Genomic DNA, 57,671 nt, shown 5'->3' on the forward strand with positions numbered 1-57,671 from the left:
AACCCTTCGTCATTGGCCAGCATTTCTTGAAGCGGGGATATGAGATTGCCTTCCTCCGCCAAAATATCTAATTGAATTCCGGTTAACACCGCGTTTTGGACTTCGCGTTTGCTGAGTACGGCATCTACGTTCTCCATGCACTCTTCCATGGTCAAGTTCGGGTAGTATTTATTTTGAAGGATCATCACCAGTTCTGCGATTTCCTCCAGCTTGATTCCACGCTGATGCAGCAGGTTCCGTGTCGCTTCCGCTACCTTTTTGCTGTTCAGACTGTATGGAATGTTTAAATCGTTTTCTGCCATGATGGAACTCACCTCATTTTCGTGGTTGATGAAGATGCTTACGACGATTGTACTTTTTTCACCCCCCCTTTGTCCAGAAAGGGCAAAACTGAGAGTTATTTTTTTGGAAAGGGCTCGTATACATAGGAGTACAACCTGTACAAAAAAATGTTAGGGAGGAACAATACATGAAACGTAGTAAACGTAATCTTCGCAGGCTTTCCGCCGCCGGGCTGCTTGCTGTTCCGATCGTGTTGTCCGGCTGCGGCGTGTTTTCCGGGAAGCAATCGGAGGCGATTGACCCGCCGCCTGCGCAAGTGGAGAAGCAGATGCTGAACACAGCCGGATCCACAGCGGCACAAGGAGACATTGGCACGCAGACAACGGTTTATCTTTCGGATGCGCGGGGAATGCTGGCACCTGTAACCTTAGGTATTCCGAAGGTAGAAGGCGCAAGCGCCGTGAAAGAATCTCTTGAAGTGCTGGTGAACGGAGGACGCTATGCGGGCTATGTTCCACAGGGATTCCAGGCGGTATTGCCTGCCGGTACGCAGATCCATAATGTGACGGTCGATCCGGAGAGCAAATTGGCCGTCGTTGAATTCAATAAATCCTTTACGGAGTATCAAGCGGCAGATGAACGAAGAATCTTGGAGGCGTTGACGTGGACGCTGACGGGACACGAAGGCATTGAGTCGATGCAGGTATGGGTGGACGGAGTCAAACTGACCGAAATGCCGGTCAATCACACGCCGTTGGACCGTCCGCTTTCACGTGCGATGGGGATCAACCTTCAAAAGGCGGATGACGCATTGTACACTTCCTCTTCGCCGGTCACCGTCTATTTCTCTGCAGTGACGCCTGAGGGCATTCAGTATTATGTACCTGTTACGAGACTTGTTCCAACCGGACAGGATGCGGTTAAGGCTGCCTTGAACGAGCTGATCCGGGGACCGCAGTACGGGGATGGGCTTGTCGAGGTCATCCCGGATGATACCACCGTTGCATCGGTCGAAAAAGGAGAGGACGGCGCTGTCACCGTATCGCTTCAGGACAGCATGTTTGAGCAGGGAGAGCAGGTTCCAACCGAACTGCTGCAGGCCGTCGTGTTAACCGTAGCCGAGAATTCGGACGATGCGAAGGTCAAAATTCGGATGAACGATCTCTCTGAGGTGGTTGGAACGGATAGCCGCAATTATAGCGAGGCTGTTAGCCGTCCGGAGTTCATTAACGAAATTTCGATTTGATGCTTCACGACTATCTTTGAAATATGCGCCGGAAAAGGTGCTTTTGTGCCTGCACTTTGGTAGAATAGGGAATGCTAATCAGGATTGCGATAAGAAGTAGGAGGCAGAAAACATGAGATCTAACGGACGTAAGAGCGATGAGCTTCGACCGATGAATTTATCGACCCATGTGAATAAATATGCGGAAGGCTCCGTGTACATCGAGATGGGAGACACCAAGGTGCTGATTACGGCGACCGTGGATGAGAAGGTTCCCCCGTTTCTGAAAGGACAAGGAAAGGGCTGGGTGACGGCTGAGTACTCCATGCTGCCGCGCGCAACACAATCCCGCAACCAACGGGAAGCCAATCGCGGTAAACTCAGTGGCCGGACGATGGAAATTCAGCGGCTGATCGGCAGAGCGCTTAGGTCTGTTGTGAATCTGCATGCTCTTGGCGAGCGGACAATTACGCTGGACTGCGATGTAATCCAGGCGGATGGCGGAACGCGGACCACCTCCATTACAGGAGCATTTGTAGCTTTAGCCATAGCGGTAAATAAAATTGCAGAACAACATAAACTGGCGGTATTTCCGATTACGGACTACCTGGCCTCCATTAGCGTGGGCATTGCAGGCGGACAGGCGCTGCTGGATCTGAACTATGAAGAGGATTCCAAAGCGAAGGTGGACATGAATCTGGTCATGACCGGAAGCGGCAACTTCGTTGAGGTCCAGGGAACTGGCGAAGAGAGCCCGTTTTCTCGCGAAGAGCTGGATCAGATCCTGGAGCTTGGTGAACAGGGAATCCGCGAGCTCATCGAGCGTCAGCAGGAAGCACTTGGCCCAATCGCAGCTAAAATCGGTTCCGTGAATGCGGGTACTGGAGTATAGTCCCATGACATTGACACTTGGAGACACGCTAATTGTAGCTACCCGCAATCAAGGGAAAGTCAAGGAATTTGCGCATGCCTTTGCTGCTTTCGGTACGGAGGTCAAGAGCATGTACGATTACCCTGATCTGCCGGATGTCGTTGAGGATGGAGCAACGTTTGCAGCCAATGCATTTAAAAAAGCCAAGGCGGTTGGCGACGCACTGGGATTGCCTGTCCTGGCTGATGATTCCGGATTATGCGTGGATGCGCTGAATGGCGCGCCCGGCGTTTATTCCGCACGATATGCCGGCGAGCACGGAGCGGACGAGGACAATAACGAGAAGCTGCTCGGTGAACTGGAACAATTAAGGCTCGGTGAGGATACGGAGCAGCCTTTGTTAAGTCCGGCCCGATTTGTCTGTGTGCTGGTGCTGTATGATCCGGTCTCCGGAGAAAAGCTTGAGGCCGAGGGGAGCGTTGAAGGCTGGATTACGTCGGATCCGTCCGGAAAGGGCGGTTTTGGCTATGACCCGCTGTTCTACCTGCCAAGCCATGAGAAGACGATGGCCGAGCTTTCCATGGAGGAGAAGCAGGAGATCAGCCATCGGGGAAATGCCCTGCGCAAGCTTGTAGCGGACTTGCAGGCGCGATAACCGAATAGGGATGCTATAAAAAGAAACCATACCGGCCTACTGCTGGTATGGTTTCTTTGATTTTTCGTAAACCATAAGGACTTAACGTATGGATACGTTATACTCTTTGAGCCAGAAATGAACCTGGGCCAGGTAGGCAAACAGCTGCGGACCGGACATCAATTGACCGAACCAAGGGAGATTGGAGGAAGCATCCGGCGAAGAAGCCAGCTCCCGGATCCGTGCCGTATCGATGAGCGGAAGCAGCGGCGAAGAAGGATCGTCCAGAATGGACAGCACCTGCGCTTTGACGGCTGCCAGATAGTTCGGATTGTGAGTTTTTGGATACGGGCTTTTTTTGCGGTACAGGACATCTTCCGGAAGCACACCTTCAAGAGCTTTGCGGAGAATGCCTTTTTCACGGTCGCCTGTCGTTTTGATGCTCCAAGGAATATTCCACACATAGTCGATCAGGCGATGATCGGTATAAGGTACGCGGACCTCCAGTCCAACGCCCATGCTCATCCGGTCCTTGCGGTCGAGGAGCGTTGGCATGAAGCGGGTGATATTGAGATAGGACATGACCCGCATTTTGGCCTGCTGCCCGGTCTCCCCGTCCAGCTTCGGCACTTCGGCTACTGCATCGGCATAGCGGTCTCCGAGGTATTCCAGCGGCTTGATCCAGTCCCGAATCTCGGCAGACAGCAGTCCGGCTCTCATATCCGGGGCGACAGACCATGGGAAAGTACCGGAATTCAGCATTTCTTCCCGGTGGAACCAAGGGTACCCGCCGAATATTTCATCAGCGGCTTCACCGGATATGGCGACGGTCGCGCCTTTTTTAATTTCACGGCAGAAGAGGAGCAAGGAAGCATCAACGTCAGCCATTCCCGGGAGGTCCCGCTTCTGCGTAGAGACATCCAGCGCTTCGACCAGTTCGGGCGTGTCGAATTCGATCCAATGGTGGTTCGTGCCCAGCTCCTCGTGCATCCGTTTGATCCATGGCGCATCCGCACCCGGCTGGAAGGAATGGGATTTAAAATGTTTGTTGTTGTCCACATAATCGACGGAGTAGGTGTGCACTTGTCCTTGGCCCGTCCGCTTGTAGTAATCGACGGCAAGCGAGGAAAGCGCGCTGGAATCAAGCCCGCCGGATAACAGGGAGCAGACGGGTACATCGGATACCAGCTGACGTTCAACGGTGTCGCGCAGAAGATCGCCCAAGAAGCTTGCCGTCTGATCCGCATCATCCTCATGGGGCTTGCTTTCCAGCTTCCAGTAGGTATACTTGCGCAATCCTTCCCGGTTAAAGATCATGGCCATACCTGGACGAAGCTCTGCGATATCCTTGTAGACACCGTGTCCCGGAGTTCGCGCAGGGCCGATAATAAACACTTCCGCAAGTCCCTCGGCCCCAACCACAGGCTCCACTTTCGGATGCTGAAGCAATGCTTTCGGTTCCGATCCGAATACAAGCGTTCCGTCAATGTAGCTGTAGAACAGGGGTTTTACCCCCACCCGGTCCCGAGCCAAAAATACCTGTTCCCGCACGCTGTCCCAAATCGCGAATGCAAATATTCCATTGAGGCGTTCCAGACAATCGGGGCCCCATTCGATATAGGAGACTAACAAAACTTCCGTGTCGCATTTGGTATTGAAACGATGACCGCGTCGTACCAATTCGTCTTTAAGCTCCGCAGCATTATATAATTCCCCGTTATATACAATGGCATAGACTTCCTCTTCCTGATGAATGATCATCGGCTGAGCGCCATTTTCGGGGTCGATCACGCTGAGTCTTCGGTGACCGAATGCGCACGGGTTGGAAATCCAGGTGCCGGATCCGTCAGGTCCGCGGTGAGCCAAACTTTCTGTCATTTTTACCAGCAGCTGCGAATCCTGCGTCAAATCGCCGCTCCATTGTATAAAACCGGTTATTCCGCACATGACGGTTCATCCTCTCTTTGTCTTTGTCATACGCTGTCCCATCTTTTTAATCCTACGTCGCCAAAGTGATACAGATATATGCCGAAGGAAGGCATAAAATGTCTGTCCTTTTACGAAAACTAAGAAAGAGGACGAATATCAAAGCGAAGGAGAGATGCGTCCATGAATAAGTCGACCTACTATGTTTCCGTGCAGAGCCGCTCTGTGTTGACCGAACAGGGAGCGAGCGCTTATGAATGGGAGATCGAAGCAACGCCCGAAGAGGCGGATCAAGTTCGGATTGAGCTGGACATGATGCAGGAGAAGGACGAAGAAATGACAGGGTACTTGTTTCCTTGGCCGGATACACCGCAACAAAACTCCAATGCCCTGTTTCAATCCTCCCTGGACAAGGTGTACCGGACCATCTACGAATTAGGAACACCAGCCACTCGCCAGCAAATGGAAGAGCTCCGATTGCTCTCCGATTTGACATGAAAACAATAAGGATCGTGCAGTCCCTGCACATCTTGATGAAGGAGAATGTATGATGTATGCAATCAGAGATGCAAAAATCCGCCGGATTACGGAAGTAAATGGCGCCCCTTGCGCTGAGGTTGAGGTCTATCCAGCAGCGGAAGGAGAAAGTGCATTGCTGGCTTATCTGACGCCATCTTCCCCGCTGGGAGGCTATGAGCTGGTGAAAATCGTGCGCAGCAACGCCAGCATGGAGGTGGATTGGTTCGACAACAGCATGCATGATGCCTTTGTTGATGCCACGGACGAAGCGTTCGAGAACACTGTTCAATCCACCGCGGAGGAAGAACGGGATGCATTCAAGCAGCAGCTGCTTTCTACAGGCCAGCTATATGAGCAGCTGAACCAGCGGCTCAGCGAAGGCCCCCAATATTTTTAGAGATATACAAAGAGCGAAGAGATCTGTCCGATTCCCGTCGGCAGATCTCTATTTTGTAAGCTCTGGTTAATGCCGCCATACCATCCTTTCATATATAAAAGAACTTCAGTTATGTCTGTGCTTTCGAATGATATCCTCGTCTAGTTCCATAAAAGGCCATGCAGGATATTCCACCGGCAAACGGCTTACTTCATCCAGTCGAGAAAGCTCGGCTTCATCCAGCATTAACCCGCTCGCTCCCAAACTATCTTGCAGCTGGTCTGTACGCTTAGCTCCTACGATAACGGTGGTGACCGCTTGTTGATGAAGGAGCCACGCAAGTGAAATTTGGGCGACAGTGGCCTCATGGGCTCGCGCAATATCTTGAAGCACATCGAGAATCGGGTATACCTGCTCCGTATCAATCGGTGGAAAAGCCAATTTAGTGTGGCGGTCCTCGGAGCTTCCTTGATGCTCACGCGTATATTTACCGGTCAAAAACCCGCCCGCTAACGGGCTCCAGACGATTAGCCCCATTTGCTGATCCCTTAAGGCAGGGATAATCTCCCTTTCGATCTCCCTTGCGGCGAGTGAATAATACGATTGGCTGCTTTTGAAATGATGCAAACCGTTAAGTTAGAGATGCCGCGGGTTTTCATGATTTCCCAACCGGTCATGTTGGAATTGCCGATGTACCGGATTTTTCCGCTGCGGACCAGGTCATCCAGCGCACGGAGTGTTTCCTCCCAATCGGTTAATTGATCCGGATTATGAATTTGATATAAGTCAATATAATCGGTATTTAGGCGCTTAAGGCTTTCTTCTACCTGACGAATGATATGCAGCCGTGAAAGTCCGATATCATTGGGGCCCGGACCTGTTCGCGCACGAACTTTCGTTGCAATCAATGCTTGATGCCGTTTGGATTTTAGTGTTTTGCCGAGAATCTCTTCAGCGCGGCCTTCAGCGTAAGCATTGGCGGTATCAAAAAAATTGACACCTGCATCCAGCGCCAGATCTACGAGATATCCTGCTTCCTTCTCGTCCAGTGTGCCGAACATTCCCCATTTGGCCCCTCCGCCAAACGTCATCGTGCCGAGTCCAATCTCTGATACCAGCACACCTGTATTACCAAGTAAATTGTATTTCATCTCTTTCCAGCCTCCTATCATTTGTTTTACACTAAGGGAGACGTCGGTCTGTTGGAATGGACGCAAAAATCACGCGAATTATTTTTTTGAATATGCCGGAGGTGAGCTTTCTGATGGATGCAGCAGCCATTTGGACGGAGTACCATGAGCCTGTCAAACGGTTTGTCATGACTAGGATTCGGGAGCGGGCTGATGTGGATGATATTGTGCAGAATGTGTTTATGAAGGTCCACACCCATGTCTCTGATTTAAAGGATGAGGAGAAACGGGGTCCCTGGATATTTCAGATTGCCCGCAACAGCATCGTGGATCATTACAGGAAAATTCGGCCTGGAGAAGAACTGCCGGAACAGTTATCTGTTGTCGATGAATATACAGAGATGGATTATGATCAAGAAGTGATTGCCTGCTTTCAGTCCGTGCTGCCGTGCCTGCCGGATAAATATCGAGAAGCTCTTGAATTGACCGAATATAAAGGCATGTCGCAAAAGGAATTGAGTGAACATTTGGGGATATCCTACTCCGGTGCCAAATCAAGAGTGCAGCGTGGGAGAGAGATGATGAAAGAGCTGCTTACAGGCTGCTGCCATATTGAATCGGACGCATACGGGAATATCGTGGATTTTCGGATCGTGTATGACGAACCGCAGCCGATAAAAAAAGGTATGAAAAAGTAAAGCTTGGTGTTTTCACCAAGCTTTTTCTTTTGGATCTAAATGCTAATCTGCCAGCAGCGGACCTATTATTGTGATCTAATAAATGATAATAATCCTATATAAACAATAGTGTGTTTACGTAGTTCTGCAAAATATGTCGAAAAAAGATAGGAGTCTTGTCGATTCCGATTTAGCTTCGGTAGGGAGTATGGACCACCCGGAACTCTTGATTATGAAAGAGATACAAATAGGGCTTTCCCTCTATATGATTACTGGAGAATCATCCCTATAATGTTGGATTAGCGTCAACTTCTAACATACTAGACAAGGGGAGATTGAAATTGGGTAGATTGAATAAACATATGGTCAAGCTGTGGGGAGCGGGTGTCCTGGCGTTGTCGCTTACATTGGGCTCCGTCCAAATGCCGGTAAGCGCGGAACCCGTACAGAGCGTCACGGTTCTGGAGTCCACGCATGAGCTGGTGAACGGCAAGATGCGCGTAACTGCGGATATTCGCAACGGAGGAACCGGTGCGGAAGCAGGATTCTATGTCGTGGGTTATGATGAAAGCGGCAAAGCGCTTGAGGTTGTCGGTGATTCCGAATATATGATGAGTGACGAAATCGGTACATATGAAGTGGATCTGGACAGCGGCAGCCGTGTTAAGCAGGTGGAAGTCGTTCCTGCAGGACCCGCAGGCGATCAAGCACAGCTGCTGGCTTCAGGTTACTATACGAATACCAACGTGATCAACGTATCGGGCGTCGTGCAGAATTCAACGGTCGGGCACAATGTAGGCATGCTCGCGATAGGTTATGATGCTTCCGGTAAGGCGGTTGAAGTGACATCAGCGGACAGCTATTTTGGCGGCAGTGATGTCGGCACCTTCGTCGTACAGCTGAAAGCAGCGAAACTGATCAAAAGCGTAAAGGTATCCGTTATCGATCCGGTTGAAGATGCCGTGAAGCTGCTTCAAACAGGCAGCCGCCTGGAGAACGGAAAGCTTGTCGTTACCGGCTCGATTCAGAACCGGAATAAAGGCGGACAAGCCGGCGTGATTGTTGTCGGCAGCAACGGCAGCGGCAAGGTTTTGGAAGTCAATACGACCTCGGGATACCTTTCATCTAACGAAATCGCGAATTTTCAGGCTGAGCTGGAAGTAGGCAAAGCCATCAGCGATCTCAAGGTGTTCCTGACAGGAAACAGCCAGACTCCGAAAATCATAGCCGAGGGCAGAACGACCATCAACAATAAACTTGTCGTTACGATCGGTGTGGAGAACGGGGATGTGTCCCAACGAATGACCGTGAAATCAACGGCGTATGATGCGAAGGGGCGCTCCTTGGGGACGGATACGGATTCCATGTTCATGACAGCCAATGAAACGACGACTCTGCGCATTGATTATGATACGCGTGTCAAAAGTGTGAAGCTTAAATATTATGACCAGTCCGGCAAAGAAATCGGAGAGGCGCCGATCCGCATCAAAATCAACGGCCAACTCCAATCCTATGCACAGTCACCGGTCATGGTAGGGGGAAGCGTTCTTGTCCCTATGCGCCCGATCTTCGAATCCCTCGATGCCTCGGTCAAATGGGATCAAAAGACGCAAAGCGTTTCTTCCAGCAAAGGATCTACCCAGATCAAGCTGAAGATGGGCTCCAAGCAAGCGGTTGTTAACGGGAAAAATGTCGCACTGGATTCGGCGCCACGGATGGTGAAAGGCACCACGATGGTACCGCTTCGTTTTGTGGCATCCGCGCTCGGCTGTGAAGTGAAGTGGGACGGCAATGAAAAAATGGTACTGATTACAACGAAATAACACAACAAGGACCATGCGGTTAAGCGCATGGTCCTTTTAAAATGAAAAATGCTCAATAAGCATACTCCCTCAGCACTTGAATACCCATGATCACGTTATAAACAAATGCCCCGAAGTAGATAATGCCGAACAGGATAAGGTATCCGATGACGGAACCGAAGGACCCTGAGGTTACGGCCATGTAAATCAGAGGTATCGCTGCTATGACGGGGAATATGTGGGAGAACAGGGCGCGACGGGCGTGCTTGGCAACATAGGCGTCCGGGGAAAAAATCCATACGATGACAGGAAGGATGAAGGGTGCAAAGAAGATGCTGAAATACGATAATGAGGATAAAAGCTGTCTCATGATATCACGCTCCTGAAGTCATTTTCATGATATACATATTACCCAGTAAGCCCGCTCCTGATTCTGTTTTGAACCATTCCGAAAAAAAGTTCTTTGAAAAATACAAAAGATGCGATATAATATACTTCGTTACTGTTTAAAAGATTTTCATACATATATGTCCCAGTAGCTCAGCTGGATAGAGCAACGGCCTTCTAAGCCGTCGGTCAGGGGTTCGAATCCCTTCTGGGACGTAAAAGAAAGAAGCTGCCAATCCTGGCAGCTTCTTTGCGTATTCCAGAAGGGTAATGAACCCCAACTTTGGGGTTCGTCGGAGCATAGGCTTCGGGAGGAATACTTCGCAGTCGGCCTGGAAGGCCGTCCCCCGACTGGGACAAAACGTCCCGTGAGGATGAGAATCCCAATTAGGGTACGCCTGCGCTAAACTTCGTAAGGATTACATCGCAGTCGGCCTAAAAGGCCGTACCCCGACAGGGACGGGAGCGTCCTGATATAGCTTATGTTGGAGAAGTTTCTGACATCCTAGCGTTTTCGTCTTATAATAGAAGGAAAAAGTATTTTACGAACTATATTGAGGAGGCATCGAGCTTGCAGCTTACTAAAATATCACAGAATACCGCCATTTTATTGGAGCATGCCAGAAAATCGGGGCTGACTTCCTCCGAACTGCTGGAGGCTGTGCGCTCGGGTGAGGTAGACAGATTCCAAGTTGCGAACAATGGTCATTTTCACTACGAGGAACTGTTTTCTTATGCAAACGAGCATGGGGAAGATTTGGAGAAGGCCGTCAGCGCGGGATACAAAATTACGTTTAATACCCGCAACGGGTTGAAGATCTGGCTGGAGGAAGCCTTCCGCATCAGCTCGGAATCCGATTTTAGTGTAGGTGAAGGCATTATTGAGGGGCTGAAGCTCCAAGAGGAGCAGGTCGCTCGCTTGAAAGAAGCGTTGGCTGTCAATTGGACCCTGCAGGAAGAGCCGGCAGCAGATGGCGTCCAGGTCAGACTGGCCGTCAGAGGGTTGCAATAATATAAGATAGCCACCGTACGTATTCGCAGGAATAGTATGGTGGCTTTTTTTATAAAATATGATCCGCTAATTCTTCAGAGGGAATTTACATCCGGCTCGGTGTAGGCAGTCCCAGGACCTCCAACGCTTCGCCAAGCGTGTTCTTGAATAAGGAAGTGAGCCATACACGGAACTGGAGCACTTCATCCGCCGATTTCAGAATCGGGCATGCCGAATAAAAATTGTTAAACAAGGAGCACAGCTCATAAGTAAAGTTACAGATGGCGCTTGGAGATAGTTCCCGTCCGGCGGCGTATAGGGTATCATGCCAGGTGCTGATATGGCGAAGCAGCGCATGCTCCGCTTTTTCCATCGCAGGGAACCGGGCAGGCACCGACGGCGTAACACCGGCTTCTTGAGCTTTATTGAGCACGCTGAGTGCACGCGCATAGGAGTAGAGCAGGTATACCCCCGTATTTCCTGATATTTCAGTCGCCTGTTTCAGATCGAACACCACCTCGGTTTGCAGTGCAAAGCGAAGCAGATAGTAACGGATGGAGGCGGCTGCGATCGTATGACTGGACAAACCGTTTTTATCGGAACGGGTGTCTTCGATGAACTTGGCTACTTGGTGGATAAGCTCGGTGATTTTAATTCCGATTCCCTGACGCCCGGACATCGCATAGGACGCTTTCCCATCGGAAGTATCGATTCCGAGATCCGCAGCCGCAGAAGGGCTTAACGAAACGACGCCGTAGCTGACATGACGGAGCTTGTCGGCCTCTTTTTGGAATCCTAGGCTTTCCAGCGCCTGCTTTACCATTGCCTGCGGGTACTGCTGTCTGTAGTCAATGACGTTGATGACTATGTCTGCTTTGCCAAAAGTGAGCTGCTCGCCATGGGTGCTCGTCGTCCAAACCTCGTCTGTGAATTTTTTATATACAAAATCGTTGGAGAGCACACCGTATTTCCACAAATGATAGGCGATGTCTTTGGCAGTGTAGGTCAGTATGCCATTCGAGCGTACCAGCACTTTATCCATGCTGTGGTCTGACTCGGGATCGTCCCCGGCTTCCGCTCCTGTTTGCTTGAGCACCCAACAGCCAGCAAGTTTACCCTCGGTTTCCTGATGGAAGAGGGGCGTGTTCTTCAACAGCTCGAACGCCGACGCCCAGAATCCCTCTCTGACAATGCTGCTCTCCCACACAAGCAGATCATAGTCAATGCCGAACTGCTTCATTTCTTCAAGATGCTCTTTAACGATTCGCTCAGCCACGAGCAGTCCGATCCAGGATAGATTCTGGTTGCCCTCTTCCAGTGCGTGCAGAACCTCGGTCCGATGCTGAACCAGCCCAGGTTCTCTTTCATAGGCCTTATTGGTGCTTGAATAGACGTCCCAGCAGTAATCGCCGAACCGGGCATGTTCCTTGGACAGCGGCGTGTGGAGCATCCCGACCACCGTATCTGCCAGTTGATTGCCAAGGTCGTCGATATAATTATGAACCTCCACCTCGTAACCAAGCTTCCTCATCAGCCTGACCAACGTATCCCCGATACAGGAGTTTCTTAGATGGCCGATATGGGCGGATTTGTTCGGATTGATGGAAGTATGCTCAATGACAATCTTCTCGTTTGTTGCCGGAGGCAATTCAAAGCGATGCCCAGCCCAATATTCCCAATCGATACGCAGATTCATAAAACCTGGGGCAACAATCTCCGTAGCATAGACAAGCTGATTGTAGGACGTATCCTGCTCAAGCTCGGCTTGAATCAGCTCGGCAATGTGCAGCGGAGGCTTACGAAGCAGCTTTGCTAGCTGCATCGCAATGTTGGTGGCGTAATCCCCATGCTCCATGCTGGCAGGCTGCTCAACCCGGACTGGAGTGGAATCCGGCAGTTTGGCGCCCGAAGCTTCACACACCTGGTTTACTGCTTGTTGAAGGCTCGAAGTAATCAAATGACTTAACACGTTAAATCCCCCTTTCAAAATAAAAAAACACGTCGGAAAAATCAAAAAAAGCCCTCATCTCCTAAAGAGACGAGGACTTGTGCTCGCGGTACCACTCTTGTTGTTAAACCGATAGGGTTTAACCACCTTTATACGATAACGGTGTAAGCCGGGGCTCCCTACAGCATTTCACTTCGGAAGGCCATCTCCTGGGTCCGCTTCACGGCCGACTTTGTACCGGTTTCCACCCTCCCGGCTCGCTTGGACTAAAGTCAAGTGCAGTTACTCTCCCAATCAACGAAAATAATATCTTCAAGTTTTTTTCATATTATAACCATTCTATTTAGAAAAGCAACCCCCAAATGACTAAACCTTCTCTGCAAAGATTCGCAGGCGCCTGTAATCTGCGTAAAATGCATCCTCATGCCAGAGCGTCGTTTGGGCAGCTTGGCTGATGCGGGCAATTGCTTTGTCCTTCTCGCCGGCCGAGAATCCAGCGAAGAAGTGATCGCCAAAATGTTGCAGCCAATGCTTCATACCGTCCTTGCCCTCAGGCAGCTTTGTGGGACGGTCGAAGTGATGGGCGACATGCACCCGGAACCCTTGGGATTCAAGCAGGCTGGCATACTGGCCAAGACTAGGAAAATACCACGGATTCCTGGTGTCGGCATCGATTCCATAATGATCGGCGAACACCGTTTTCAAGGCTTGATAGATTCCGTCGATATTCCCCTTGCCTCCAAATTCCGCGACGAATCGGCCGCCGGGTTTGAGGGCTCCATGGACGGAGCGTACCACGCCTGCAGCATCCTTCATCCAGTGCAGGGCAGCATTGGAGAAGACGGCATCATACGGCGTTTCGGTTTCGAAGTTCTCTCCGTCTCCGGTCAGAAACGAAAGCCCGGGGTATTTGCTTTTTGCGCGTTCAATCATTTCTGCCGAATAATCCATGCCGGTTACGTATGCACCCGAAACGGATATTTCATAAGCCAAATCACCGGTCCCGCAGCCCAGGTCGAGAATCCGTTCTCCGGGTTGAGGCGCAAGAAGCTCTACGACTCCTTTTCCATAAGCCGAGACAAACGATAACTGCCGATCATAATCGTAAGCTTTCCATACTTGCTCTGACATAACAACACCCCTTCACCTATGAATTATCCTCATTGTGACATGTTTATCTTATAATTAGAAATATATAAATGTGATAATGTTGATAGGTTTTATCAATAAATGAACGGACAAAAAGCCGCTGAGCAGCGGTTTTATGTAGAACCTTATTTGACGGCAACCAGAAGAGCGCCAACGGCAATGAGTGCAACGCCAGCTGCGTTAATCCAGGATATCTTTTCTCCAAGAAACACAAAGGCAAGAATGACCGCGATGACAACGCTCAACTTATCGATCGGACCTACCTGCGATACTTTGCCGTATTTTAGCGCGAGAAAATAAAACAGCCAGGACAATGCCCCCGCGATGCCGCTGAGCACAATGAAGCTTAATGCTTTCTTCTGAACCAGAATGTCACCGAGTTCCGAGAACTTCCCCTGAACCCCCACGACCCCAGCAGAAACAATGCCATGATGACAGAGCGAATGGCCGTTGCCGAGTTGGCATCGATGTTTTGCAGGCCGATTTTTCCGAAAATGGCGACAAGTGCCGCCGTGACCGCAGACAGCAATGCGTATACAAGCCATAATGGCAATGCGGATCTCTCCTTCCTGATAAAGATAAAGTCTCTGATTAATGCACCGGATTCCTTTATAATAGTATAGAGCAATTTTTACGATATCATGAATTCTCAAGGGATAAACGATTTGGAAGGGACTGGATGAAAAATGACGCATTATATAGCGCCTTACGCAGAAGAGTTTCATGATCGACTGGTGGAATTATGGCTTCATGCCGTATCCCAAACGCACGATTTCCTGACGGAGGAAGATATCGGGTTTTACTATGATATGATGCAAAACGGAGCGCTGAGATCCATGGAGATCTGGGTCTGCTTGAATACGGAACAGGAACCGATTGGATTTATGGGGCTGGATGGCTCCAAAATTGAAATGCTGTTTGTGGATCCCCGCCATCACGGTCAAGGTACGGGAACGACACTGATAAGGCACGCCGAACAGCTGAAGGGGCGGAGGCTGCAAGTCGATGTGAATGAACAGAACCCCAAGGCCCATGCCTTTTATAAAAAATACGGATTTGTGCAAATCGGCCGCTCCGAGCTGGACGGCTCCGGGAAGCCGTTTCCGCTTATTCACATGCAGCTGCCTTATCCAATCCGATGAAAAAGGGAGGTGCAGCTAAACTGGAGGAATCAAAGTTTTTTCCGAGTAACTTGTCGTTTCGATATCCTTGGCGCTCCTATCAGAAGAGGATATTGGACGGGCTTGAGCATCATCTGAAGAATCGCCATCTGCATCTGGTGGCGCCCCCGGGTTCGGGAAAAACCGTTCTGGGACTGGAAGTCATGCTGCGAATAAATCGGCCCACCATTATATTAGCTCCCACGCTCACCATTAAGCAGCAATGGGCAAGCCGCCTCGTGGAACTGTTCCTTGATGAGCAGGACCAGCCCGAATGGATCTCTACTTCGCTCAAACGACCGGCCTTGGTAACGATTACGACCTATCAAGCCCTTCACAGTCTGCTAAGTGCGGCAGGCCAGCAGACGTCTGCGAGGAAGAAAAACTCGGCGGAGATGGAGCATGTGGTTCAAGCCGGAGATGAGAACCGCGAGTTTTCAGATACGGGCATGGAAGGCTCTGAGGCGGAGCGGGTAGGGAGTGACAGTGACCGCGAGGATGATATCACGGACGGCACCGAGGCACAAGCAGCTCTGGAACTGTTGAAGGAACGGGGATATCATACCGTCATTTTTGACGAGGCGCATCATCTTCGGATGTCTTGGTGGCAAAGTGCCATGCAGCTATGCGAAATGTTGGATCAGCCAACGAAAATCGCGCTTACGGCGACGCCGCCATACGACGTCAATCCGAGGGAATGGCAGCGATATATCGACCTTTGCGGTCCCATCGACGAAGAAATCAGCGTCCCCGAGCTAGTCCGCCATGGGGAGCTTTGCCCGCATCAGGATTACATAAGCTTGACGATGCCTACTCAAGAGGAGGCAGCTAAACTAAGGGAGTTTCGGCTGCAGGCAGCGCAGGTCAGAGACGAGCTGGTGCGGGATCAGTTTCTGGCAGACCAAATCGCCAATCATCCCTGGATTGCACAATCCGAAACGTACATGGAGGAAATTTTGTCCTCGCCGGGATATTACTCCAGCATGGTGTTTTATCTGCGTGCTGCCAATCAGCCGATCTGGAAGGACGCAGTGAAGCTGCTCGGCTTGAAAGAGAAGGAAACGCCCGACTTTTCTGAGGAGTGGCTGGAGGAGCTCCTTGGCGGCATCCTGTATAAAGATACACATATAAATGGCGAGCTGCCGGAGTTAAAGACTTTGCAGAAGAGGCTCAGTCGGTTGGGCATGATTGAACGTCGTAGGGTATATATGCGTTCTACACCTGCCTTTGACAAAATGCTGGTCCAAAGTGTCTCTAAATTGCATGGGATCAGCCGTATTCTTGAATTCGAGCGTTCCATTCTGGAAGATAGCTTGCGGATGGTCATCTTGACCGATTATATCCGCAAGGAGGACCTGCCGAAGGATGTAGATGACGAGAAGCCGCTGAATCGGCTCGGCGTTGTCCCTATTTTTGAGTTGATCCGAAGGCAGCTAGCTCAGAAAAGCGGTTCACAGCGCGAGCACGAGCTGCCCATAGGCATTCTGACAGGCTCCTTTGTTGTGCTGCCGGTAGCGGCTATGCCTTTGGCCACGGCTTGCGCCGAACGGCGAGGGCATCGTTTATCGGAGCGACCCCTTGAACACGACAGCCGCTATGTAACGATTGATGTTCGTGATACGAATCGCTCGGCCATTGTCGCAATCATAACGGAAGTGTTTTCCGAGGGAGAAATCCAAGTGCTGATCGGTACAGCGGCTCTTCTGGGTGAGGGTTGGGATGCTCCCGGAATCAATTCCTTGATCATGGCATCGTATGTAGGCTCGTTCATGCTATCTAATCAGATGAGGGGACGGGCGATTCGCGCCCAGCGCGGGAACCCGGATAAGACCGGAGCGATTTGGCATCTGGCATGCGTAGATACAGCCAAGATCGATGGCGGCGAAGATTTGAGCTCGCTTGGGCGAAGATTTCGTTCTCTTGTCGGTTTATCGATCTCGCACCAGACCATAGAGTCGGGCATGGAGCGCATGGGGCTTGACCTTCGGAAAGGGCAAACCGCAGGAAGCATTAACGACTATAACCGCGACACATGGGAGCGAGCGAGGCAGCGGAATCTTCTGAAGAAGCGTTGGGATTCGGCGATTGCCCTTCACAGCTCCATGACGGAAGAACTGACGGCGGATCGAGAGAGTATCCCTAGGCCTGTAGTGTTTGCTCATACGGTGAAAGCCGTCCTCATTTTTGCCGTTGGTTTGGGGCTTGGTACCTTCACCGAGGCGATGACGTCACCGCGTTTGCTTCAATCGGACGCGCCGGTCTGGTTCAACGTGCTAATCCCAGTTGCCGTTGCTTTGCTCGTATCAAGCCCTTGGATATATAAAGCCATCAAAATGCTGGTACGGCATCAGTCGCTGGAGCGGAGTATCCGGGAGGTTGCTCTTGTCGTTTATACGACTCTGTTCGATATGAAGCTGGTCGAATCCGAGCCCAGCATTCACCGGTTGAAAGCGGAGGAAGAGGGGGGAACCGTTGTGTGTTGGCTGAAAGACGGAACCACGCAGGAGAAAACACTCTTTCTGAATTCGCTGCAGCAGGTGCTGGACCCGATCGAGAACCCGCGTTACCTTCTATACCGTGAATCGCGCCGCTGGTTTGTGATCAAACGGGATTACCATGCCGTGCCGGAGGAAATCGGTCGTCGAAAAGAGCATGCCGAGCAGTTTGCCCAATTGTGGCGTAAGCATATCGGTCCGGCCGAACTGGTATACACCCGTACCCCCGAAGGAAGGAAAATACTTCTGACCGCGCGAGCGAAGGCGTTGTCCTCTATTTTCGTGAAGAAATCGGATCGAGTTAGTGCTTGGCGGTAGTACACCGACTGTTTGCAGAAGATGTAGAGCAAGTGGTGAGGGCTGCGTTGCCTTAACGGACTCAGGAGCCGTTAATTGAGGAAAAAACGCTCTTACAGATATGGTAGCGGACCTGAAGGCCGTTATTTACGAAAAAAAAGGGTGATTTGCCTGTAAATTAGCTAAATAACGGCTTTGGTGTCCGTTAAATTCTAAATTGGACCGTTTTTTCTGAAATAACGATCCTATGGTCCGGTAGAGTTTGTGGTGGGATGTTGGGGCACTGCTATGGAGTCATATGCCCGACTGTACCCCAGAAGGGATACGGCCTTACAGGCCGACTGCGAAGTAATGCTACCGAAGCATAGGCTCCGACGAACCCCTACCAGGGATTCTCATCCCCGTGGACGCAAAGGCACCGCCCTTAAAAGGCGGTGCCTTTTTTACGTCCCAGTCGGATTACGGCCTTCCAGGCCGACTGCGAAGTAGTCCTAACGAAGCGTAGGCTCCGACGCCCCCCTACCAGGGATTCTCATCCCCGTGGACGCAAAAACACCGCCCCTAAGAGGCGGTGCGTTTTTTACGTCCCAGAAGGGATTCGAACCCCTGACCGACGGCTTAGAAGGCCGTTGCTCTATCCAGCTGAGCTACTGGGACATAGAATTTTTTCGAGCAAAGAATATATTATCACATACGTCGGAGAAATTCAATCATTATTTTAAGATGCAAAGATTTTTGGATTAACGAGATTATTCGAGTATCATATCGGGTTATATTGATAAAATATACGACAAAAAATGAATGGGAATCGTCGTCTTTATGTTGCCAGGTGCATGAAAGACGCAGGCCGTGCGCCCTTTTTTAAACTTGGCAGTACATATGCTATAATCAACGAATACGAAAAACAGGACTAGAAAGGAGGTGTCCTTATCAAGGACTCTTACTCCCAAGAACAAGAGGACAAGAACATCATCCTGTTTCCGAAGACGCTGGATTATTACCAGATTCAGCTTACGGTTATGCTCGAGAATGAACGTTACGGTGAAGCGATGGAGGTTCTGCGTTTTCTGCTGAAATGCGGCGGACAGAATGAACGGCATTATGAGGAGTGGAATTCGCTCCTCGACTGGCTTGAAGCTGCATTTCCGGAACAGGCTGTACCCCGTTCGGTTGATTCCGAAGCAGAGCCCGAGGAGGATGACCCGGACGAAGCGGAAATGGCGAGGCAGATGGTTAGGGACAAAGTTGCCCAGGATGCCGGATATGCCGACAAGCTGCTGGCTTCGGTCATGAACGGACCGCTGACGGAGCAGACCATTTTGGCGCTGGAACAGCTTGCTTATTTGGACCGTCCGGAGATCGACGCTATTTTGGTCGAGTGGCTGCATGATACGCCGCTTCATCCGCTCCTGCAATTTCGGGTGCTGCAAACGCTCCGGAGAAGAGGGATGGAAGGGCAAGTGAGCCTTCATCGCGGGCAGGAAGCCGTCGAGATTGAGATCGATACGGTTCCTCTGGACCCGGGAGGTTTTCCGGACGCCATTACGAAAATTTTGGAGCGTGTTGCCGATCAGACTGAGGTTCATGAGCCGACACTTTTTTATTTTGCACAGGAATTATGGTCCCAGTTCATCATGGCGATTTACGGCACCGAAGATTACCATTCCATGCTGGATGAAGAAGAATCCACGCTTGACATATGGGCAGCTGCGCTGCATGACATTGTGTCGGAGAGTTTGAAAGGGTTTCGCAATGAGGAGGAAATCCGCCCGCTCTACGGCATAACGGACACCATGCGGTTCCGTTATGAGGGAGCCTATCGATCTCTCAAGCAATTTGTTGCTGCTGGCGTGGAAGATTAGCCAGAGTTGGAAAACGTTTACGGTATCGCAGCATAAGGGTTCGCCCTTGAAAAAGAATTTAATGTTGTTTATACTATAGTGGTTATTCGGTACGTGATACATTATTGCGTCGACCACGTGAATTATTTTGGAGGGGAAAGCATAAATGAAAGCAACTTGGGAAAAAATAGAGAAGAACCTTGGCGTTCTTGACGTTGAGGTTGATGCGGAGCGCGTTGCATCCGCCCTCGACAAAGCTTTTAATAAAGTAGCTAAAAAAGCAAATGTACCTGGATTCCGTAAAGGTAAAGTACCTCGCTCAATCTTCGAAGCTCGCTTTGGTGTTGAGAGTTTGTACCAGGATGCAATCGACATCCTTCTTCCGGAAGTATACAGTGAAGCTGTAGAACAAGCGGATATCTTCCCTGTGGATCGTCCGGAAGTGGACATCGAGCAATTCGCTAAAGGCGAAACTTTCAAGTTCAAAGCAAGAGTAACTGTGAAACCAGAAGTTAAACTTGGCGAATACAAAGGTGTCGAAGTTGCAGCAGTAGCTGCTGAAGTTTCCGACGAGGAACTGAGCGAAGAGCTCGTGCGTCTGCAACAACGTCATGCTGAGCTTACTGTTATCGACGAAGGTGCTTCCCAGTCTGGCGATATCGTTGTGATTGATTTTGACGGTTCCGTTGACGGCGTTCCTTTCGAAGGTGGACAAGCTGAGCGTTATTCCCTTGAGCTTGGAAGCAATACATTCATTCCAGGCTTTGAAGACCAAGTGATCGGAATGGCTACTGGAGACTTCAAAGACGTGGAAGTGACATTCCCTGAAACTTACCATGCTGAAGAATTGGCTAACAAACAAGCGATCTTCAAAGTGAAAGTTCACGAAATCAAACGCAAACAGCTTCCTGAGCTGGATGATGAATTCGCTAAAGACGTAAGTGAATTCGACACGCTTGACGAGTACAAGGAAGATCTGAAGAAACAATTGCTGACTCGCAAAGAGCAAGAAGCACAAGGCGTTCGTGAGAACGAAGCCGTTGAAAAAGCAGCAGCTAACGCTGAAGTTGAAATTCCTGACGCTATGATTCAATCCGAAGTTCAAAACATGATGCGCGATTTCGACAACCGTCTTCGCCAGCAAGGCATGAACCTGGAAATGTTCCTTAGCTTCTCCGGGCAAACGAATGCCGATCTGGAAGGTCAAATGAAAGACGATGCTGCAAAACGCGTTCGCAACAACCTCGTGCTTGAGCAAATCGCAAAAGAAGAAAAACTCGAAGTATCTGAAGAGGAAATCAACAAAGAGCTGGAAAACATGGCTGACACGTACAAACGTCCTGCTGATGAAATCCGCAGCATCCTGGGTGCTAACGGTTCCCTTGACAGCCTTCGTGAAGAACTGCTTCTTCGCAAAACAATCGACTTCTTGCTGGAAAACAGCGTAGAAGGCGCTCCTGTTGAGAAGAAAGAAGCAACTGAAGAATAATAAATAGGCAGCTGCGAAAAGCTGCCCTCACATTAGATAAGGCACGTACATTTCATGCGTGCCTTATTTTTAACTAAGAATAGCCAATTTACTACTAATTGTGACATGAATTGGTTATTAATTTCGACATACATAATGAGACAAGTTGGCAGGATATAATTCTTGGCAAGTTCATAGAATGTAAGCAGGGTTAAAAAATGACATCGTGCTGTGAACATGTTAGAATAACTTTTGTAACGCTGTAGTATATTTTTCAAGGAAAAGAGGTTGGTCGCATGAGTCTTGTACCTATGGTTGTGGAACAAACCAGTCGAGGCGAAAGATCTTACGATATCTACTCAAGATTACTGAAGGATCGCATAATATTCCTCAGCAGTGCGATCGATGACGATGTTGCCAATCTTGTCATTGCCCAGCTTCTGTTTCTAGCTGCGGAAGATCCGGAAAAAGACATCTCTTTGTACATCAATTCCCCTGGCGGTTCGGTTACAGCCGGGATGGGTATATATGATACGATGCAGTTGATCAAGCCTGATGTGTCCACGATTTGCGTTGGTATGGCTGCCAGCATGGGATCACTGTTGCTTACTGCAGGAGCGCCTGGCAAACGCTATGCTCTCGAGAACAGTGAAGTGATGATTCATCAGCCGCTCGGAGGTATTCAAGGCCAGGCATCCGATATCCAAATCCATGCAGATTGGATCATCAAGACCAGACATAAGCTGAATCAAATCTATGTGGAGCGCACGGGTCAGCCCCTTGAAAAAATCGAACGCGATACGGACCGCGACTTTTTCATGAGCGCGGAGGAAGCGAAGGCGTACGGTATAATTGATGATGTTCTGTCTTCACCGACCAAATCTTAAGGGGTGGTAAAAGCATGTTTAAATTTAACGATGACAAAGGGCAGCTGAAGTGCTCCTTCTGCGGAAAATCGCAGGAGCAGGTCCGCAAGCTGGTTGCGGGGCCCGGTGTTTATATATGTGACGAGTGTATTGACTTGTGTTCAGAGATCGTTGAGGAAGAACTCGGCCATGAGGAAGAAGTGGATCTGAAGGATATTCCGAAACCACGTGATATTCGTGACATTCTGGATCAATATGTAATCGGTCAGGATCAAGCGAAGAAATCCCTTTCCGTTGCCGTTTATAACCACTATAAACGTATCAACACCCAGAGCAAAATTGAGGATGTTGAATTGCAAAAGAGTAATATTTTGCTGCTCGGACCTACAGGTTCCGGTAAAACATTGCTCGCGCAAACCATGGCCAAAATTCTCAACGTGCCGTTTGCTATCGCCGATGCAACTTCACTGACCGAAGCTGGTTACGTAGGTGAGGATGTTGAGAACATTCTGCTGAAGCTGATTCAAGCAGCGGATTATGATGTGGAAAAAGCGGAACGCGGCATTATCTATATTGATGAGATCGATAAAGTGGCTCGTAAATCGGAGAATCCGTCCATTACTCGTGACGTTTCCGGTGAAGGGGTTCAGCAGGCCCTGCTGAAAATTCTTGAAGGCACCGTTGCTTCCGTGCCTCCGCAAGGTGGACGCAAGCATCCGCATCAGGAATTCATCCAAATCGATACTACAAACATTCTGTTTATTTGCGGCGGAGCATTTGACGGACTGGAGCAGTACATTAAACGCCGGATCGGTAAAAAGGTCATCGGCTTTAATGCATCCGGAGAAAACCAGAAGGATCTTAAGCCAGGTGAATACCTGACGATGGTTCTGCCGGAAGATCTGCTGAAATTCGGCTTGATTCCGGAGTTCGTCGGTCGTCTGCCTGTTGTGTCTACGCTCGAACCGCTGGATGAGGCAACATTGGTACGAATTCTGTCCGAGCCGAAAAACGCACTCACGAAGCAGTACCAAAAGCTGCTTGAATTTGACAACGTAAACCTCAAATTTGAGCCAGGCGCGTTAGAAGAGATTGCCCGCGAAGCTATTAAGCGCAATACCGGTGCGCGCGGACTGCGTTCCATCATTGAAAGCATCATGCTGGACGTGATGTACGAAGTGCCGTCCAGAGATGACATTAAGGATTGCGTCATTACGGAGCAGGTTGTTCGTGATAAAGTGATTCCTGAACTGCAAGCCAAAAGTAACGAAGACGACAAGAAACAAGAAGAAAGCGCCTAATGTGCTCTAGCGCATTAGACGTGGAATAAATCTACGTTGATTCTCCACTTCCAATTATACCCAGTCGGGTTGATTGGAGTGGAGCTTTGGCGTTATATGGGAGAGATCGTACCATGTTTTTGAGACAAGACACACGGCCCGTCAAGGTGGGGAATCTTACCATTGGGGGAAAGAACGAAGTCATTATTCAAAGCATGTGCACCACCAAAACAGCAGATGTAGAGGCGACCGTTGCCGAGATACTCCGTCTGGAAGAAGCGGGATGTCAGATCGTTCGGGTAACGGTGAACAATGAGGAAGCAGCTGCGGCCATTAAGGAAATCAAGAAACGCATTCATATTCCGCTAGTGGCGGACATTCATTTCAACTACAAGCTTGCCCTGATGGCGATCGAGAACGGTATCGATAAAGTCCGGATCAATCCGGGTAACATCGGTAAGCGTGAAAAGGTCGAAGCTGTCGTGAAAGCATGCAAAGAGAAGGGGATTCCGATTCGGATCGGGGTTAACGCCGGTTCCCTGGAGAATCATCTCCTTGAAAAATACGGATACCCGACTCCGGAAGCCATGGTCGAAAGCGCTTTGTATCATATCGGAATTCTGGAAGAACTGGATTTCCATGATATCATCGTTTCGCTTAAAGCTTCTGATGTACCGATGGCGATTGCAGCTTACACTAAGGCTGCAGAAGTGATTCCGTACCCGCTTCACCTGGGCATTACCGAAGCAGGTACCCTGTTCTCGGGTACCGTCAAGAGTGCCGCCGGACTTGGCGCGCTGTTGTCTCTCGGAATCGGCAGCACGATGCGTATTTCCTTGAGTGCCGATCCTGTGGAAGAGATCAAGGTCGGCCGGGAACTGCTAAAATCCTTCGGTCTGATCTCGGATGCGGCAACCTTGGTATCTTGCCCGACGTGCGGACGGCTGGATATCGATTTGTTCTCCATTGCCAATGAGGTAGAGGAGTACATCTCGAAGATTAAAGTCCCGATCAAGGTTTCCGTTCTGGGCTGTGCCGTAAACGGTCCCGGAGAGGCCAGAGAAGCCGACATCGGTATTGCCGGCGCTCGGGGTGAAGGTTTGCTCTTCCGATACGGAGAGATGATCCGTAAGGTGCCGGAAGAGATCATGGTTGAAGAGCTCAAGAAAGAAATCGATCATATCGTGAAGGTGTACGAGGAAACCGGCGAAATCCCGGGCCGCAAGCACAAATCCACGGTCTGAGCTGGATAACTAAGTTGTAAGAATATCTCGGCTTATATAAAAACGGCAGTCTCTATGAACCCTGAGACTGCCGTTTTTCGGTTTTATAAGGATGTAGGGGTAGCGTATCAGTAGAAGCTTCTTTTTTATGAAGCTTAGCCCTTCCCACACTCCCACCCCCATCCACACGTCGCACCAGCGGAGCGGACGAATCGATTCCGGAGAAGCGGATGCGTCGCATCCTGAATCAAATCATCCCCTCTTTTACAATTTGTTCCCCCTCCAGCGTTTTACCATCCGAGGAATCGGCAATACTACCATGTATTAACGTTTGGATGAAGACATAATGGAGTACAGGAGGAATGACTTGTGAATTTAAGTATCGTGATTATGCTGGTGCAGCTGTTTTTTGCGGTCATCATCGGCATTTATTTTTGGAATTTATTGCGCGGGCAGAAGACAAGCAAAACAGCGGTGGATCGGGAATCGCGCAAGGAGCTCGATAAACTCCGCAAACTCCGGTCGATATCGCTAACGAAACCGCTCGCTGAGAAAACAAGGCCGCAAACGATGGATGACATCGTGGGGCAAAAGGACGGCTTACGCGCCTTAAAGGCAGCGTTATGCAGCGCAAATCCCCAGCACGTGATTGTATATGGCCCGCCGGGAGTCGGTAAGACGGCTGCTGCCCGCGTGGTGATGGAGGAAGCCAAGAAGAACCCGCAATCACCTTTTAAATATGACGCAAAATTCACGGAGATTGACGCCACGACGGCCCGCTTCGACGAGCGCGGGATTGCCGATCCGCTCATCGGGTCTGTTCATGATCCGATTTATCAAGGTGCCGGTGCCATGGGGGTGGCAGGCATTCCTCAGCCGAAGCCGGGAGCGGTGACCAAGGCCCATGGGGGGATCCTGTTTATTGATGAAATTGGGGAATTGCATCCGATTCAGATGAATAAGCTTTTAAAAGTGCTGGAGGACCGCAAGGTGCTGCTCGAAAGTGCATATTATAATTCGGAGGATGCCAATACACCTGCCTATATACACGATATTTTTCAAAATGGCCTTCCAGCAGACTTTCGTCTGGTGGGTGCTACGACACGTTCGCCAGAAGAGATTGCTCCTGCGCTTCGTTCACGCTGCATGGAGATTTTTTTCCGTCCGCTTTTGCCTGAAGAAATTGGAAGGATTGCAGAGGACGCCATTCAGAAAATTGGTTTGAATGCAGCGCCTGAAGCGGTTGAAGTTGTGAAGCAGTACTGCTCTAACGGACGGGAAGCGGTCAATATGATTCAATTGGCAGCTGGTCTTGCATTGACGGAGAAGCGAGATTCGCTGCGAGCGGCGGATGTGGAATGGGTAGCCAGCAGCAGCCAGCTTCAGCCAAGGCCCGATCGGAAAATACCGGAGAAGCCTCAGATTGGCGTAGTCAACGGATTAGCCGTATATGGCCCGAATATGGGGGCACTGCTTGAAATTGAAGTATCTGCGGTTCCTGTCGAGAAGGGCCGGGGTACCTACAATATCACCGGGGTTGTCGATGAAGAGGAATTTGGCGGAGGCTCGCGCAAGCTGCGCCGCAAGAGCATGGCTAAAGGCTCGATCGAGAATGTCCTAACCGTGCTGGCGTCGATGGGCTTTACGCCTAAAAACTATGAACTGCATATCAATTTCCCCGGAGGAACACCGATTGACGGTCCTTCCGCCGGTATTGCAATGGCCACGGCGATCGTGTCCGCCATGAAAGGGATTGAAGTCGATAACAAGGTCGCCATGACCGGCGAGATGAGCATTCATGGAAAAGTAAAACCGATAGGCGGGGTCATCGCTAAAGTGGAGGCGGCATTTCAAGCAGGTGCTACCCGCGTGATCATCCCTAAAGACAACTGGCAGACGCTGTTCCAGGATTTGAGCGGCGGTTTGAGAGTAATTCCGGTAGAATCAGTGGATGAAGTATTCGGCCATATTTTTGGTGGATCATTCGCTCCGGAGGTTGTACAGCTCCCTGCAAACGAGGTATTTCCATCCTCTTCCGCTTCATTGCTGCAGGCGACGCCACCGCGAAATGGTAAAATAACGGACGCCGGAGGATGTTAAGCTTCGTTTGGTTGGTTTTTTATACGCAGATTTGATAAAATAGGAATAGTGTCAACATTGAGAGCCATTGGAGGTGCGAAAGCGATGGGACCCAGTAAATCTAAAGGTCGTCGTTTTCCTTTACTGCCTTTGAGAGGTCTTTTGGTTTATCCAAGCATGGTGCTTCACTTGGATGTAGGCCGGGAGAAATCGGTAAAGGCTTTAGAAAAGGCGATGGTTGAAGACAATTTGATTCTCCTATGTTCTCAATCGGAAGTGAACATTGAAGAACCGACGCAGGATGATATTTTTCGGATTGGCACAGTAGCGAATGTACGCCAGATGCTTAAGCTTCCAAACGGTACCATACGTGTGCTAGTGGAGGGTATGGAACGGGCGGAGGTTATTGAATATACGGATCAAGAGGAATACTATGAGGTCATCGCTCGGGAACTTCCCGAAGAAGAGAATCATGACCCTGAAGTTTCCGCATTAATGCGAACCGTACTGTCTCAGTTTGAGAATTATATCAATCTGTCGAAGAAGGTGACACCAGAGACACTAGCGGCCGTTTCCGATATTGATGAGCCGGGCCGACTGGCAGACGTCATCACGAGTCACTTGTCACTGAAGATCAAGGATAAGCAAGAAATTCTCGAAACAATTGATGTTCGCAAACGGCTCGAGAAACTTCTAGATATACTGAATAACGAGCGTGAAGTGCTGGAGCTGGAGCGCAAGATCAACCAGCGGGTCAAGAAGCAAATGGAGAAGACCCAGAAGGAATATTATTTGCGCGAACAGATGAAGGCCATCCAGAAAGAGCTTGGCGACAAGGAAGGCCGTGCCGGGGAAGTAGAGGAACTCCGAAGTCAGCTTCAGGAGCTTGAACTGCCGGAGCGCGTACATGAGAAGGTAGAGAAGGAAATCGACCGACTGGAGAAAATGCCGGCGAGCTCTGCGGAGGGCGGCGTGATTCGAAACTATGTCGATTGGCTGTTGGCGCTGCCGTGGACTAACAAGACCGAGGATGATCTGGACATCGTCAAAGCGGAGCAAGTGCTGGACGAGGATCATTACGGTCTTGAGAAGCCGAAGGAACGCGTGCTGGAATATCTGGCGGTCCAAAAGCTGGTGAAGAAGATGAAGGGGCCTATTCTATGTTTGGTTGGTCCTCCAGGGGTCGGTAAAACATCACTGGCCCGGTCCATTGCCCGATCTTTGGAACGCAAGTTCGTTCGTGTTTCATTAGGCGGGGTAAGAGACGAGGCGGAAATCCGCGGTCACCGACGCACTTATGTTGGGGCTATGCCGGGACGGATCATTCAAGGCATGAAAACGGCGGGTTCGATGAATCCTGTGTTCCTGCTGGATGAAATCGATAAGATGGCATCCGACTTCCGCGGCGACCCGTCTTCGGCACTGCTTGAGGTACTTGACCCTGAGCAAAACAATACGTTCAGCGATCATTTCGTGGAAATTCCTTTTGATCTGTCCAACGTCATGTTTGTAACGACGGCGAACGTGCTTCACAACATTCCAAGACCGCTCCTGGACCGGATGGAAGTGCTGTACATTCCAGGCTATACGGAGCTGGAGAAACTGCAGATCGCCAATCGTTATTTGCTGCCCAAGCAGAAGAGTGAGCATGGGCTTACGCCGGAGCAGTTGATTCTGGACGAGGAAGCGCTCATGAAGGTGATCCGGGAGTATACCCGTGAATCCGGGGTGCGGAATCTGGAGCAGCAAGTGGCTGCGCTGTGCCGCAAAGCCGCCAAACAGATCGTCACCAATCAATCGGAATCCATTGAGATTAAGGCTGACGATATTAAGGAATATCTCGGGATTCCGAAGTTTCGCTATGGCATGGCCGAGCTTGAAGATCAAGTGGGCACGGTAACAGGACTTGCATGGACGGAAGTGGGCGGCGAGACGCTGACCATTGAGGTTACCGTGGTGCCTGGTACGGGCAAGCTGACCTTGACAGGTAAACTGGGTGATGTGATGAAGGAATCGGCTCAAGCCGCCTTCAGTTTTACCCGCTCGAAAGCGGTAGAACTGGGTATTGATCCGGATTTCCACGAGAAGCTTGATGTCCATATCCATATCCCGGAGGGAGCCATTCCGAAGGACGGCCCTTCAGCCGGCATTACGATTGCGACGGCTCTTATTTCATCTTTAACCAAACGGCATGTAGCCCGTGATGTGGCCATGACGGGGGAAATTACACTTCGGGGACGCGTTCTTCCGATTGGTGGCTTGAAAGAGAAATCCCTGGCAGCCCACCGTGCCGGCTACAAAAAAATATTACTCCCTAAGGATAACGAACGTGACCTGCGTGATATTCCTGACAGCGTGAAGAACGACGTTGAGTTCGTTCCGGTATCCCATATGGATCAGGTTCTGGAGCATGCGCTCGTTGAACAAGCGGGAGTGCACTAGAGAGGAAAGTCTAAATTATGAAAGTTACGAAAGCCGAGTTTGTCATCAGTGCTGTCGTACCTGCTCAATATCCTGAAGACGCCTTGCCGGAAATTGCTCTGGCAGGGCGTTCCAATGTGGGCAAGTCATCACTGATTAACCGTATAATATCCCGTAAGAACCTGGCCCGTACCAGTGCAACACCGGGAAAAACCCAGCAGCTCAACTATTATCGGGTGAACGACGATCTGTATCTGGTCGATTTTCCCGGCTATGGTTATGCAAAGGTATCCAAGACCCAGCGTGCGGCATTTGGCGAAATGATTGAGAGATATTTGCTCAGCCGGGAAGAACTGAAGCTTGTATTACTAATTGTGGACATGCGTCACCCGCCTTCAAAAGACGATATCAGCATGTATGAATGGCTGCAGCATTATAACCGGCCGGTATGCGTGGTCGCGACCAAGGCGGACAAAATTCCGAAAACACGCCGCCAGAAGCATGTAAAGATCGTGAAGGAAACACTCGGCTTCAAACCCTATCATTCTTTTGTCATGTTTTCATCCGAGCTCGGTCTGGGTAAAGATGAGTTATGGGCAATCATGGAGTCCCACATGGGGACTAAGGATGATGAGGGAGAGACATATCTGGATTCGGAAACGGACGGCTATGATCAAGCTTGATCCGGTTGATTTGGTGATATTTTTTTCAAGGGTAATATAGGGAATCGGTGTATTCTTTATAGGAAAGTGAGCATCTTGCGGGAAATATCGCTCTGATTCCGGCTAATTCCGTTTTTTTATGAAATATGATGGATATTCTCATTCGAACGGCAGGAAAGACCGCTTGGATCTGCTGTATAATGGTAGTAAGTTAAAAGAATTGAGGGAGATTTGTATGGCTCAGCGGTTAGCCACAGAATATGTTAATGCCACAATGCAAATGACGGATATTCAAATGGATCAATTTCTGCAATATACCCAAGCTTTCCGGGTTACTAACCGGGTAAAAGTCATGGATAGCGGAGAGCAGGAGTTCGTGCTCGAAGATGAGAGCGGGGAAGAAGTTCATTTGCCCTTTGAACGCAAGAATGGCTTGTACGTCTGTGAGCTGTCGTGCCGATTGGTTACTCCCCATCTGACAAATGCCGTACGTAAACTGTTTGCGGCTTTTAAGGGATCAGGTAAAGTGAATCGGATATATCGCGGCTTTACGATGAGCTACGACTACCATGCGGGAACGGTGCACAGAATTACGCAAGTCGCCGGGAACGACAGCATTGTCATTTATGAGTACAAGAATACGGCAGGAGAGCTGCAGCGACTCTTCAACAGCAATGAGGCAGAGAAAGAGATCGAATCCATCCAGCATCATATTAACGTGCTTCTGGACCAGCGGATTGCAGCAGGGAATGATAAACTTATTACGAAGACCATAGATGAGCGGCTGCGACGGTTTAATCAACGCCTATTCGTGCTAGAAGCCTAAGGAGGCTGCCCTGTAAAAGGGCGGCTTTTTTTATGTGTTATTTAACTATAAATTCGGTTTTTTGTATGTTTATGAACTTAGGGTACGATGATATCGATTTCTTTGATCAATGACACCAAGCAGTTCAGACGAACATATATTGAGCTGTAAAATATTTATGGGTTATTTTCGAAAAAGGTGTTGCATTTAAGCGTCATAGATGTTATTTTTAATCTCGTTGAAAAGAATATAGGAACCAGGATTCACTCAGGACATGTAATGTTGCGAGAGATTATTCCCTCGGGAAGTGAATGACGTAGGTCCTAGCGGATGAAATTTTCAAACATTTTATTCCTAGGAAGGGGGAAACCGGAAGATGGAATACTCAACTTTCGGAAGACACGTTGCTGTTGATACTTGGGGAGTCGATTTTGAACTATTGAACAGTGCAGAATTTTTACAAGCTCAGATGGTGGAAGCCGCTGAAGCATGTGGAGCAACGGTATTGTCCGTCCAATCCAAGCAGTTTGAACCACAAGGTGCGACTGTGCTGGTGTTGCTGTCGGAAAGCCATCTCTCGATTCACACTTACCCTGAGAGAGGTTTTGCTGCGATTGACTGTTATACCTGCGGGGAGACAGTAGATCCGCAGTTGGCTATTGACTATCTGGTATCCGCTTTGAAACCTGAAAAATGCTATGCCAAGAAACTCGTGCGCGGACTCGGTGAAATGACCGTGGAGACGCCTGAGATGAAACAGGCTGAACTCGTTTAATCCAGCCTTCTAAAAAAATGCTTATACTGATAACCATGGATTTTTCCATGGTTATTTATTTTGAGGACATGAGAAGATCGGCGAAATTCCAGGCATTCGTTCTCTGAAATGAGATTTCGTAGTAAATTGCACGTATATCTACAGTGTTCTATAACCACAATAGTAAGGTGCGATCTACAGGTAGAAATCTTCATGAATGGAATGAAGAAGTATGGGGATTTCATAAACATTTCATAAAATAGACAAGGCTGTTCAGCATACTGTGATATAATGAACAAGGTCAAGGAAGTCCGTTGTGAACGGCAAAACTACTCGGAGAAATAGGCAGGTGAACATGCAATGCACATCGTCGTTGTTGGGTTGAACTATCGCACGGCGCCTGTGGAAGTCAGAGAACGCTTTACCTTCTCGGAAGAAGACATGCCCAAGGCGTTAGAGCAGCTTCATTCGACCAAGAGCGTATTGGAGGGCGTCATTGTCGCTACCTGCAACCGAACTGAGATTTATGTTGTGGTAGACCGCCTTCATATGTGCGGCTACTTTATCCGCAGTTTTATGGAACAGTGGTTCGGCATTAATCGTGAAGAATTTACACAGCACCTCTATATATATGAAGATGAACAAGCCATTTCCCATCTATTTAAGGTTACCTGCGGTTTGGATTCCATGGTCATTGGAGAGACGCAGATCCTTGGACAGGTGCGCAATGCTTTTTTGACGTCGCAGCAGCAGAATGCGACCGGTACTTGGTTTAATATGTTGTTTAAGCAAGCCGTTACGCTCGGCAAGCGGGCTCATTCCGAGACATCGATCGGGGAGAGTGCCGTTTCTGTCAGCTATGCTGCGGTGGAACTGGGTAAACGGATTTTCGGTACGTTTAACGACAAAAAAGTAATGATTCTCGGTGCAGGCAAGATGAGTGAACTTACCGTGAAGCACCTTTATGCCAACGGTGCTGCGGAAGTGATAGTGGCTAACCGTACGCTTGGCCGTGCGGAGGAACTTGCGCGCAAGTTCAAAGGAACGCCGTGCACCATTGCCGAAGCCAAGAACTTGCTGAATGAAGTCGATATCATTATTAGCTCCACGGGCTCGAATGAATATGTTCTGAATGCGGAGCGGGTTAAAGAGAACATGAAGAAGCGTCAGTCCCGCCCGTTGTTCATGATTGATATTGCTGTGCCACGGGACATTGATCCGGCGGTTGGGGAACTCTCCAACGTGTTCCTGTACGATATTGATGATCTGGAAGGCATTGTAGAGACCAATATGGAAATGCGCCGGGTGGAAGCAGCGAAGATTGAAGTGATGATTCAAGAAGAGATGGATGCATTCCACACATGGCTGAAGACGCTTGGTGTCAGACCGGCGATTCGTGCCTTGCAGGAGAAGTCGAATGCCATTCATGAAGAAACGATGGAAAGCTTGTTCAACAAGCTTCCGGAACTGGATGAACGCCAGCGAAAAGTCATTCGTCGTTTGACCAAGAGCATCGTTAACCAGATGATGCACGATCCCATTAACCGGATTAAGGAAATGACGGGAGGCAAGCAGGGCAATGAAGCACTGGATTATTTTTCACAAATCTTTGCGCTGGAAAGCTTGATCCATGAGAATGAGCAGGAAGCCCGCAGCCGCAACAAGAAAGCAACTGCACCCGTTAAAGCTGAACGGACGAAGAATGCTGTAGATCAGCAGGCAGAAGAGAAGCCGCTTAAGGTGTCTCTGGCCCCAGCCACCCTTTGAGGAGGGTGAGTACAACCCATGCTGTTAAACTTAATTTATATCACCGGCATTTGTATCTATGCCCTGAGCCTTCTGTTTTATATCTCGGATTGCATTTCACGCAATTCGGTGGCGAAGCGGATAGGCACAGGGCTTCTTGTTATTACTGCGCTGTTACAATTTACCGGAATCGGCATCAGAGCGATGGAGGGCGGACATTTCCACTTTCCGGTATTTACGCTGTTTGATTTCCTGTTCCTGCTGGCGTTCTGCATATCGATCACTTCGATTGCCCTGGCGTATATGAAGCGGTCGGAATTTGCCGTCTTGTTAATGAACCTCGTCGGGTTTAGCGTCATGCTGGTCAATCGGTTATGGTTCACAGCCGGAGACAATGCATTGTACAGCTGGGAGACGGAACATCGTCTCTTGCTCATCCATATTGCCCTGGCGAGTGTCAGTTTCGCCGCTTTGACCGTCGGGGCTGTATTTGCGGCGATTTATATGTTCCTGCACAGGAAACTGAAGCACAAGCAATGGAATGATACGATCCGCAGGCTGCCAAGTCTGGAGAAGCTTGATGTTTATTCTTATAAAGCGCTGATGGCCGGAACGATTATTCTGGTCATGTCACTCATCTTGGCCGTGATGTCGGTGGCTATGGCTGGACGGTGGACCCTGTTTTTGGACATCAAAGTATTGTCCACCCTGACGGCGCTTGCGATGTATATGGTTTATTTTATCAAACGCCGCTTGTGGAGAAGATCAGGCAGGGAAGCAGCCATATGGGCCTTAATCGGGTATGGATTCATCATTTTGAATTTCTTTCTCAATACGTGGTCCGCTTTCCATAGTTGGTCAGGAGTGTGATGGCTGATGGCGTATGATGATCATTATGTGCCTGTCCTGCTGAATTGCAGGGGACGTATATGCTTGATTGTCGGCGGTGGCAAGGTGGCGGAACGTAAAGCCGTCACTCTGCTGAATGCCGGGGCAAGCGTACATATTGTTAGTCCCATATTACGAAGCGAAATGCTTCAACGTTTGGCGAATGAGAATGCTCTTCGCTGGACGAAGCGGAAGTATCAATCAGACGATCTGACAGGCGCGTTTATGGTCCACGCGGCAACGGATGACAGCAAGCTGAATCTGAAGATAGCGGAGGATGCCGATCGTCTTGGCGTATTGGTTAACGTGGCCAGTAACGGCGAGGCCGGGACGTTTATCAACCCGACGGTTCTCCGGCGAGGGAGGCTTACGCTGGCTGTATCCACATCAGGAGCAGGGCCGATGGCCGCACGCGATATACGCGACGAGCTCGAAGAACAGTTCGGGCCTGAGTATGAGGACTACTTGGATTTTTTATATAGAATGCGTTCGATGATCAGGGAAGAGGTGGAGTCCGCTGACGCACGCAGGCGGCTTTTGCACAAGGCATACCGCATGGATATGCTCGGAGAGATTCGCCGCGGAGGCTATGTGCCCTGGAGTGAGGACAAAATCAAGCAGTGGATTGCGAATAATCAGGAGGAATGAAAGATGCGCACAATCGTAGTTGGCAGTAGACAAAGTGCTCTTGCACTGACACAGACAGGACAGGTTATCGATGATTTAAAGCGTTTAGCCAAGGAGCACGGTCTGGACTATGACTTCACCGTCAAAAAAATCGTCACCAAGGGCGACCGTATATTGGATGTGACGCTCTCCAAAGTAGGCGGCAAAGGATTGTTTGTCAAAGAAATCGAGCAGGCAATGATGGACGGGGAGATTGATATGGCGGTTCATAGCATGAAGGACATGCCTTCTGTTCTGCCCGAAGGTTTGGTGTCCGGCGCGGTGCCGGCAAGAAAGGATCCTCGGGATTGCCTGATCTCCAAAGAAGGGACAACGCTCGATGACCTTCCTGCAGGTGCCAAGGTGGGGACAAGCAGTCTGCGCCGTTCCAGTCAGCTCAAGGCCTACCGGCCGGATCTGCAGATCGAGTGGATTAGGGGGAACATCGATTCACGCATTCGCAAAATGGAGGACGGTGAATTTCAGGCCATCATTCTGGCGACCGCCGGTCTTCAGCGCATGGGCTGGGAGGACCGGATCACGTCGTACTTGCCGATTGAAATTAGCCTTCCTGCCGTTGGTCAAGGTGCACTCGGTATTGAATGCCGCGAAAACGATGCAGAGCTGCTGCATTTGCTCTCTCTTTATAATGATGAGGTTACTGCACGAACCGTTGCGGCTGAACGCAAGTTCTTGAGCGAGCTGAACGGAGGATGCCAGGTGCCGATCGGGGCTTACGCTGTCCTGAAGAATGTGGATGCCGGAGATTCCCGCGGAGAACAAAACGTTATACAATTAACAGGAATGGTAGGCTCTCCTGATGGCGAAATCGTATTGAAGGAAAGCGCCGAAGGAACCGACCCTGAATCGCTCGGAGTGGAAGTGGCTGCAAAGCTGAAAGCTAAAGGAGCGGAGAAGATACTGGCACAAGTTAGGGGTTGAGGGGATGGCAGGCAAGGTTTATTTGGTGGGAGCAGGACCGGGCGATGCACGCCTGATTACGATGAAAGGCAAGGAATGCATTGAAAAAGCGGATGTCGTGGTGTATGACCGATTAGCCAGCCCTCGGCTGCTGCGGTGGATGAAGCCCGGAGCCGAGAAGGTCTATGTAGGCAAGCTCCCGGATCGGCATACGATGAAACAGGAGCAGATCAATCAGCTGCTGGTTGATTATGCTTTGGAAGGCAAGACGGTCGTCCGTTTAAAGGGCGGCGATCCAACCATCTTCGGTAGAGTGGGCGAAGAAGCGGAGCTGTTATATCGTCATGGCATCATGTACGAGATTGTGCCGGGGATCACCTCGGCGATCAGTGTTCCCGCTTATGCCGGGATTCCGGTGACGCATCGTGACCATGCTTCGTCTTTATCTATCATTACCGGCCATGAAAGTCCTGAAAAGCTGGATCGGATGATTCAATGGGATAAGGTGACCAATGCAACGGGAACTTTGATTTTTATGATGGGTGTGGCCAAGATCGGCTATATCAGTCGTCAGCTGATCAAGCATGGCAGACCGCCGGAAACCCCTGTGGCTCTTATTCGATGGGGAACGCGGGCGGAGCAGGATACGCTGACGGGAACGCTGGCGGATATCGAGGACAGAGTCAAGGCAGCTGATTTTCAGCCGCCTGCAGTTATCGTAATCGGACAGGTGGTGCTTCAGCGGGAGCACCTGAAGTGGGCAGAACGGCTGCCTCTGTTCGGTAAACGGATTCTGGTCACGAGGGCCCGAAGCCAGGCCAGTGCATTGGTATCCCAAATCGAGGATCTGGGCGGAGAGCCATATGAGTTTCCTGTCATCGAAACCGTCATGCCTTCGAAGGAGGAGATGCTTGCCGGAATTCAACAAGCGCTGGACAAGCTGAATACGTATGACTGGGTGTTCTTCACCAGCGTGAACGGAGTCGAATTCTTTTTCCGCCATCTGAAAGAGAATGGACGCGACATTCGCTCGTTGGCCTCGGCCCGCATCGTCGCGGTCGGCCCTGCAACAGCCGATGCTCTTGGTAATTACGGTATATCCGCCGAGGTTATCAAGGAGCGTTACCAGGCGGAAGGCCTTATCGATGCTTACGGTTCAGTGCTCCAGCCGGGCCAGCGCGTGCTGCTGCCTCGCGGCGATCTGGCACGCAAGTGGCTGCCGGAGAAGCTAACGGAAATGGGACTGCACGTGACGGAAGCCGTGATCTATGAAAACGTGCTGTGCGGCGAGGAGGATGATGAGCTGCTGAAGCTGCTTCAAGATGGCGGCATTCACGCGGTTACGTTTACCAGTTCCTCTACCGTTACGAATCTGCTGAAGGTGCTGAAGGGGATGGGCGTGGCAGATCCTGCCGAACTGTTGAAGGGATCGACGATTGCTTGCATCGGACCTTTGACCGCGCAGACGGCTGAGGAAGCCGGTCTGCACGTATCCCTCCTCGCCGAGGAAGCGACGGTCGACAGTCTGGTGAAGGCCTTGTGCATTTGGAATGAGAACGATCCACGCCGTGTTGAGCCATAATATCCTTATCTTTTAAATACATGATCAAAAATGACATCATCTGGAGGTACACGTCATGAGTTTTCCAATCGTACGCCATCGTCGGCTGCGTCAAAATGCCGGCATTCGCAGCATGGTCCGCGAGACCGTGCTTCATACGGAGGATCTGGTTCAGCCGATCTTCGTTACCTATGGCAGTGGTGTGAAATCCGAAATTTCCTCCATGCCGGGCGTCTATCATTTTTCGCTCGACACCTTGAAAGAGGAAGTAGACGAAATCGTAAGTCTAGGCATTCCTGCTGTGCTCCTGTTCGGAATTCCCGAGACGAAAGACAGCGTGGGCACATCCGGTTTTGCGGATGACGGGATTGTCCAGGAGGCTACCCGTCTCATCAAGTCGTGGCATCCCGACCTTCTGGTGATTGCTGATACGTGCCTGTGCGAATTTACCGACCACGGCCACTGCGGCATGGTGCATACCTTCGAGCGCGACGGTCACACCTGCGGCGACGTCTTGAACGACGAGTCGCTGGAGCTGCTCGTTCGCACAGCGGTATCCCAGGCGAAAGCGGGAGCCGATATCATCGCACCTTCCAATATGATGGACGGTTTTGTCCAAGCTATTCGTTCCGGACTTGATAAAGCCGGGTTTTATAACGTGCCGATTATGTCTTACTCGGTCAAGTACGCTTCGGCCTTTTACGGACCCTTCCGTGAAGCCGCCGATTCTGCTCCGCAGTTCGGCGACCGTAAAACCTATCAGATGGATCCAGCCAATGTGAGAGAGGCGCTTCGCGAGGCGGAGACGGACGTGCTGGAAGGCGCCGATATGCTGATGGTGAAGCCGGCGATGGCCTACCTGGACGTTGTCAGATTGCTGAGAGACCAGTTTGATCTGCCGATTGTCGCTTACAACGTGAGTGGTGAGTATTCCATGATTAAGGCGGCTGCTCAGCAGGGATGGATCAGTGAGCAGGCGATTGTGATGGAACTGCTGACCGGGATGAAGCGTGCCGGTGCGGACATTATCATTACGTATTTCTCGAAGGATGCAGCAGGGTGGATGCGCAGCAAGTAACCATTAACGACGAAAGAGTTAGGAGTGCATAGTATGAGCCAAGAGTTGCGGAAAGAAGAATTATCGCGTTCTGCTTTCGAAGAAGCGAAGTTATATATTCCCGGCGGTGTCAACAGTCCGGTACGTGCGTTTAAGTCTGTGGGATTAACGCCGATTTATATCGATCGCGGAGAAGGCAGCCGCGTATATGATATCGATGGCAACAGCTTTATCGATTACGTAGGTTCCTGGGGACCGCTGATTATGGGCCACGCACACCCTGAGGTCGTTGAAGCGCTTCAGGAGACGGCTGCCAAGGGAACCAGCTTCGGTGCGCCAACCCTATTGGAAACGAAGATGGCGAAACTCGTCTGCGAGCGCGTGCCGTCGATCGAGGTCGTGCGGATGGTGAATTCCGGTACGGAAGCTACCATGAGCGCTATCCGCCTCGCGCGCGGTTATACCGGACGCAGCAAAATCATCAAATTCGAGGGCTCCTATCACGGTCACGCCGACAGCCTTCTGATCAAGGCGGGATCGGGGATCGCAACGCTTGGGCTTCCCGATAGTCCGGGTGTCCCTGAAAGCGTGGCTTCCAACACCATTGCGGTTCCTTATAACGACCTGGAGTCGGTACAGCTTGCCTTTGAGCGGTTCGGCGAAGAAATTGCAGCGGTGATTGTAGAGCCCGTGGCCGGCAATATGGGGGTGGTCCCTCCGCAGCCAGGATTCCTGGAAGGTCTCCGCAAGGTCACTTCCGATTATGGCAGCGTGCTTATTTTCGACGAGGTGATGACCGGATTCCGCGTTGATCTGAACTGCGCGCAAGGACGTTATGGCGTAACGCCGGATTTGACATGCCTTGGCAAGGTAATCGGCGGCGGTCTGCCGGTCGGTGCTTATGGAGGCAAGCGTGAGCTGATGGATCAGATTGCTCCGGCAGGGCCGATCTATCAAGCAGGAACGTTAAGCGGAAATCCGCTCGCCATGGCGGCCGGCTACACCACCCTGAAGCTGTTGACGCCTGCTGTTTATGAACAGCTGGAGGAACGGGGAGTCCGCCTTCAGGCAGGATTTGAGCGTAACGCTCAAGAATTCGGTATCCCGCTTACGATCAATCGGATCGGGTCCATGGTATGTCCTTTCTTCACGAATACGCCGGTCGTCAATTTCGATACGGCCAAGACTAGTGATCTGGATCGTTTCCGTCGATATTTTGCAGCGATGGTGCAAGAGGGAGTCAGCGTACCTCCTTCCCAGTTCGAGGGCATGTTCATCTCGGGAGCTCATACGGTGGAAGATATCGATGCTACCATCGAAGCTAACTACAACGCCTTCAAGAGCCTATGAGCTATGGGGGCAATTGGAGCAAACGCGGCGAATGGCTGGAGATGACGCCGGGCAAGGCGCTGCTTAGTCAGCCGGATCGGAACGAGGCCGCTGCCAAGTGGCTTATGGAAACGGTCGGTATGCCCGAGAAGCTGTATCGCAAGCTTCATCATGAACAGGGGATACAATGGAGAGGGGACCGGCTTCGGCTGGTCCTTTTTCCTTATCGGGATTACGGCATTGAACCGAGATGGCAGGAGCTTGATGTATTGTACGAGGACGATTTCTGCCTGGTCGTGAACAAACCGGCCGGCATGGCGGTCCATCCGGACAACGAGAGCCGGGAGACGACACTGAATCATGTGGTAGCCGCATATTACGAAGCCGAAGGAATTCATACGGCAGTCCGGCATATTCATCGGCTGGATAAGGATACAACCGGTCCCGTGCTGTACGCCAAGAATGAATATGCGCAGCTCAAGCTTGACGAGAACATGCGGGAGAAGAAGATCGTCCGGATGTACGCGGCTATCGTTCAGGGAAGGGTCTCGCAGGATCTGAGGAGAATTGATCTGCCGATAGGCAAAGACCGCTATCATGCAAGCCGCCGGAGGGTGTCATTAACCGGGCAGGCTGCGATCACGCATATTCTCTCATCTGAGGTGTATCCCAAAGCCAGCCTGCTGCAAATTCGCCTGGAAACCGGCCGTACGCATCAGATCCGGGTGCATCTAAGTCATATGGGACATCCTCTTCTGGGAGATTCCTTGTACGGAGGACCAGGGGTGTTTCCGCGCCAAGCGCTGCATGGCGAGCGTCTGTTGTTTACTCATCCTCTCTCGGGTGAGAGGATTGAGGTGAATGCGCCTTGGCCTCAGGATATGATGGAGTTAAGAGAGCGGATCATAGAGGCATCTGACCGATAAGAAATACTTGCAAAATCCTGAATGAACCTGTAACTTTCACGCACAAATCGCAAAAAAGTCATGCTCTCCTATTTTCGGCATATAGATAAATTGAGTGGCAAAACTTAGGCTCATGCCGTGATAACAGATCACGGATAGTATATGCCAAAAAGGAGGACATTCCCGTGTTTGACCAGTCCTACGGATTGCGGTTCGATATTTACGAGCGTATTAATTTAACGGAAGATTTGCCGGGAATCGAAGAATTGGAAGAGGCGGAGTTGATCCCGCATATTCAGGTGATCAGCCAGCAGGACCAGGCCACGCTTCGGGGTCATCTGCTTCTTGCAGGCCTGTATAAAGGTGACACCGAAGCAGGAGAGACGGAGCCGCTCGAACACTGGATTCCGGTCGAAATCACGGTCCCGCTGAACCGGGTATCATCATTGGATGACATCGCCGTCGAGATCGAGAATTTTGACGTGGATTTGTTATCCAAGCGCAGCTTGAACATTACGGGGGTTCTGTCGCTCAAAGGAATTCAGGCGGCAGCTCCGGGAGCCCGTGACCAAGTATGGGCCAATGAGGAATTCACAGTGGTACATGCTCCTGAAGCGAATGATTTTTATTCGAACGGAGAGCAGCAGTTCGCAGCCAACCCGTATGACCAGCTTCATGGCGGTGGTGCTCATGCAGATGCTAACTCGGGTTCACCTTCTTTCTTCAACGAAACTCAGCCCAAAGCCCAAGAGTTAGAGACGGATGCGCGCACACAGCAGTATCTGGCATCCTGGGCACAGTATGAGAACCAAACACGGGATTCACAGGACTCTGACAGCAGCGTAAGCATCTCCAGTGCTCCTGAAGCCCGGGATACGGTCGAATATGCCTTACATAACGAGACGGAAGCTCAGGCAGCTGAGCCGTCGATTCCAAGTGTATGGCAATTCGAACGGGCTGCCGCCGAGCCGGATCCGGAACCGGAAGATCCAGCAGCCGGTTTCCCGGGTGTCGTTGAGCGTAAGGGCGAAGAAGTTGAAGCCGTACCGGTACTGGAATCATCGGTAACGGAGGAGATCCAGCCTGTTTTTGCTGAGGAAGCAGTGCCTTCGGAGAATATGGATGATATAACGGAGGAGGTTTCCGTTAAAGCCGAAGAGGTTCCGACCAAGCCGGAGTTAAAGGTGGCCTTCAACACGAAGAACAGCAGCACAAACAGCACATCGGGCGTAGGCTTCTCTTCTTTGCTTCAATCGAGCAGAACGGTCCAGGATCAGGAGCAAGCTGCTCGAGACGAGGAAGAGGCAATCGAAGAATCGGTGGATTCAGCATCGGCCGAGGATGTGGAATGGAAGAGTCTGTTCCTGGGCAACCGCCGCGAGGAAACGCCGTTCCGCAAGGTTCGGATGTGCATTGTTCAGCGTGAGGAGACACTCGACGTGATAGCCGAGCGTTATCAACTGACGCCGCGAGAGCTTTTGTTATACAACCGCATGTCCGAGCAGAATGTGGAAGAAGGCCAGGTATTATACATTCCCCAGTAATCGGCCGGGAGCCATCGCGTAAGAACCAGCAGGTCAAGGTAGGAAATCCTTGGCCTGCTTTTTGTTTGGCGGGGATTTGGTTAGGAGAAGAGAGGGATGGGACGAGCTGGGGCGTCTTTTTACAACGTATAAGATTTATTAGGATCGACAGGTATGATGTCTAGATCGTTCGGAAACACTCGAAATATTGACTATATGCAACAACCACGGTATATTTGAATAGAATATGTACAGGTATTTCATAAGCTAGAACAACGTTGAACGGGAAGAGTAGGAAGGTATGGCCTTCAGAGAGCGGAATTGCTATCAAGCGCTGTGAGATTCCGCAGGAACCAGCTTGCCGAAGTCGCCCCGGAGTTGCGGACTTGAGATAGAGTAGGGATTGATTGCTACCCTGGTTAGAGTTCGCCGGCCGCAGCCGTTATCTGTGTAAAGTGTCGTGCTTGATCGTAAGCCTTTCATGTTCTTCATGGGAGGACACGATGGATGAATCATGTAAGCACGAAACAAAGGTGGTACCGCGAGAGAACAGTCTTTCGTCCTTTGAGGACGAAGGGCTTTTTTTGTTTCACGCCAACTATGATATCCATGCCACGCCCGGAGGCTAAAACATTTCGGGTTGGCAAAACTGATTAACAGTATCGGAGGTACGAAAATATGGATCAAAAACAAAACCAATCCCAGTTAGAAATGCCGACGACGTATGATCCGAAGGCAGCCGAACAAAAATGGTATCCGTATTGGAAGGAAGGCGGCTTTTTTGAAGCCGGCAAACGACGGGACGCGGAGCCTTACACGATTGTTATTCCTCCTCCTAACGTTACGGGCATGCTCCATATCGGCCATGCGCTTGACTTTACGCTGCAGGACATCCTGATTCGCGTGAAGCGGATGCAGGGCTACGATGCGCTGTGGCTCCCCGGCTCCGACCATGCGGGCATCGCCACGCAAACCAAGGTCGAACAGAAGCTTCGCGAAGAAGGCGTTACCCGATACGATCTGGGACGTGAACAATTCCTAGAGAAAGTGTGGGAATGGAAAGATCTATATGCGAATACGATTCGTGACCAATGGTCCAAGATCGGCCTGTCCCTTGATTACTCCAGAGAACGTTTCACGCTCGACGAGGGGTTATCGGAAGCGGTTCGGGAAGTATTCGTCAAGCTCTACGATAAAGGGCTCATCTACCGCGGAAAACGCATCATCAACTGGGACCCGGCTGCCCGCACGGCTTTGTCCGATATTGAAGTGGAGTACAAAGAGGTCAACGGCCATTTGTATCACCTGCAATATCCGCTGAAGGACGGCAGCGGCTCCATTACCGTAGCAACGACCCGTCCGGAGACCATGCTCGGCGATACGGCCGTCGCCGTTCATCCGGAAGACGAGCGCTATAAAGACATGATCGGCAAGACATTGGTGCTGCCTATCGTAGGCCGCGAGATTCCGGTTATTGCCGATGAGTATGTGGAGAAGGATTTCGGCAGCGGAGCGGTTAAAATTACGCCGGCGCATGATCCGAATGACTTCGAGATGGGTCTGAGACATGACCTGCCGCAAATCACCGTAATGGATGAATCCGGGACGATGAATGAGTTTGCCGGCAAGTACCAAGGTCTTGACCGGAGCGAATGCCGCAAGCAGATCGTAAACGATATGAAGGAATCTGGCGTACTGCTCCGCATCGAAGATCATGTCCATCAGGTTGGCCATAGCGAAAGATCCGGCGCAGTGGTCGAGCCTTATCTGTCCACGCAATGGTTCGTTAAGATGCAGCCGCTTGCGGAAGCAGCCGTGGATGCGCAGAAATCCGGCAAGGGCGTTAACTTCGTGCCTGACCGGTTCGAGAGAACCTACCTGCACTGGATGGAGAATGTTCGCGATTGGTGTATTTCTCGTCAATTGTGGTGGGGCCACCGGATTCCGGCTTGGTATTCCGAATCCACGGGCGAAGTGGTTGTTGCCATGAATGAAGAGGAAGCGCGCGCGAAGCTGGGCAAGGACGATCTGAGACAAGATGAGGATGTGCTGGATACCTGGTTCAGCTCCGCATTATGGCCGTTCTCGACCATGGGCTGGCCGAATCTGGACAGCGAGGATTTCAAACGTTATTATCCGACCAGCGTTCTCGTAACGGGTTATGATATTATTCCGTTCTGGGTATCGCGGATGATTTTCCAAGGGCTTGAATTTACGGATCAAATGCCGTTCAAAGATACGCTTATCCATGGTCTGGTCCGGGATAGCGAAGGCCGCAAGATGTCCAAGTCGCTCGGCAACGGTATCGACCCGCTCGAGGTTATTGAACAGTATGGCGCAGATGCCATGCGTTATATGATATCGACCGGCAGTACGCCGGGCCAGGATCTTCGTTTCCGCTGGGAACGCGTGGAGCAAGCGCGTAACTTCGCGAACAAGATCTGGAATGCATCACGCTTTGCGCTCATGAACCTGGAGGGCTTCACGGCGGCGGATATCGACATTTCCGGAGAGCTGGGGACGGCCGACCGGTGGATTTTACACCGTCTGAACGAAACTTCCCGCGACATTACGCGTCTAATTGATGCCTACGAATTTGGCGAAACCGGTCGACTGCTCTACAATTTCATCTGGGATGATCTGTGCGACTGGTATATTGAGTTTGCCAAGCTGTCCCTGTATGGCGAGGATCAAGCGGCCAAGAAAAAGACGCAGTCGGTGCTTGCCTATGTACTGGACCGCACGATGCGTTTGATCCATCCGTTCATGCCGTTCATCTCCGAAGAGATCTGGCAGCATTTGCCGCATGAAGGCGAGACGGTAATGTTGGCTTCATGGCCGACCTATGACGAGGCATTTGAGAATACGGAAGCCGTTACCGAAATGAACCTGCTGATGGATGTCATCCGAGCTGTACGAAACATCCGGGCGGAAGTAAACGTACCGATGAGCAAAAAAGTGGAACTGCAATTGAAGCCGGTAAGCGGGCAAATTGCCAGCATTATCGATCGCAATGCGGATTATATTCGCCGCTTCTGCAACACGTCGGAATATCAGTCCTCCCTTGCGCTTGAGGCGCCGGATAAGGCGATGACCGCTGTGGTTACAGGTGTTGAAATGTATCTGCCGCTTGCCGGGTTGATCGATATCGCTCAGGAGATCACACGTCTGGAGAAGGAAATTCAGCACTTGAACAGCGAAGTCGAGCGTGTGGAGAAGAAGCTGAACAATCCTGGTTTCGTATCGAAAGCACCGGAAAAGGTGATTGAAGAAGAACGGGCGAAGCTTGCGGATTACTCGGACAAACGCAGTAAAGTGATCGCGCGCATCGAAGAATTGAGAGGCTGAGGGCAAGATGAATCTGGACCAGAAGGTGAGAACGATGGTTGATCATTCGGCAGCAGCAGCTGCAGCTCCGTTCCATACCTATGAAGAAGCGGTAGCTTGGATCAACGGGCTGATTCCGTTTGGAATCCGCCCCGGCATGGATAGAATTCAGCGATTGATGGAGCTGCTGGGCCATCCGGAACGGCGGTTGAAATTTATTCACGTGGCCGGAACGAATGGAAAGGGCTCCACATGCGCTTTTTTAACAAAGGTTCTGCTTCAAGGGGGATTCACGGTTGGCACCTATACGTCCCCCTATATTACGAAGTTTACCAATCGGTTTCAGTATAACGGTGAAGACATACCGGAAGAGACGCTGCTGGCGCTCGCGAATCGCTTAGAACCGCTTGTTGCCGAAGTTGCGAGCTCCGGGCTCGGATCACCAACGATGTTTGAGGTGTCCACCGCCCTAGCGATCCTGTATTATGGCGAGGTATCTTATCCGGACGTGGTGGTGTGGGAGACGGGACTTGGCGGTCGCCTTGACGTGACCAATATCGTTCATCCCATCATTTCGGTGATCACGAATATCGGAATGGACCATACCGACGTTCTGGGTGATACCATTCAGGAGATCGCGACGGAGAAGGCCGGCATTATCAAGCCCGGAGTCCCTGTGGTGAGCACGGTAACTCAGCCTGAGGCTGTCGAAATTCTGAAACAGACGGTAGAAAAAAAACGCACAAGTTTGTATCTCGTAGATGAACAATTCTCCTATGAGCGGTTGCGTGGGGACGAAGAAAGCCAGACTTTCCGTTTTAAGGGTCCTTTCCGGGACATGGATCTGGACATCTCAATGCAGGGCGAGCACCAATGTGCCAATGCCGCGCTTGCCATGATGACGCTGGAAGTGCTTCGCCAGTACATGGCTTTTATCGTGGATGAAGAAGAATTGCGTACAGGGTTTAAGGATACTTTCTGGGCGGGAAGACTGGAACAAGTGCAGTCCTCCCCGCGGATTGTTCTCGATGGTGCGCACAACCCCGAAGGGGCTGAAACCTTGGCCAAAAGCTTGCCGCAGATCTATAAGTATCGGAAACTGAACTTAATGATGGGAATGCTGGCAAATAAGCATCATGAATCGTATTTGCAGCATATACTGCCAATAGTGGATACGCTTATCCTGACTGAACCGGATTTCCGGAAGAAACTGGACGCCAAGGCGCTTGGTGACATCGTAGAGCAGGTAAGGGAGAAATACGCCAAACATACACTGCAAATCATCATAGAACCAAATTGGAAAAACGCACTTGAAGAGTTGAAGTCACGGACGGAAGCGGAGGATCTTGGGGTGGTGTCGGGCACGTTGTACCTGATTGCCGACGTGCGTTCCAACCTCCTGGGCCTTTCCGATTCTGAAAAAGGTTGGTGATATCTGTTGAATACATCGGAACATGTTCATTTTATAGGAATTGGCGGCTACGGGATGAGCGCCATTGCAAGAGTTATGCTGGAGATGGGTTATAAAGTCACGGGTTCTGACGTGGCATCGCAAGAATTGACAGAAAAGCTGGCGGCCAAGGGCGCCAAAATATACATCGGACATACTGCCGAGCAAGTCCAGGGCGCTGACCTTGTGGTTTACTCCACGGCATTGTCCAGAGACAACGTGGAGCGGGTCGAAGCAGAGAAGCTGAACATTCCTGTCCTTCACCGTGCGCAGATGCTGGCACGTCTTTTGAACGAACGCAAAGGCGTCGCCGTAGCGGGTGCGCATGGCAAGACAACCACTTCATCCATGATTGCGCTCGTGATGGAAGAATGCGGCGTCGATCCAACATTTATCATCGGCGGGGAAATTATGAACGTTGGCACGAATGCCAAAGCCGGTGAAGGTGAGCATGTGGTGGCCGAAGCTGACGAGAGCGACGGTTCATTCCTGCAATACCATCCATGGCTGGGCGTTGTTCTGAATATCGAAGCCGATCACTTGGAGAATTACGATGGGGATTTCAATCGTCTTAAGGCGGCCTACGTACAATTCCTCAGCCAGATCAAGGCAGACGGTACGGCCGTGGTTTGCGCGGACGATAACAACATCCAGGCTATTTTGCCTGACCTAAAATGCAGTGTGACCACATACGGCATTCATGCGGATGCGGAGTATACGGCAACGAATCTGGTGCTCGGCGACCGTCACGTCAGCTTCAAGATGCTTCATAACGGCATGGAGCTGGGTACCGTGGAACTATCCGTACCGGGGAAACACAATGTCTACAACGCAATGGCTACGGTGATATGCTGCTTGAAAGGCGGAATCTCGTTTGAAGCGATTGTCGAGGCCATTGTCAAGTTCAACGGAGCTAAGCGCCGCTTCCAGGTGCTGGGCGAAGCAGAAGGTATTCTGGTCATTGACGACTATGCGCATCATCCGACGGAGATCGAGGCTACGATCAGTGCCGCTAAAGCTACAGGCAAACGGATTATCGCCGTATTCCAGCCGCAGCGGTATTCGAGAACCTTTTTCCTTCTGGATGCGTTTAGCCGCGCGTTCGGGGAAGCCGATGAGGTGATCATCACCGATATTTATTCGCCTGCCGGCGAGAAGCAGATCGAGGGTATCAGTTCCGGTAAGCTGGTGGAGTTGATTGTCCAGAACAGCAATGCCGGTGCCCGCTATTTGCCTACCAAAGAAGATGTCCTGAACGATCTCAAGGGTCGTGTAAAAGAAGGCGATCTGGTCCTCACGATGGGGGCGGGCGATATTTGGAAAGTCGGTGCTGCTTTAGCAGAGTCTATTAAAGGCAAGAAGTAAATGGATTGCGCGTATGCTTTGCTGCTTCGCTGCAGCAGGGGATCGCATGGGCTTTTGTCTTTCGGACGGAGGAAAAGCAAGCGGAATCGATAAGTATAAAACAGGCTGATCAAGATGCTTTCTTGATCAGCCTGTTTGTTTTGTTTTTCGCACACTCATAAGTTGCCAAGCTTGATCATATAGCTAGGTGTAGAAGGACAAGTGAGGTGTGTGTGGATATGAATAAAGCAAGGATGACGATTCGTTTCGATCATGATCCGCGAAAAGACAGTCGCAAGGATCAACTGCGTGAGGAACGGGATTCGTATCAAAAAGTTTCAGTAAGACGCAATGGCCAAGTCGATGACGGCAATCTCGTATTCGACGAGTTGGACACAACGGCAGATCGGTTTACCGATGCGGGCACTTCGTTCGAGCATAGGAACAGCATGCAACATGATCATCTGCGCGTTGTTTCTCCGCTCCGGGATGAGGGGGACATCCGGGATATGGACGGTCATGAGTGGGGAACATCGCGTCAAAACCGGTCCAGGGGGCGATTAGCTGAGGAAAGACGGCGTCTGGATCATGTCCACAATGACGGGGCGTTCGGTGACGGGTTTGATCATACCGATACATATGACGATTTACGTGAGCGTGAGGATCTCTACGATCTTCATGATGACGGGTATTCCGGAAAAATGGACCCCGAAGCGAATGACTCCAACTGGAATCTCGGTCCCGGGTCGGCTCTATATGAATCATCTGCTGATGATTACAGTTATTATCGCTCTCGCAAACCTACCTCCTTCTGGAAAATGGCTGTGTCCGTGACAGCGGCGGTTGTTACGGGGTTGCTGTTTGGGTATATGGTGCTGTCTATGTTTAACGGCGGTAATGCAGGCGAGGATCCTGCGTCGGGGCAGCTTGAAAGCCATGATGCAGTTAATCAAGCACCGGCTGATTCATCCGGGGGAAAGGGAGTTTCACTCGCACCCGATTTAACGGAATCGACGGTACGCATTCCGGGCCAAGTCTTTTATATGCTTCAGTACGGTGTGTTCAGCACGCCGGAACGGGCAGATCAGGCCAAAGGGGAGCTGCTGCAGTCCGGTATTGCCGCCGGCGGAGATTTGGATGAGGAGAACCGGGTGTATGCGGGCATATCACCGGATCGCGAGCAGGCCAAGCTGCTCAGCAATCAGTTAAAGGCCGAAGGCGTCGAATTATACGTGAGAGAAATCGCGCTGCCTGGTATAGAGTCAGCTGCCTTTGCGGGCGAGGAGCAGACGCTGACGGACTATTTTACGATAAGCGGGCAGCTCGTATCAGAGTTGAGTACGCTGTCGGCATCGCTGCTGGGGAAGCAGGAGGCGGGCGCGGTGGCGTCAGAGAACATGGCTACGATCACAGATTTGCACCAGCAGTGGATCCAATCGATGAAGCTGCTGTCCGCCGGCTTGGGTCCGGAGACCGGGGCAGTGCTGCCGGCGATGGAGCAATCCATGAACAGTTCAATCACAGCGCTCTCCGAATATAACAAAAATCAATCCAAGGGGCATTTGTGGGAGATTCAAACGGGCATGATGAACTATGTCATGGGCCAAAAGAAACTCCTGGATGGCCTATAAATTCAAATTTACGTCAAATCCGGCTCGGAACTGGAAATAGTTCCCCCTGCCGGATTTCTGTTTGTATTGCTTATCGATTCACCGTATAATAATTAGGGTGTCAAAATATGGCGAGGGAAGAGGATGCATGAAGAAAAACAAAGGAATGCTCATCTTGTTTTTGCTGCTGGGGTGGCTGACGGGAACATGGCTGGCCAAGGCGCTTCAACCTGTTAAGGCTTTGTCGTTTTTAACGTCGACTACACCGATTAAGTGGTCGCCTCGAGCTGATTTTGACATTATTCGTTATGACATTAACCTTGAACTTAACTTTTGCCTGCTCAGTCTGCTTGGCATTATAGCAGCGCTTTGGTTATACCGCAGGCTCTAAGACATGACAAAGGAGATTATCCCCCTTGAATGAGAAGAGAAACCGCCGTATCATATTGGCCTCCACCTCTCCTCGGCGTCAGGAATTGATTGCCTCCCTTCGTATCCCATTCGAGATTATGCCTAGTGAAGCTGACGAGGACACCCCGCAAGGGTGGTCGCCAGAGCGAATTGTGGAGTCACTGGCACTACGTAAAGCGGAAGCGGTTCTCCGAAAGCTGACGGATGATCCGGGAGATGGTATCATTGTGGGAAGCGACACGATTGTAGTTGTAGATGATCATGTCCTCGGGAAACCGGAGGATCATGCTGACGCGGCAAGGATGTTGTCCATGCTTCAAGGACGGGCTCACCTCGTGTACACGGGCGTGGCTTGTGTCGACCGGGAATCTGGTCGTACCAAGGTCGCTCACCGTGTGACAACCGTAAAGATGAAATCGTTAAGTGATGATGCGATCGCGGCTTATGTAAAGAGCGGGGAACCTGCTGACAAAGCAGGCTCGTATGCGATTCAAGGCTTGGGTGCAACCATCGTGGAAGGAATCGAAGGCGACTATTTTAACGTTGTCGGCCTGCCGCTTTCTCTGCTGTCGGACATGCTGTCTGAAATGGGGATGGATGTACTCACCGATTCATAGATATAGAACAACGGCATGCGAAATGTAGGAGTATCCTGAAGTTTCGGTGACCTGCTGATTTAAATCTTAGAAAAGAGGGGAATATATGGAGTCGCCAACGCTATTGCTGCGCGACATCCCCCATGATGAACGACCAAGAGAGCGCATGATGCAATATGGGGCGAGCGCTTTAAGCCATGCAGAATTGCTGGCGATATTGCTTCGGACCGGAACCCGCCAGGAATCTGCCGTACATATAGCCCAGCGTCTGCTGGGGGAAGCAGGCGGCATCCGGCAGCTCGTTGATCTTAGCATTGAGGAAATTACGAAAATCAAAGGAATTGGAACCGCTAAGGCTGTTCAGCTGAAGGCTGGCATCGAGCTTGGACGGCGCTTAGCCGCATCGAGACATGTAGAGCCGGTTATTATTCGCAGTCCGCATGACGCGGCAGAACTGCTCAGTGAACAGATGCGCTATTTACAGAAAGAGCATTTTGTCTGTGTATTTTTAAATACGAAAAATCATGTCATTGCCCAGGAAACGTTATCGATGGGAAGCCTTAATGCTTCTATCGTTCATCCCCGCGAGGTGTTCAGAGCGGCCATCAAATGCAGCAGTGCATCTCTGGTGTGCGCGCATAACCATCCTAGCGGAGATCCGACGCCCAGCCCGGAAGACATATCGCTGACTGCACGTTTAGTGGAGGCAGGACAGATTGTCGGGATCGACGTGCTGGATCATCTGATCATCGGGGACGGATCGTTTGTAAGTTTGAAGGAACGGGGCTTGATGTAATATAATAGTTCAGATTGACGAAGAAAGGGAGATACATCATGTTAGGTGGTTTTACGAAAGATTTGGGAATCGATTTGGGGACGGCAAATACGCTGGTTTATGTTCGTGGGAAAGGAATTGTCGTAAGAGAGCCATCCGTGGTTGCTCTGCGTACAGATACGAAGAGCATTGAAGCCGTCGGAGAATCGGCTAAGAAAATGATTGGACGCACACCAGGCAATATTCGTGCCATTCGTCCGATGAAAGACGGCGTCATCGCTGATTTTGATACAACAGCTACGATGATTAAATACTTTATTCGTCAAGCGCAGAAGCAACGCTCCATATTCCCGCGCCATCCGAACGTGATGGTATGTGTACCTTCCGGCATTACGGCGGTAGAGCAGCGTGCGGTTGAAGATGCTACCAAGCAAGCCGGTGCACGCGAAGCTTATACGATCGAGGAACCTTTTGCAGCTGCGATCGGTGCTGATTTGCCCGTGTGGGAACCTACAGGCAGTATGGTTGTTGATATCGGTGGAGGTACCACTGAAGTAGCTGTCATTTCACTTGGCGGTATTGTAACCAGCCGCTCTGTACGCGTTGCGGGCGATGAGATGGATGAGTCTATCATTTCCTATATCAAACGCCAGTATAACTTGATGATCGGTGAGCGCACATCCGAGCTGCTCAAGATGGAAGTCGGTTCCGCCATGCCGCTGGAGACCGTGGAAACGATGGAAATTCGCGGCCGTGACTTGGTGACGGGGCTGCCGAAGACAATCACCATTACTTCGGATGAGATTAGCGAAGCGTTGGCAGATACCATTAATGCGATTGTTGAGGCGGTAAAGGTTACGCTTGAGAAATGTCCTCCGGAGCTTGCTGCGGATATTATGGACCGGGGCATCGTGCTTACGGGAGGCGGCGCATTGCTTCGCAACCTGGACAAGCTGCTCGCCGAAGAGACCGGCATGCCGGTAATCGTTGCAGAGAATCCGCTGGATTGCGTGGCCATTGGCACAGGTAAGGCGCTCGAGAACATTCACTTGTTTAAATCCCGGAGCAGCTCTGCCGTCCGTTCCAAACGGTAGAAACCAAAATAGAAGTGTAAACCCCTAATGTTGGGAGAGAAAACAGTAAGTTAGAGGGTGTTGCAACTGTTTAAGCTGCTAGGTAATAAGCGTTTGTTTATTATGCTCATCGGGCTGGTAGCGTTTATCGCTATTATGGGGTTTACGCTCGGCCCGAGAGCTTCTTTATCTTGGCCTGAAAAATTTGTCAAAGATACGGTCGGTTTTGTGCAAAGTGTGTTTTATAAGCCCGCTGCCTATATAGCGGGTTTCTTTGAAGATGTGCGGAACATGAAGGAAATCTATGAAGAGAATGAGGAGCTGCGTAGAGCGGTAGCCCAATATTCTCGTGAGAGTGCTAATTACAATAGCATGAAAGCTAATTTCGAAGCGCTGACGGAACAACTTCATTTTACAGAAAACCAGAAAAATCGTGACAAATATGAGTATCGTACTGCCCAGGTGCTTAGCGTCAACTCGGATCCGAATAACCGGACCCTTGTCGTCGATCTGGGCGAGCGCGATGGGGTTCGACCCAATATGTCGGTCACGACAGTGGACGGCATGGTCGGCATCATTAGCAGCGTGAGCAATTTCACCTCAACGGTGAAGCTGTTGACAACGATGGATGCCCAGGATCCGAATCCGCAGCCGATTTCGGTAACGGCCATCGGGAAAGAGGATAAAACGTTTGGCGTCGTCGAGAGCTACGATGAGAAGACCAACACGCTGCTCATGACGCGGATTACGGAAGATGATCCGATCAAGAAAGGCGATAAAATCATTTCATCCGGTGCCGGAGGCGTTATACCACAGGGCTTGATTATTGGTAAGGTGAAGAGTGTTCAGGTAAGCCAATACGGTCAAAGCAGAACGGCTACGATCGAACCGGCTGCCAAGTTTGATGATTGGAAGTATCTGATCATCGTCTTTACGCCTGAGGAGCCGAAATAAGATGGCACGTAAACAGATTCTGGTCTTGTTGCTGTTCGTGCTGTTTATCCTGCAGGGCACGGTGGTTTTCTGGTTAACGCCAAGCTCGCTGCAGCTTCAGATTTACCCTAATTTCGTGTTGGTGTGCTTGTTTTTTGTATCGATTTATTATCATCGCCATACAGGGCTGGTGCTCGGACTCCTATTTGGCATGCTTCACGATATCGTGTATTACGGCGAGATGATTGGCACTTATTCGTTTGCTATGGGCGTATCCGCATATTTGGTGGGGCTTGTCTTCAAGTCCCCGCGGGCGCCGCTGCCCATGATGATGACCATTGTCATTCTGGGGAGCTTGTTGTTTGACAGTACGCTTTTTGGCATATATAAGGTGTTTCGACTCAATCCGACTTCTTATAATTGGTCACTGCTTCATCATATGCTACCCAATCTCCTTGTTCATTTTGCCTTTGCTCTGGCGATTTACGTTCCTCTTCGCAAGCAGATTGAGTTGGTTACGAAGAATCAGAGAAGGAAGGCATCCTGAACCCTCCAATATGACATTTTACTAGACTAGCAGGAACTTGAAGGTTTGAGCGCGAAATGTATAGGGATGGGAGGGACAGGCTTATGGCTGTAAAATCCAATCATGTGACGATTAAGGGCATCAAAGATGGCCTGGTATTCCTGCTTGATGACCAGTGTGAGCTGGAGGAGCTGCTCAGCGAGCTGCGCTATAAGCTGGAGCACAGTCATCAGAATATTTTGACCGGCCCCATCATTCATGTGGATGTGAAGCTGGGTTCCCGGAAAATTTCCGAAGAAGAGAAGCAGACGATTCTTGACATATTGAAGCAAAAGGGCAACCTGCTGATACGTAATGTGGAATCGCCGCCGCTTGAGTCCGAGCTCATACCAGAGGAGAAGCTTACGCTTAAGACAGGGATGGTGCGTTCCGGACAGGTGCTGCATCATGACGGCGATCTTTTGTTCCTCGGCGATGTGAATCCCGGCGGAACCATAACGTGCACCGGCGATATCTACATATTGGGAGCTCTGCGCGGAACCGCGCACGCCGGTGTAGAGGGAAACGAGGAAGCGATTATAGCGGCTTCGTATTTTGCCCCTACCCAGCTCCGTATCTCCCAGATGATCAGCAGGCCGCCGGATGAATGGGAGACGCGGGAAACGGTCATGGAGTTTGCGTATTTGAAGGACGGAAGCATGGAGATCGATAAGATCAGCAACATCTCGCGTTTGGGTCGGGATTTTAATGTGTTTAAAGGGGTGTAGAACATGGGAGAGGCAATCGTCGTAACTTCAGGTAAAGGCGGAGTCGGTAAAACGACGACATCGGCGAACATCGGCACAGCTTTGGCACTGCTCGGAAAAAAAGTGTGTCTGGTTGATACGGACATCGGTCTTCGTAATTTGGATGTCGTGATGGGCCTGGAAAACCGGATTATATACGATTTGTGCGACGTTGCAGAAGGGCGATGCCGACTTAACCAGGCGCTGATCAAGGACAAGCGCTTCGATGAGCTGTATATGCTTCCTGCAGCCCAGACCAAAGACAAGAATGCCGTTTCTCCAGAGCAGGTAAAAGATATCGTGCTTGAATTGAAAAAGGAATTCGAATACGTCATTATCGATTGTCCGGCTGGAATCGAGCAAGGATTTAAGAATGCCATTGCCGGTGCAGATAAAGCGATTGTGGTTACAACGCCCGAGAATGCGGCCGTGCGGGATGCGGATCGGATTATTGGCTTGCTGGAAAGCTCTCATGTAGAGTCTCCGAAGCTCGTAGTAAACCGGATTCGCCCGAACATGGTGAAATCCGGCGACATGCTGGAGATTGAAGATGTGCTGCAGGTGCTGAATATTGATCTGATCGGTATCGTGCCAGATGATGAAATGGTCATTAAAGCGGCCAACATTGGGGAGCCTACGGTGATGAATCCAGACTCTCAGGCAGCCATCGCCTATAGAAACATCGCCCGTCGTATCCTGGGTGATACCGTTCCTCTGATGCAAATCCATCAGAAAAAAGGAATGTTCACCAAATTCAAAAAGTTTTTTGGAATGGGTTAAAGGCTTTTAACAAAGAACCGGTGCCGGTAGGCAGCGGTTTTTTTGTACACTTACTCAACGCGGTTCTGATCTGCATACATTCTGTTCACCTCTTCAATAGGGCTTGTTCTAAATATCTTTCATCTCCTCATAGGATAGAGTAAGAAAACAAGCCCCAAGGGGGAAAGAACAATGGACATCAAAACTTCAGTCAAGAACCGAAGAGAAGCCCGTATTCGCGAGCTGCTGGAAGGGGAACAGTCACCGACGCCGCATGATAAGTCGTCATGGGCCCCCGTTCCCGAGAGAAAGGCTGCCCATCTTAATCTTCAACAGACAGGCTTCATACAGGATCACAGAACGAACCCATCCCCGCGTCTTGCAGAGAGTGAACCGGATCCCGAGCGGCTTTGGAAGCAAGGCCACCGCGGTTGGTATGGCACGCTGGATCCAGGTGATCCAGGAGAACCGCCACCAAGAAAAGCCTCGTTCCTGTCGGGCTTAGTGCGCCGCATCATCGTCAGCGCGCTGGTGTTTGGATTGGCATGGGGAGTATTTTCGTTTCAGCAGCCGTGGGCTCTTCGTACGCAAGCTTTTATTGTTGAAGGGTTGAGCCACGAGATGGATTTCCAGGCAGCCCAGGTATGGTACGAGGAGCATTTTGGAAGCGCGCCTTCCTTTATTCCGATTTTTGGACAAACTGACGAGCACTCAACGAAGGTGAATGCCGGGACTTCTTTAGTGCCTCCGCTTTCCGGAAAGGTGGTCCAATCCTTTGCCGTGGATCTTAAAGGCATCGTTTTGGAAGCCGGAGGGGGTTCTTTAGCAGACCGAGCGGTTAAGAGTATAGAGACCGGACGCGTGCTCGAGGTTAAAGAGCATCCTGAGAATGGGATCACCATTCACATACAGCATACAGGAGAGAGAACGGGGATATACAGCAGGCTGGCAGAAACGGGACTTAAGGTAAACGATTGGGTTCAAGGCGGAGATATTATCGGCACATTGGCATCTTCAGGCACAGGCAGCCCGCCTTCTCTTTATTTCGAACTGAAAGAGGGGGATCGAGGTGTCGATCCGGCGGAAGTGATTCCGTTTGATTAAGTTTAAGGGAACGGTATTGTCGCTGCATCCTCTCTTTGTTATTGTCATGCTGGCCTCTGTATTCACCGGTCGCTTTTTAGAATTGCTGACCCTGTTTATTATCGTGTTTATTCATGAATTGGGACACGCCGCCGCAGCGGCAGCGATGGGGTTCAAGGTACGAGCCATTCAGATGCTGCCGTTCGGCGGCGTTGCTGTCATTGAAGATGACGGCAGGATGACCGCAATGAAGGAAATCATCATTGCGCTTGCGGGTCCGCTGCAAAATGTCATCATGATAGGCATTACTCTGGCGTGCAGATGGGCGGGGTGGGGAGACGAGCAGCTGCTATCCTATATCATTCAGGGGAATCTCGTCATTGCACTGTTTAACCTGCTTCCGATTCTGCCGCTGGACGGCGGCAAAGTGCTGCAGGCCGTCATCAGCCTGCTCGCCCCTTATCATGCGACCTTGCTGTGGGCTTCCCGTGCAGGCATTTTGTGCAGTTTGATCATGATCGGGTATGGCTTGCAGCCGTTATTCTCCGGCGGCGGTATTCGTTTAAATGTGCTGATGATCGGCCTCTTTTTAGCGTATTCCAATTTTGAAGACTACCGGAATGTGCATTACCGGTTCTTAAGATTTCTGGTCAATCGGAGCGAGATATATGAACGGAATTTGGATGGACTTGGTCCTGCCCAGCCAATCGTTGCAGATTCTTCGAAACCTTTGGATGATATCATGCGTCTATTTAAACGAGAGAAGTATCATCTGATTTATGTCATGAGCGGACGAGGCAGCCTGCTTGCCGTCGTTCCGGAGCAGCATGTGATTTCTTCTTATTTTGCATCAAATGGTCCGCCCTGGTATGCGTAAATCGTAGACACCATGAGGAAGACGCAGGGCGGGCCATGATTCTTTATCCATTCATATCATCTGAGATTGTGTTAGGATAAAAAAATAGAATATCGTCTTCCATTTGAGGGGTGAAGCCATGAGGCAAATGATAGTTCATTGTGAGCATGAGACCATTCAGATGGCCCTCATCGAAGATGGGAGGTTAGCAGAATTCGCCGTCGAGCGTAGTCGTGAGCAAAGTGTAGTCGGTAGTTTTTATAAGGGCAGGGTCGTTAA

Annotated in this window: 51 protein-coding genes, 2 tRNA genes, 1 pseudogene and 2 other annotated features (2 of these 56 cut by a window edge); of the genes and pseudogenes, 45 read left to right on the top strand and 9 right to left on the bottom strand. The window is 50.6% G+C overall.

Annotated elements, in window-relative coordinates; all coding sequences use genetic code 11:
* Window positions 1–302, bottom strand: the 5' portion of a protein-coding gene (locus PAEVO_RS28115; protein ID WP_100540780.1) for a phosphatidylglycerophosphatase A family protein. The gene continues 262 nt to the left of window position 1, outside the view; only the first 302 of its 564 coding nucleotides appear in the window; the start codon lies at window positions 300–302; its stop codon lies off the left edge, out of view.
* Between the two features lie 167 nt (window positions 303–469).
* Here PAEVO_RS28115 and PAEVO_RS28120 point away from each other — a divergent pair, with 167 nt between their 5' ends.
* From PAEVO_RS28120 to PAEVO_RS28130, 3 genes are all read left to right on the top strand, one after another.
* Complete coding sequence (locus tag PAEVO_RS28120; protein WP_100540781.1) at window positions 470–1,528, top strand: GerMN domain-containing protein; 1,059 nt, start codon at window positions 470–472, stop codon at window positions 1,526–1,528.
* Window positions 1,529–1,640: 112 nt separating this feature from the next.
* Window positions 1,641–2,399 carry a ribonuclease PH gene (rph, locus tag PAEVO_RS28125; protein ID WP_100540782.1) on the top strand — a complete coding sequence of 253 codons (759 nt, stop codon included), beginning with the start codon at window positions 1,641–1,643 and terminating at the stop codon, window positions 2,397–2,399.
* Between the two features lie 4 nt (window positions 2,400–2,403).
* Window positions 2,404–3,033: an XTP/dITP diphosphatase gene (locus PAEVO_RS28130; RefSeq protein ID WP_100540783.1), complete on the top strand. Its 630-nt coding sequence runs from the start codon at window positions 2,404–2,406 to the stop codon at window positions 3,031–3,033.
* An 81-nt stretch (window positions 3,034–3,114) separates the two neighbouring features.
* On the opposite strand, the gene asnB is transcribed toward PAEVO_RS28130, so the two are convergent.
* Entirely contained in the window at window positions 3,115–4,959 is a 1,845-nt protein-coding gene (gene asnB / locus PAEVO_RS28135; protein ID WP_100540784.1) for an asparagine synthase (glutamine-hydrolyzing), read from the bottom strand.
* Between the two features lie 162 nt (window positions 4,960–5,121).
* On the opposite strand from asnB, the gene PAEVO_RS28140 reads away from it, so the two are divergent.
* Together PAEVO_RS28140 and PAEVO_RS28145 are read left to right on the top strand one after the other, a co-directional pair.
* Window positions 5,122–5,436: a hypothetical protein gene (locus PAEVO_RS28140; protein WP_100540785.1), complete on the top strand. Its 315-nt coding sequence runs from the start codon at window positions 5,122–5,124 to the stop codon at window positions 5,434–5,436.
* Between the two features lie 52 nt (window positions 5,437–5,488).
* Complete coding sequence (locus tag PAEVO_RS28145; protein WP_100540786.1) at window positions 5,489–5,854, top strand: hypothetical protein; 366 nt, start codon at window positions 5,489–5,491, stop codon at window positions 5,852–5,854.
* Window positions 5,855–5,959: 105 nt separating this feature from the next.
* On the opposite strand, the gene PAEVO_RS34750 is transcribed toward PAEVO_RS28145, so the two are convergent.
* The gene (locus tag PAEVO_RS34750) at window positions 5,960–6,460 is read right to left on the bottom strand and encodes an aldo/keto reductase (RefSeq protein WP_207797543.1); all 501 of its coding nucleotides are present in this window, start codon (window positions 6,458–6,460) and stop codon (window positions 5,960–5,962) included.
* The gene (locus PAEVO_RS34755) at window positions 6,382–6,984 is read right to left on the bottom strand and encodes an aldo/keto reductase (RefSeq protein WP_207797544.1); all 603 of its coding nucleotides are present in this window, start codon (window positions 6,982–6,984) and stop codon (window positions 6,382–6,384) included. The genes PAEVO_RS34750 and PAEVO_RS34755 overlap by 79 nt, the downstream gene beginning before the upstream one ends.
* A gap of 113 nt (window positions 6,985–7,097) precedes the next feature.
* Here PAEVO_RS34755 and sigZ point away from each other — a divergent pair, with 113 nt between their 5' ends.
* Together sigZ and PAEVO_RS28160 are read left to right on the top strand one after the other, a co-directional pair.
* Window positions 7,098–7,661 (top strand): RNA polymerase sigma factor SigZ, encoded by a 564-nt coding sequence (sigZ, locus tag PAEVO_RS28155; RefSeq protein WP_100540863.1) that lies wholly within the window; start codon window positions 7,098–7,100, stop codon window positions 7,659–7,661.
* 329 nt (window positions 7,662–7,990) lie between these two features.
* The gene (locus PAEVO_RS28160; protein ID WP_243390965.1) at window positions 7,991–9,463 is read left to right on the top strand and encodes a copper amine oxidase N-terminal domain-containing protein; all 1,473 of its coding nucleotides are present in this window, start codon (window positions 7,991–7,993) and stop codon (window positions 9,461–9,463) included.
* A 52-nt stretch (window positions 9,464–9,515) separates the two neighbouring features.
* On the opposite strand, the gene PAEVO_RS28165 is transcribed toward PAEVO_RS28160, so the two are convergent.
* Entirely contained in the window at window positions 9,516–9,812 is a 297-nt protein-coding gene (locus PAEVO_RS28165) for a magnetosome magnetite crystal formation protein family (RefSeq protein ID WP_100540788.1), read from the bottom strand.
* Window positions 9,813–9,971: 159 nt separating this feature from the next.
* On the opposite strand from PAEVO_RS28165, the gene PAEVO_RS28170 reads away from it, so the two are divergent.
* Window positions 9,972–10,045 (top strand) — tRNA-Arg (locus PAEVO_RS28170).
* Between the two features lie 355 nt (window positions 10,046–10,400).
* Window positions 10,401–10,841 (top strand): hypothetical protein, encoded by a 441-nt coding sequence (locus PAEVO_RS28175; RefSeq protein ID WP_100540789.1) that lies wholly within the window; start codon window positions 10,401–10,403, stop codon window positions 10,839–10,841.
* An 85-nt stretch (window positions 10,842–10,926) separates the two neighbouring features.
* Here the strand turns inward: PAEVO_RS28175 and PAEVO_RS28180 are convergent, their stop codons facing one another.
* The 3 genes and pseudogenes from PAEVO_RS28180 to PAEVO_RS28190 all read right to left on the bottom strand — a co-directional run bounded on the left by PAEVO_RS28180 (window position 10,927) and on the right by PAEVO_RS28190 (window position 14,470).
* Window positions 10,927–12,789: an arginine--tRNA ligase gene (locus PAEVO_RS28180; RefSeq protein ID WP_100540864.1), complete on the bottom strand. Its 1,863-nt coding sequence runs from the start codon at window positions 12,787–12,789 to the stop codon at window positions 10,927–10,929.
* Window positions 12,790–12,851: 62 nt separating this feature from the next.
* Window positions 12,852–13,075 (bottom strand) — a binding site (T-box leader).
* Window positions 13,076–13,134: 59 nt separating this feature from the next.
* Entirely contained in the window at window positions 13,135–13,899 is a 765-nt protein-coding gene (locus PAEVO_RS28185; protein WP_100540790.1) for a class I SAM-dependent methyltransferase, read from the bottom strand.
* A 143-nt stretch (window positions 13,900–14,042) separates the two neighbouring features.
* Window positions 14,043–14,470, bottom strand: a pseudogene (locus PAEVO_RS28190) (EamA family transporter).
* 133 nt (window positions 14,471–14,603) lie between these two features.
* On the opposite strand from PAEVO_RS28190, the gene PAEVO_RS28195 reads away from it, so the two are divergent.
* Together PAEVO_RS28195 and PAEVO_RS28200 are read left to right on the top strand one after the other, a co-directional pair.
* Window positions 14,604–15,059 (top strand): acetyltransferase, encoded by a 456-nt coding sequence (locus PAEVO_RS28195; RefSeq protein ID WP_100540791.1) that lies wholly within the window; start codon window positions 14,604–14,606, stop codon window positions 15,057–15,059.
* Between the two features lie 50 nt (window positions 15,060–15,109).
* Window positions 15,110–17,890, top strand: a complete 2,781-nt coding sequence (locus PAEVO_RS28200; RefSeq protein ID WP_243390966.1) for a DEAD/DEAH box helicase family protein — start codon at window positions 15,110–15,112, stop codon at window positions 17,888–17,890.
* A gap of 562 nt (window positions 17,891–18,452) precedes the next feature.
* On the opposite strand, the gene PAEVO_RS28205 is transcribed toward PAEVO_RS28200, so the two are convergent.
* A tRNA-Arg gene (locus tag PAEVO_RS28205) sits at window positions 18,453–18,526 on the bottom strand.
* A gap of 362 nt (window positions 18,527–18,888) precedes the next feature.
* Here PAEVO_RS28205 and PAEVO_RS28210 point away from each other — a divergent pair.
* From PAEVO_RS28210 to PAEVO_RS28375, 34 genes are all read left to right on the top strand, one after another.
* Entirely contained in the window at window positions 18,889–19,731 is an 843-nt protein-coding gene (locus PAEVO_RS28210) for a hypothetical protein (RefSeq protein ID WP_100540793.1), read from the top strand.
* Window positions 19,732–19,876: 145 nt separating this feature from the next.
* A complete protein-coding gene (gene tig, locus PAEVO_RS28215) occupies window positions 19,877–21,199 on the top strand; it encodes a trigger factor (protein ID WP_100540794.1) in 1,323 nt (440 codons plus the stop codon).
* 275 nt (window positions 21,200–21,474) lie between these two features.
* Complete coding sequence (gene clpP, locus PAEVO_RS28220; protein WP_006208779.1) at window positions 21,475–22,065, top strand: ATP-dependent Clp endopeptidase proteolytic subunit ClpP; 591 nt, start codon at window positions 21,475–21,477, stop codon at window positions 22,063–22,065.
* Between the two features lie 14 nt (window positions 22,066–22,079).
* The gene (gene clpX, locus PAEVO_RS28225) at window positions 22,080–23,345 is read left to right on the top strand and encodes an ATP-dependent protease ATP-binding subunit ClpX (RefSeq protein ID WP_100540795.1); all 1,266 of its coding nucleotides are present in this window, start codon (window positions 22,080–22,082) and stop codon (window positions 23,343–23,345) included.
* 113 nt (window positions 23,346–23,458) lie between these two features.
* A complete protein-coding gene (gene ispG / locus PAEVO_RS28230) occupies window positions 23,459–24,568 on the top strand; it encodes a flavodoxin-dependent (E)-4-hydroxy-3-methylbut-2-enyl-diphosphate synthase (RefSeq protein ID WP_100540796.1) in 1,110 nt (369 codons plus the stop codon).
* Window positions 24,569–24,937: 369 nt separating this feature from the next.
* Window positions 24,938–26,647, top strand: coding sequence for an ATP-dependent protease LonB (gene lonB / locus PAEVO_RS28235; protein ID WP_394059082.1), 1,710 nt, complete (start codon window positions 24,938–24,940; stop codon window positions 26,645–26,647).
* Between the two features lie 84 nt (window positions 26,648–26,731).
* On the top strand, window positions 26,732–29,068 hold the full coding sequence (lon, locus tag PAEVO_RS28240; protein ID WP_100540798.1) for an endopeptidase La: 2,337 nt from the start codon (window positions 26,732–26,734) through the stop codon (window positions 29,066–29,068).
* 17 nt (window positions 29,069–29,085) lie between these two features.
* Window positions 29,086–29,730, top strand: coding sequence for a ribosome biogenesis GTP-binding protein YihA/YsxC (gene yihA / locus PAEVO_RS28245; protein ID WP_100540799.1), 645 nt, complete (start codon window positions 29,086–29,088; stop codon window positions 29,728–29,730).
* A gap of 214 nt (window positions 29,731–29,944) precedes the next feature.
* Window positions 29,945–30,535 carry a hypothetical protein gene (locus PAEVO_RS28250; protein WP_015734002.1) on the top strand — a complete coding sequence of 197 codons (591 nt, stop codon included), beginning with the start codon at window positions 29,945–29,947 and terminating at the stop codon, window positions 30,533–30,535.
* A gap of 355 nt (window positions 30,536–30,890) precedes the next feature.
* The gene (gene speD, locus PAEVO_RS28255; RefSeq protein WP_006208786.1) at window positions 30,891–31,289 is read left to right on the top strand and encodes an adenosylmethionine decarboxylase; all 399 of its coding nucleotides are present in this window, start codon (window positions 30,891–30,893) and stop codon (window positions 31,287–31,289) included.
* Between the two features lie 339 nt (window positions 31,290–31,628).
* Entirely contained in the window at window positions 31,629–33,035 is a 1,407-nt protein-coding gene (hemA, locus tag PAEVO_RS28260; protein ID WP_100540800.1) for a glutamyl-tRNA reductase, read from the top strand.
* Window positions 33,036–33,053: 18 nt separating this feature from the next.
* On the top strand, window positions 33,054–33,884 hold the full coding sequence (gene ccsA, locus PAEVO_RS28265; protein ID WP_100540801.1) for a cytochrome c biogenesis protein CcsA: 831 nt from the start codon (window positions 33,054–33,056) through the stop codon (window positions 33,882–33,884).
* Window positions 33,885–33,890: 6 nt separating this feature from the next.
* Window positions 33,891–34,550, top strand: a complete 660-nt coding sequence (locus tag PAEVO_RS28270) for a precorrin-2 dehydrogenase/sirohydrochlorin ferrochelatase family protein (RefSeq protein WP_100540802.1) — start codon at window positions 33,891–33,893, stop codon at window positions 34,548–34,550.
* 3 nt (window positions 34,551–34,553) lie between these two features.
* Window positions 34,554–35,510 carry a hydroxymethylbilane synthase gene (hemC, locus tag PAEVO_RS28275; RefSeq protein ID WP_100540803.1) on the top strand — a complete coding sequence of 319 codons (957 nt, stop codon included), beginning with the start codon at window positions 34,554–34,556 and terminating at the stop codon, window positions 35,508–35,510.
* A gap of 4 nt (window positions 35,511–35,514) precedes the next feature.
* Window positions 35,515–37,071: a uroporphyrinogen-III C-methyltransferase gene (gene cobA / locus PAEVO_RS28280; RefSeq protein WP_100540804.1), complete on the top strand. Its 1,557-nt coding sequence runs from the start codon at window positions 35,515–35,517 to the stop codon at window positions 37,069–37,071.
* A gap of 55 nt (window positions 37,072–37,126) precedes the next feature.
* Entirely contained in the window at window positions 37,127–38,128 is a 1,002-nt protein-coding gene (gene hemB, locus PAEVO_RS28285) for a porphobilinogen synthase (RefSeq protein ID WP_100540805.1), read from the top strand.
* A gap of 33 nt (window positions 38,129–38,161) precedes the next feature.
* Window positions 38,162–39,457 carry a glutamate-1-semialdehyde 2,1-aminomutase gene (gene hemL / locus PAEVO_RS28290; RefSeq protein ID WP_100540806.1) on the top strand — a complete coding sequence of 432 codons (1,296 nt, stop codon included), beginning with the start codon at window positions 38,162–38,164 and terminating at the stop codon, window positions 39,455–39,457.
* Window positions 39,454–40,362, top strand: a complete 909-nt coding sequence (locus PAEVO_RS28295; protein WP_100540807.1) for an RluA family pseudouridine synthase — start codon at window positions 39,454–39,456, stop codon at window positions 40,360–40,362. Before hemL ends, PAEVO_RS28295 begins: the two co-directional genes overlap by 4 nt.
* A gap of 164 nt (window positions 40,363–40,526) precedes the next feature.
* Complete coding sequence (locus PAEVO_RS28300) at window positions 40,527–41,885, top strand: LysM peptidoglycan-binding domain-containing protein (protein WP_100540808.1); 1,359 nt, start codon at window positions 40,527–40,529, stop codon at window positions 41,883–41,885.
* A 248-nt stretch (window positions 41,886–42,133) separates the two neighbouring features.
* Window positions 42,134–42,432, top strand: a binding site (T-box leader).
* A gap of 110 nt (window positions 42,433–42,542) precedes the next feature.
* Window positions 42,543–45,212: a valine--tRNA ligase gene (locus tag PAEVO_RS28305; protein ID WP_100540809.1), complete on the top strand. Its 2,670-nt coding sequence runs from the start codon at window positions 42,543–42,545 to the stop codon at window positions 45,210–45,212.
* Window positions 45,213–45,219: 7 nt separating this feature from the next.
* Complete coding sequence (locus tag PAEVO_RS28310) at window positions 45,220–46,623, top strand: bifunctional folylpolyglutamate synthase/dihydrofolate synthase (RefSeq protein ID WP_100540810.1); 1,404 nt, start codon at window positions 45,220–45,222, stop codon at window positions 46,621–46,623.
* A 6-nt stretch (window positions 46,624–46,629) separates the two neighbouring features.
* On the top strand, window positions 46,630–48,006 hold the full coding sequence (gene murC / locus PAEVO_RS28315) for a UDP-N-acetylmuramate--L-alanine ligase (protein ID WP_100540811.1): 1,377 nt from the start codon (window positions 46,630–46,632) through the stop codon (window positions 48,004–48,006).
* A gap of 218 nt (window positions 48,007–48,224) precedes the next feature.
* Complete coding sequence (locus PAEVO_RS28320; RefSeq protein WP_100540812.1) at window positions 48,225–49,616, top strand: SPOR domain-containing protein; 1,392 nt, start codon at window positions 48,225–48,227, stop codon at window positions 49,614–49,616.
* 127 nt (window positions 49,617–49,743) lie between these two features.
* Entirely contained in the window at window positions 49,744–49,986 is a 243-nt protein-coding gene (locus PAEVO_RS28325) for a DUF4321 domain-containing protein (RefSeq protein WP_076323127.1), read from the top strand.
* Between the two features lie 25 nt (window positions 49,987–50,011).
* Window positions 50,012–50,623: a Maf family protein gene (locus PAEVO_RS28330; protein ID WP_098742542.1), complete on the top strand. Its 612-nt coding sequence runs from the start codon at window positions 50,012–50,014 to the stop codon at window positions 50,621–50,623.
* A gap of 85 nt (window positions 50,624–50,708) precedes the next feature.
* Entirely contained in the window at window positions 50,709–51,398 is a 690-nt protein-coding gene (gene radC, locus PAEVO_RS28335; protein WP_100540813.1) for a RadC family protein, read from the top strand.
* A gap of 38 nt (window positions 51,399–51,436) precedes the next feature.
* Entirely contained in the window at window positions 51,437–52,471 is a 1,035-nt protein-coding gene (locus PAEVO_RS28340; RefSeq protein ID WP_009593998.1) for a rod shape-determining protein, read from the top strand.
* A gap of 57 nt (window positions 52,472–52,528) precedes the next feature.
* Entirely contained in the window at window positions 52,529–53,404 is an 876-nt protein-coding gene (gene mreC, locus PAEVO_RS28345; RefSeq protein ID WP_100540814.1) for a rod shape-determining protein MreC, read from the top strand.
* 1 nt (window position 53,405) lies between these two features.
* Entirely contained in the window at window positions 53,406–53,930 is a 525-nt protein-coding gene (gene mreD / locus PAEVO_RS28350; RefSeq protein ID WP_071223411.1) for a rod shape-determining protein MreD, read from the top strand.
* Between the two features lie 83 nt (window positions 53,931–54,013).
* Entirely contained in the window at window positions 54,014–54,676 is a 663-nt protein-coding gene (locus PAEVO_RS28355; protein ID WP_100540815.1) for a septum site-determining protein MinC, read from the top strand.
* 3 nt (window positions 54,677–54,679) lie between these two features.
* Window positions 54,680–55,474: a septum site-determining protein MinD gene (gene minD / locus PAEVO_RS28360; protein ID WP_009594006.1), complete on the top strand. Its 795-nt coding sequence runs from the start codon at window positions 54,680–54,682 to the stop codon at window positions 55,472–55,474.
* A gap of 171 nt (window positions 55,475–55,645) precedes the next feature.
* On the top strand, window positions 55,646–56,557 hold the full coding sequence (locus PAEVO_RS28365; protein ID WP_100540816.1) for a M23 family metallopeptidase: 912 nt from the start codon (window positions 55,646–55,648) through the stop codon (window positions 56,555–56,557).
* Window positions 56,550–57,413, top strand: coding sequence for a M50 family metallopeptidase (locus tag PAEVO_RS28370; protein ID WP_100540817.1), 864 nt, complete (start codon window positions 56,550–56,552; stop codon window positions 57,411–57,413). Before PAEVO_RS28365 ends, PAEVO_RS28370 begins: the two co-directional genes overlap by 8 nt.
* Before the next feature lie 118 nt (window positions 57,414–57,531).
* Window positions 57,532–57,671, top strand: partial view of an Rne/Rng family ribonuclease gene (locus tag PAEVO_RS28375; RefSeq protein ID WP_100540818.1) — the beginning only. It continues 1,096 nt past the right edge of the window; 140 of the gene's 1,236 nt are visible here — the first part of the coding sequence; the start codon lies at window positions 57,532–57,534; the stop codon falls past the right edge of the window.

It is taken from the genome of Paenibacillus sp. GM2FR, assembly GCF_002803325.1.
Classification (GTDB): Bacteria; Bacillota; Bacilli; order Paenibacillales; family Paenibacillaceae; genus Paenibacillus_AQ; species Paenibacillus_AQ lautus.

What these genes read in the sequence shown, in the direction of transcription:
- hemA (WP_100540800.1), top strand. Translation starts at nt 31,629, where the DNA reads ATGCACATCGTCGTTGTTGGGTTGAACTATCGCACGGCGCCTGTGGAA.
- PAEVO_RS28355 (WP_100540815.1), top strand. Translation starts at nt 54,014, where the DNA reads ATGGCTGTAAAATCCAATCATGTGACGATTAAGGGCATCAAAGATGGC.
- PAEVO_RS34755 (WP_207797544.1), bottom strand. Translation starts at nt 6,984, where the DNA reads ATGAAATACAATTTACTTGGTAATACAGGTGTGCTGGTATCAGAGATT.
- PAEVO_RS28195 (WP_100540791.1), top strand. Translation starts at nt 14,604, where the DNA reads ATGACGCATTATATAGCGCCTTACGCAGAAGAGTTTCATGATCGACTG.
- mreD (WP_071223411.1), top strand. Translation starts at nt 53,406, where the DNA reads ATGGCACGTAAACAGATTCTGGTCTTGTTGCTGTTCGTGCTGTTTATC.
- PAEVO_RS28145 (WP_100540786.1), top strand. Translation starts at nt 5,489, where the DNA reads ATGTATGCAATCAGAGATGCAAAAATCCGCCGGATTACGGAAGTAAAT.
- PAEVO_RS28340 (WP_009593998.1), top strand. Translation starts at nt 51,437, where the DNA reads ATGTTAGGTGGTTTTACGAAAGATTTGGGAATCGATTTGGGGACGGCA.
- minD (WP_009594006.1), top strand. Translation starts at nt 54,680, where the DNA reads ATGGGAGAGGCAATCGTCGTAACTTCAGGTAAAGGCGGAGTCGGTAAA.
- clpP (WP_006208779.1), top strand. Translation starts at nt 21,475, where the DNA reads ATGAGTCTTGTACCTATGGTTGTGGAACAAACCAGTCGAGGCGAAAGA.
- clpX (WP_100540795.1), top strand. Translation starts at nt 22,080, where the DNA reads ATGTTTAAATTTAACGATGACAAAGGGCAGCTGAAGTGCTCCTTCTGC.
- lonB (WP_394059082.1), top strand. Translation starts at nt 24,938, where the DNA reads ATGCTGGTGCAGCTGTTTTTTGCGGTCATCATCGGCATTTATTTTTGG.
- PAEVO_RS28210 (WP_100540793.1), top strand. Translation starts at nt 18,889, where the DNA reads ATGCTCGAGAATGAACGTTACGGTGAAGCGATGGAGGTTCTGCGTTTT.
- hemB (WP_100540805.1), top strand. Translation starts at nt 37,127, where the DNA reads ATGAGTTTTCCAATCGTACGCCATCGTCGGCTGCGTCAAAATGCCGGC.
- PAEVO_RS28270 (WP_100540802.1), top strand. Translation starts at nt 33,891, where the DNA reads ATGGCGTATGATGATCATTATGTGCCTGTCCTGCTGAATTGCAGGGGA.
- yihA (WP_100540799.1), top strand. Translation starts at nt 29,086, where the DNA reads ATGAAAGTTACGAAAGCCGAGTTTGTCATCAGTGCTGTCGTACCTGCT.
- PAEVO_RS28310 (WP_100540810.1), top strand. Translation starts at nt 45,220, where the DNA reads ATGAATCTGGACCAGAAGGTGAGAACGATGGTTGATCATTCGGCAGCA.
- PAEVO_RS28365 (WP_100540816.1), top strand. Translation starts at nt 55,646, where the DNA reads ATGGACATCAAAACTTCAGTCAAGAACCGAAGAGAAGCCCGTATTCGC.
- PAEVO_RS28295 (WP_100540807.1), top strand. Translation starts at nt 39,454, where the DNA reads ATGAGCTATGGGGGCAATTGGAGCAAACGCGGCGAATGGCTGGAGATG.
- rph (WP_100540782.1), top strand. Translation starts at nt 1,641, where the DNA reads ATGAGATCTAACGGACGTAAGAGCGATGAGCTTCGACCGATGAATTTA.
- PAEVO_RS28130 (WP_100540783.1), top strand. Translation starts at nt 2,404, where the DNA reads ATGACATTGACACTTGGAGACACGCTAATTGTAGCTACCCGCAATCAA.
- PAEVO_RS28250 (WP_015734002.1), top strand. Translation starts at nt 29,945, where the DNA reads ATGGCTCAGCGGTTAGCCACAGAATATGTTAATGCCACAATGCAAATG.
- cobA (WP_100540804.1), top strand. Translation starts at nt 35,515, where the DNA reads ATGGCAGGCAAGGTTTATTTGGTGGGAGCAGGACCGGGCGATGCACGC.
- ispG (WP_100540796.1), top strand. Translation starts at nt 23,459, where the DNA reads ATGTTTTTGAGACAAGACACACGGCCCGTCAAGGTGGGGAATCTTACC.
- PAEVO_RS28140 (WP_100540785.1), top strand. Translation starts at nt 5,122, where the DNA reads ATGAATAAGTCGACCTACTATGTTTCCGTGCAGAGCCGCTCTGTGTTG.
- ccsA (WP_100540801.1), top strand. Translation starts at nt 33,054, where the DNA reads ATGCTGTTAAACTTAATTTATATCACCGGCATTTGTATCTATGCCCTG.
- PAEVO_RS28305 (WP_100540809.1), top strand. Translation starts at nt 42,543, where the DNA reads ATGGATCAAAAACAAAACCAATCCCAGTTAGAAATGCCGACGACGTAT.
- radC (WP_100540813.1), top strand. Translation starts at nt 50,709, where the DNA reads ATGGAGTCGCCAACGCTATTGCTGCGCGACATCCCCCATGATGAACGA.
- hemL (WP_100540806.1), top strand. Translation starts at nt 38,162, where the DNA reads ATGAGCCAAGAGTTGCGGAAAGAAGAATTATCGCGTTCTGCTTTCGAA.
- sigZ (WP_100540863.1), top strand. Translation starts at nt 7,098, where the DNA reads ATGGATGCAGCAGCCATTTGGACGGAGTACCATGAGCCTGTCAAACGG.
- PAEVO_RS28320 (WP_100540812.1), top strand. Translation starts at nt 48,225, where the DNA reads ATGAATAAAGCAAGGATGACGATTCGTTTCGATCATGATCCGCGAAAA.
- hemC (WP_100540803.1), top strand. Translation starts at nt 34,554, where the DNA reads ATGCGCACAATCGTAGTTGGCAGTAGACAAAGTGCTCTTGCACTGACA.
- tig (WP_100540794.1), top strand. Translation starts at nt 19,877, where the DNA reads ATGAAAGCAACTTGGGAAAAAATAGAGAAGAACCTTGGCGTTCTTGAC.
- speD (WP_006208786.1), top strand. Translation starts at nt 30,891, where the DNA reads ATGGAATACTCAACTTTCGGAAGACACGTTGCTGTTGATACTTGGGGA.
- PAEVO_RS28325 (WP_076323127.1), top strand. Translation starts at nt 49,744, where the DNA reads ATGAAGAAAAACAAAGGAATGCTCATCTTGTTTTTGCTGCTGGGGTGG.
- PAEVO_RS28185 (WP_100540790.1), bottom strand. Translation starts at nt 13,899, where the DNA reads ATGTCAGAGCAAGTATGGAAAGCTTACGATTATGATCGGCAGTTATCG.
- PAEVO_RS28120 (WP_100540781.1), top strand. Translation starts at nt 470, where the DNA reads ATGAAACGTAGTAAACGTAATCTTCGCAGGCTTTCCGCCGCCGGGCTG.
- PAEVO_RS28165 (WP_100540788.1), bottom strand. Translation starts at nt 9,812, where the DNA reads ATGAGACAGCTTTTATCCTCATTATCGTATTTCAGCATCTTCTTTGCA.
- lon (WP_100540798.1), top strand. Translation starts at nt 26,732, where the DNA reads ATGGGACCCAGTAAATCTAAAGGTCGTCGTTTTCCTTTACTGCCTTTG.
- asnB (WP_100540784.1), bottom strand. Translation starts at nt 4,959, where the DNA reads ATGTGCGGAATAACCGGTTTTATACAATGGAGCGGCGATTTGACGCAG.